At 71.8% G+C, this 57,250-nt stretch carries 45 protein-coding genes, 2 pseudogenes and 1 riboswitch (1 of these 48 cut by a window edge); of the genes and pseudogenes, 28 read left to right on the top strand and 19 right to left on the bottom strand.

What is annotated here, in order from left to right:
- Positions 1–1,987 (bottom strand): putative T7SS-secreted protein (locus tag PV419_RS25535; protein WP_415925380.1); only part of this gene is annotated, 1,987 nt, incomplete at its 3' end.
- Between the two features lie 198 nt (positions 1,988–2,185).
- On the bottom strand, positions 2,186–2,674 hold the full coding sequence (locus tag PV419_RS25540; protein WP_319692582.1) for a glutathione peroxidase: 489 nt from the start codon (positions 2,672–2,674) through the stop codon (positions 2,186–2,188).
- A gap of 135 nt (positions 2,675–2,809) precedes the next feature.
- Between PV419_RS25540 and PV419_RS25545 the strand changes: the two genes are divergently transcribed.
- From PV419_RS25545 to fxsT, 5 genes are all read left to right on the top strand, one after another.
- The gene (locus tag PV419_RS25545; protein WP_319692584.1) at positions 2,810–3,355 is read left to right on the top strand and encodes a hypothetical protein; all 546 of its coding nucleotides are present in this window, start codon (positions 2,810–2,812) and stop codon (positions 3,353–3,355) included.
- Between the two features lie 47 nt (positions 3,356–3,402).
- A complete protein-coding gene (locus PV419_RS25550) occupies positions 3,403–4,536 on the top strand; it encodes an effector-associated domain 2-containing protein (RefSeq protein ID WP_319692586.1) in 1,134 nt (377 codons plus the stop codon).
- Positions 4,537–4,742: 206 nt separating this feature from the next.
- A complete protein-coding gene (locus PV419_RS25555) occupies positions 4,743–6,224 on the top strand; it encodes an effector-associated domain 2-containing protein (protein WP_319692588.1) in 1,482 nt (493 codons plus the stop codon).
- Complete coding sequence (locus tag PV419_RS25560; protein ID WP_319692590.1) at positions 6,221–7,426, top strand: MoxR family ATPase; 1,206 nt, start codon at positions 6,221–6,223, stop codon at positions 7,424–7,426. The genes PV419_RS25555 and PV419_RS25560 overlap by 4 nt, the downstream gene beginning before the upstream one ends.
- Positions 7,423–11,793: an FxSxx-COOH system tetratricopeptide repeat protein gene (gene fxsT, locus PV419_RS25565; RefSeq protein ID WP_319692592.1), complete on the top strand. Its 4,371-nt coding sequence runs from the start codon at positions 7,423–7,425 to the stop codon at positions 11,791–11,793. Before PV419_RS25560 ends, fxsT begins: the two co-directional genes overlap by 4 nt.
- Before the next feature lie 16 nt (positions 11,794–11,809).
- Here fxsT and PV419_RS25570 read toward each other — a convergent pair whose 3' ends face one another.
- From PV419_RS25570 to PV419_RS25580, 3 genes are all read right to left on the bottom strand, one after another.
- On the bottom strand, positions 11,810–13,621 hold the full coding sequence (locus PV419_RS25570) for an HEXXH motif domain-containing protein (protein WP_319692594.1): 1,812 nt from the start codon (positions 13,619–13,621) through the stop codon (positions 11,810–11,812).
- A gap of 128 nt (positions 13,622–13,749) precedes the next feature.
- Positions 13,750–13,920, bottom strand: coding sequence for a hypothetical protein (locus tag PV419_RS25575; RefSeq protein WP_319692596.1), 171 nt, complete (start codon positions 13,918–13,920; stop codon positions 13,750–13,752).
- A 233-nt stretch (positions 13,921–14,153) separates the two neighbouring features.
- The gene (locus PV419_RS25580; protein ID WP_319692598.1) at positions 14,154–14,867 is read right to left on the bottom strand and encodes a DUF4232 domain-containing protein; all 714 of its coding nucleotides are present in this window, start codon (positions 14,865–14,867) and stop codon (positions 14,154–14,156) included.
- 353 nt (positions 14,868–15,220) lie between these two features.
- Positions 15,221–15,402: riboswitch (cyclic di-AMP (ydaO/yuaA leader) on the top strand.
- Between the two features lie 5 nt (positions 15,403–15,407).
- Here PV419_RS25580 and PV419_RS25585 point away from each other — a divergent pair.
- A complete protein-coding gene (locus PV419_RS25585) occupies positions 15,408–16,694 on the top strand; it encodes a transglycosylase family protein (RefSeq protein ID WP_319692600.1) in 1,287 nt (428 codons plus the stop codon).
- A gap of 54 nt (positions 16,695–16,748) precedes the next feature.
- On the opposite strand, the gene PV419_RS25590 is transcribed toward PV419_RS25585, so the two are convergent.
- Entirely contained in the window at positions 16,749–17,042 is a 294-nt protein-coding gene (locus tag PV419_RS25590) for a dsRBD fold-containing protein (protein WP_319692602.1), read from the bottom strand.
- Between the two features lie 17 nt (positions 17,043–17,059).
- Positions 17,060–17,701, bottom strand: a pseudogene (locus PV419_RS25595) (phosphoribosyltransferase); the annotation flags it as partial.
- Between the two features lie 188 nt (positions 17,702–17,889).
- Here PV419_RS25595 and PV419_RS25600 point away from each other — a divergent pair.
- The gene (locus tag PV419_RS25600) at positions 17,890–18,129 is read left to right on the top strand and encodes a hypothetical protein (protein WP_319692603.1); all 240 of its coding nucleotides are present in this window, start codon (positions 17,890–17,892) and stop codon (positions 18,127–18,129) included.
- Positions 18,126–18,884, top strand: a complete 759-nt coding sequence (locus PV419_RS25605) for a DUF72 domain-containing protein (RefSeq protein ID WP_319692605.1) — start codon at positions 18,126–18,128, stop codon at positions 18,882–18,884. Before PV419_RS25600 ends, PV419_RS25605 begins: the two co-directional genes overlap by 4 nt.
- 22 nt (positions 18,885–18,906) lie before the next feature.
- On the opposite strand, the gene PV419_RS25610 is transcribed toward PV419_RS25605, so the two are convergent.
- From PV419_RS25610 to PV419_RS25625, 4 genes are read right to left on the bottom strand one after another with little or no spacing between them, the layout of a single operon-like run.
- Positions 18,907–19,731 carry a carbohydrate ABC transporter permease gene (locus PV419_RS25610; RefSeq protein WP_319692607.1) on the bottom strand — a complete coding sequence of 275 codons (825 nt, stop codon included), beginning with the start codon at positions 19,729–19,731 and terminating at the stop codon, positions 18,907–18,909.
- Positions 19,728–20,636 (bottom strand): sugar ABC transporter permease, encoded by a 909-nt coding sequence (locus tag PV419_RS25615; protein WP_319692609.1) that lies wholly within the window; start codon positions 20,634–20,636, stop codon positions 19,728–19,730. The genes PV419_RS25610 and PV419_RS25615 overlap by 4 nt, the downstream gene beginning before the upstream one ends.
- Positions 20,633–22,063 (bottom strand): extracellular solute-binding protein, encoded by a 1,431-nt coding sequence (locus PV419_RS25620; protein WP_319692612.1) that lies wholly within the window; start codon positions 22,061–22,063, stop codon positions 20,633–20,635. The genes PV419_RS25615 and PV419_RS25620 overlap by 4 nt, the downstream gene beginning before the upstream one ends.
- 41 nt (positions 22,064–22,104) lie before the next feature.
- Complete coding sequence (locus PV419_RS25625) at positions 22,105–23,235, bottom strand: carbohydrate kinase family protein (protein ID WP_319692614.1); 1,131 nt, start codon at positions 23,233–23,235, stop codon at positions 22,105–22,107.
- A 123-nt stretch (positions 23,236–23,358) separates the two neighbouring features.
- Here PV419_RS25625 and PV419_RS25630 point away from each other — a divergent pair, with 123 nt between their 5' ends.
- The 9 genes from PV419_RS25630 to PV419_RS25670 all read left to right on the top strand — a co-directional run bounded on the left by PV419_RS25630 (position 23,359) and on the right by PV419_RS25670 (position 33,520).
- The gene (locus PV419_RS25630; RefSeq protein WP_319692616.1) at positions 23,359–24,120 is read left to right on the top strand and encodes a DeoR/GlpR family DNA-binding transcription regulator; all 762 of its coding nucleotides are present in this window, start codon (positions 23,359–23,361) and stop codon (positions 24,118–24,120) included.
- Positions 24,117–25,478, top strand: coding sequence for a 6-phospho-beta-glucosidase (locus PV419_RS25635; protein WP_319692618.1), 1,362 nt, complete (start codon positions 24,117–24,119; stop codon positions 25,476–25,478). The genes PV419_RS25630 and PV419_RS25635 overlap by 4 nt, the downstream gene beginning before the upstream one ends.
- A 437-nt stretch (positions 25,479–25,915) precedes the next feature.
- Positions 25,916–26,677 (top strand): DeoR/GlpR family DNA-binding transcription regulator, encoded by a 762-nt coding sequence (locus PV419_RS25640; protein WP_319692620.1) that lies wholly within the window; start codon positions 25,916–25,918, stop codon positions 26,675–26,677.
- Between the two features lie 74 nt (positions 26,678–26,751).
- The gene (locus tag PV419_RS25645) at positions 26,752–28,107 is read left to right on the top strand and encodes a sugar ABC transporter substrate-binding protein (protein WP_319692622.1); all 1,356 of its coding nucleotides are present in this window, start codon (positions 26,752–26,754) and stop codon (positions 28,105–28,107) included.
- Positions 28,100–29,083 (top strand): sugar ABC transporter permease, encoded by a 984-nt coding sequence (locus PV419_RS25650; protein WP_319692624.1) that lies wholly within the window; start codon positions 28,100–28,102, stop codon positions 29,081–29,083. The genes PV419_RS25645 and PV419_RS25650 overlap by 8 nt, the downstream gene beginning before the upstream one ends.
- On the top strand, positions 29,080–29,958 hold the full coding sequence (locus PV419_RS25655; protein ID WP_319692626.1) for a carbohydrate ABC transporter permease: 879 nt from the start codon (positions 29,080–29,082) through the stop codon (positions 29,956–29,958). The genes PV419_RS25650 and PV419_RS25655 overlap by 4 nt, the downstream gene beginning before the upstream one ends.
- Positions 29,955–30,944, top strand: a complete 990-nt coding sequence (locus tag PV419_RS25660; RefSeq protein WP_319692627.1) for a zinc-dependent alcohol dehydrogenase family protein — start codon at positions 29,955–29,957, stop codon at positions 30,942–30,944. Before PV419_RS25655 ends, PV419_RS25660 begins: the two co-directional genes overlap by 4 nt.
- A 99-nt stretch (positions 30,945–31,043) precedes the next feature.
- Positions 31,044–32,423 carry a hydroxylase gene (locus tag PV419_RS25665; protein WP_319692629.1) on the top strand — a complete coding sequence of 460 codons (1,380 nt, stop codon included), beginning with the start codon at positions 31,044–31,046 and terminating at the stop codon, positions 32,421–32,423.
- A gap of 92 nt (positions 32,424–32,515) precedes the next feature.
- Positions 32,516–33,520, top strand: a complete 1,005-nt coding sequence (locus PV419_RS25670; RefSeq protein ID WP_319692631.1) for a LysR family transcriptional regulator — start codon at positions 32,516–32,518, stop codon at positions 33,518–33,520.
- On the opposite strand, the gene PV419_RS25675 is transcribed toward PV419_RS25670, so the two are convergent.
- Positions 33,456–34,223 (bottom strand): HpcH/HpaI aldolase family protein, encoded by a 768-nt coding sequence (locus PV419_RS25675; RefSeq protein ID WP_319692632.1) that lies wholly within the window; start codon positions 34,221–34,223, stop codon positions 33,456–33,458. The two genes, PV419_RS25670 and PV419_RS25675, sit on opposite strands and share 65 nt — an antisense overlap.
- Before the next feature lie 210 nt (positions 34,224–34,433).
- Between PV419_RS25675 and PV419_RS25680 the strand changes: the two genes are divergently transcribed.
- On the top strand, positions 34,434–35,264 hold the full coding sequence (locus tag PV419_RS25680) for a DeoR/GlpR family DNA-binding transcription regulator (protein WP_319692633.1): 831 nt from the start codon (positions 34,434–34,436) through the stop codon (positions 35,262–35,264).
- On the opposite strand, the gene PV419_RS25685 is transcribed toward PV419_RS25680, so the two are convergent.
- The 3 genes from PV419_RS25685 to PV419_RS25695 are packed head-to-tail and all read right to left on the bottom strand — an operon-like array spanning position 35,254 to position 43,187.
- Complete coding sequence (locus PV419_RS25685; RefSeq protein WP_319692635.1) at positions 35,254–37,833, bottom strand: glycoside hydrolase family 78 protein; 2,580 nt, start codon at positions 37,831–37,833, stop codon at positions 35,254–35,256. The genes PV419_RS25680 and PV419_RS25685 overlap by 11 nt on opposite strands.
- Before the next feature lie 6 nt (positions 37,834–37,839).
- Positions 37,840–41,871: a hypothetical protein gene (locus tag PV419_RS25690; protein ID WP_319692637.1), complete on the bottom strand. Its 4,032-nt coding sequence runs from the start codon at positions 41,869–41,871 to the stop codon at positions 37,840–37,842.
- Positions 41,868–43,187 (bottom strand): MFS transporter, encoded by a 1,320-nt coding sequence (locus PV419_RS25695; protein ID WP_319692639.1) that lies wholly within the window; start codon positions 43,185–43,187, stop codon positions 41,868–41,870. Before PV419_RS25695 ends, PV419_RS25690 begins: the two co-directional genes overlap by 4 nt.
- Before the next feature lie 277 nt (positions 43,188–43,464).
- Between PV419_RS25695 and PV419_RS25700 the strand changes: the two genes are divergently transcribed.
- Entirely contained in the window at positions 43,465–44,508 is a 1,044-nt protein-coding gene (locus PV419_RS25700; RefSeq protein ID WP_319692640.1) for a LacI family DNA-binding transcriptional regulator, read from the top strand.
- A 54-nt stretch (positions 44,509–44,562) separates the two neighbouring features.
- Here the strand turns inward: PV419_RS25700 and PV419_RS25705 are convergent, their stop codons facing one another.
- Entirely contained in the window at positions 44,563–45,129 is a 567-nt protein-coding gene (locus PV419_RS25705; RefSeq protein ID WP_319692642.1) for a snapalysin family zinc-dependent metalloprotease, read from the bottom strand.
- Positions 45,130–45,403: 274 nt separating this feature from the next.
- Between PV419_RS25705 and recQ the strand changes: the two genes are divergently transcribed.
- A complete protein-coding gene (recQ, locus tag PV419_RS25710) occupies positions 45,404–47,281 on the top strand; it encodes a DNA helicase RecQ (protein ID WP_319693242.1) in 1,878 nt (625 codons plus the stop codon).
- A 61-nt stretch (positions 47,282–47,342) separates the two neighbouring features.
- Here the strand turns inward: recQ and htpG are convergent, their stop codons facing one another.
- The gene (htpG, locus tag PV419_RS25715; RefSeq protein ID WP_415925386.1) at positions 47,343–49,256 is read right to left on the bottom strand and encodes a molecular chaperone HtpG; all 1,914 of its coding nucleotides are present in this window, start codon (positions 49,254–49,256) and stop codon (positions 47,343–47,345) included.
- A gap of 170 nt (positions 49,257–49,426) precedes the next feature.
- Here htpG and PV419_RS25720 point away from each other — a divergent pair, with 170 nt between their 5' ends.
- The 6 genes from PV419_RS25720 (at position 49,427) to PV419_RS25745 (ending at position 53,908) form a co-directional block, all read left to right on the top strand.
- The gene (locus PV419_RS25720; protein ID WP_319692646.1) at positions 49,427–50,425 is read left to right on the top strand and encodes an Lrp/AsnC family transcriptional regulator; all 999 of its coding nucleotides are present in this window, start codon (positions 49,427–49,429) and stop codon (positions 50,423–50,425) included.
- Between the two features lie 116 nt (positions 50,426–50,541).
- Positions 50,542–51,510: an acetylxylan esterase gene (locus tag PV419_RS25725; RefSeq protein WP_319692647.1), complete on the top strand. Its 969-nt coding sequence runs from the start codon at positions 50,542–50,544 to the stop codon at positions 51,508–51,510.
- A 338-nt stretch (positions 51,511–51,848) separates the two neighbouring features.
- Positions 51,849–52,319: an SPW repeat protein gene (locus tag PV419_RS25730; protein WP_319692649.1), complete on the top strand. Its 471-nt coding sequence runs from the start codon at positions 51,849–51,851 to the stop codon at positions 52,317–52,319.
- A 27-nt stretch (positions 52,320–52,346) separates the two neighbouring features.
- Positions 52,347–52,496 (top strand): hypothetical protein, encoded by a 150-nt coding sequence (locus PV419_RS25735; protein ID WP_319692650.1) that lies wholly within the window; start codon positions 52,347–52,349, stop codon positions 52,494–52,496.
- Between the two features lie 129 nt (positions 52,497–52,625).
- Positions 52,626–53,063, top strand: a complete 438-nt coding sequence (locus PV419_RS25740) for a TIGR03668 family PPOX class F420-dependent oxidoreductase (protein ID WP_415925381.1) — start codon at positions 52,626–52,628, stop codon at positions 53,061–53,063.
- A 101-nt stretch (positions 53,064–53,164) separates the two neighbouring features.
- Positions 53,165–53,908 carry an HdeD family acid-resistance protein gene (locus PV419_RS25745; RefSeq protein WP_319692654.1) on the top strand — a complete coding sequence of 248 codons (744 nt, stop codon included), beginning with the start codon at positions 53,165–53,167 and terminating at the stop codon, positions 53,906–53,908.
- An 11-nt stretch (positions 53,909–53,919) separates the two neighbouring features.
- On the opposite strand, the gene PV419_RS25750 is transcribed toward PV419_RS25745, so the two are convergent.
- A complete protein-coding gene (locus tag PV419_RS25750; RefSeq protein WP_319692656.1) occupies positions 53,920–54,756 on the bottom strand; it encodes a helix-turn-helix transcriptional regulator in 837 nt (278 codons plus the stop codon).
- A 78-nt stretch (positions 54,757–54,834) separates the two neighbouring features.
- Here PV419_RS25750 and PV419_RS25755 point away from each other — a divergent pair, with 78 nt between their 5' ends.
- Positions 54,835–55,263 (top strand): VOC family protein, encoded by a 429-nt coding sequence (locus tag PV419_RS25755; protein ID WP_319692658.1) that lies wholly within the window; start codon positions 54,835–54,837, stop codon positions 55,261–55,263.
- Positions 55,264–55,365: 102 nt separating this feature from the next.
- Complete coding sequence (locus tag PV419_RS25760) at positions 55,366–56,436, top strand: LacI family DNA-binding transcriptional regulator (protein ID WP_319692659.1); 1,071 nt, start codon at positions 55,366–55,368, stop codon at positions 56,434–56,436.
- 48 nt (positions 56,437–56,484) lie between these two features.
- Here PV419_RS25760 and PV419_RS25765 read toward each other — a convergent pair.
- A pseudogene (locus PV419_RS25765) lies at positions 56,485–57,250 on the bottom strand (pectate lyase family protein); its annotated part runs 323 nt beyond the window's last position; the annotation flags it as partial.

The raw sequence follows: 57,250 nt of genomic DNA on the forward strand, positions 1-57,250 counted from the left end.
CGGGGGTGCGGACCGCGGTGACGCGGTGGCCGGTGTCCGGGTCGGCGCCGTCATAGTCGATGCACAGCGACACATGGCCTTCGGTGCCGCCCTGGGAGACGACGCGGTGCCGGTCGTCGTAGACGTACTCGTAGCGCCGGCCGTTGGTGTCGACCCAGGCGATGACCCGGTGGTCGCTGTCGTACTCGAAGCGCAGCGGGAGGCCGCTGGAGCCGGTGACCTCGGTCAGGTCTCCGTCGGTGTAGCCGTAGCGGACCAGCTCGGCCTCGCCCAGGCGCAGGGCGGTGATCCGGCCGCCCTCGGCGGCGAACGTCAGGTGGTAGCCGCCGTCGTGGACGATGCCCGTGGGGGTGCCGTCGCCGTCGTATTCGAAGGTGAGGCGGTGGCCGTTGCGGTCGGAGATCTCGGTCAGCGGCGCCTCGCCGTCCGCGCCGGGCGGCCCGTCGGTGGGTCCGGTGTAGCGCCGGACGTGGCCGGTGTCCGGGTCGGTGACGGTGTAGTCGCCGCCCAGGGTGCGCTCCAGGGGCCACCGGGGGCCCAGTTCGGGCAGGGTCGGCACACCGGGGGCGGGGTGCGGGTAGGACAGCAGCAGTCCGTCGGCGCCGACGAGGACGACGCCCCGGTCCAGGACCTCCAGACGCTGATCGGCCGTGCTGGACCACGAGGGGCCGAACCACCGCCCGGCGCGGTAGCCGGACTCGGCCCTGCGGGAGAACACCAGCGGCAGCAGGCCGGGCAGGGACACATCGGTCTGCGGCAGGAACATCTTCCCGGTGGCCAGGTCGACCGGGTCGGTGTGGCCGGTGGTCTTGGCGTGGTCGGGCACGCTGTGCGGCGCGGCGCCGTCCGTCCCGAGCTGTGAGTGGCCGCCGGACTTCCACTTCCAGCTGCTGGGTTTCCAGCCCCTGCCCGGCGCCCGCTCGCCGAGCTGCGCGAGGTCCTTGCCCGCGGTGGCGAGCGACCGCACGCCTCCGAGGCCCTTGGTGCCGACCAGTTCGGGCACCAGCCGCCCCAGGCCCTCCGCGGGGTCCTTCTGGAAGGAGTCCCACATGGTCTTCAGCGCCGTGTCCGGGTCGTTCGCCATCCGGAGCAGGCCGGCGGCGGTGTCGTTGAGGCGGGTGGCGTACTCGGCGGGGTGGGTGAGGTTGTAGGGGTCCAGGGCGTTCATGGAGCGGGCGAAGTTCACCAGCCCCGCCGTGCCCTTGACCACGCCGCCGACGAAGTGGCTTCCGTCCAGCCGCAGCCCCTCCACCCCGTCCGCCGCCCGCCGGAGGTACGAGGGTGTGCGCGGGGCCTTGTCACGCGCCGCCGCCACCGCCCGCTGGGCGGTGAGGTGTGCCGTGTCCCGCTGCCGCCGCGCCTCGCCCAGGATGTCCTTCGCCGCCTGGATGTCGGCGCTGCCCGGGTCGCGACCGGCGGACGCCTCGGCGTGCTGGGCGGCGGACGCCTCGGACGCCTTCTTGCCCCTGCGGTAGGTGCGGACGGCCTCGTCGGCCTGCTTCTGGGCCCACTCCACCGTCTCGGCGAACCCGCGCAGCGCCGCGGCCGCCTTGCCGCAGGCGTCGGCCGCGACGTACCACTTCTTCGGCTCGGCGGACACCCTGCGGGCGAAGGCCGCGGCGGACCGTCCCTTCAAGGCGTCGAGGGCGTGGGGGCCGACCCCTTGGAGCCCCTTGCCGACGTCGTTGAAGGCGTTCTCGAAGGTGGTCAGGTGGTCGGCCGTGGCTCGCAGCTTGTCGGGGCTGCCGTGGATGAGCCGCCCCGGGTCCTCGGTCTGGTCCAGCCGCAGCTCCTCGACGTCCGCGCCCAGCGCGTTCGCGGCCGAGTCGGTCGTGTGCCGGACCCAGTCGGCTCCGTCGGCCCAGCCCATGCCGTCGAGCCCGTCGGCGGTGAAGTCGCCCACCCCGTCGACGGCTTCGCCGAGGTTCTCCACCTGGTCGTCGACGAAGTGCTGCACCGGGTCAGGTATGAAATCCCCGAGTCCCACCGCGTGTACCCCCGTACGTGTGCTGGTGCCGCGACGAGCCTACTGGCGCCGCGGGTCGCCGAGAACGCTCAGGCCACGGGTTTGAGCAGGTTCTGAGGAAGCGTGTACGCGCACCGGCCCGCGGGGGCGGTTCCGGCCGCGGGCCGGTGAGGGGGCGTTCGCCCGGTGTGCGGGGCCCGGTCCCCCGGTTTCCGGGGCTCAGCGGGGCAGTTGCGCCTCGATCGCCGCGACGACCTCCGCCGCCTCCGGCTCGGTCCGCGGCCGGAACCTGGCGACGACCTCTCCGCCCGGCGACACCAGGAACTTCTCGAAGTTCCACTGGATGTCGCCCGCCTCGCCCGCCTCGTCCGCGGCCTTCGTCAGCTCGGCGTACAGCGGATGCCGCCCCTCGCCGTTGACCTCGATCTTCTCCATGAGCGGGAAGGAGACTCCGTACGTGGTGGAGCAGAACGTCTGGATCTCCTCGCTGCTCCCGGGTTCCTGGCCGGCGAACTGGTTGCAGGGGAAGCCCAGCACGGTGAAGCCGCGCTCGGCGTAGCGCTGCTGCAGCCGCTCCAGGCCCTCGTACTGCGGCGTCAGCCCGCACTTGGACGCCACGTTGACCAGCAGCAGGGCCGTGTCCTGGTGGGCGCCGAGGGTGGTGGGCTCGCCGGAGAGGGTGTGCAGCGGGATGTCGTACAGACTCATCGGTGGGGCTCGCCTTCGTCGTTCCGTCGGTGTTCCGTCGGTGCTCGGCAAATCTACGCGTTTCCATCGCCCCGTCTGCGGTTACTCTCGGTTGTGCGGGCGCTCACGGCGCGGGGGCCGCAAAAAGGGGGACGTGTGTCACGGGACGAGGAAGCCGTCGTCAGCAGGCTGCTCATCGTGGAGTACGAGCAGGTGAAGGAGGAACAGCGGGCGCGCATCGGGTTCCGGGACAATCTGCTCTACGCCACGCTCGCCTCCATGGCCGCCATCATCACCTTCTCGCTGCAAGGCGGCGGCCGGCCCGAACTGCTTCTGCTGCTGCCCCCGGCCTCGGTGCTGCTGGGCTGGACCTATCTCGTCAACGACGAGAAGATCTCGGCCATCGGCCGTTACATACGCCAGGACCTGGACCCACGGCTGTCCGCGCTGGTCCCCGACCGGCCCCGGGTCTTCGGTTGGGAGACGGCCCACCGCGACGACCACCGCCGGATCTCCCGGAAGCGGCTGCAGCTCGCGGCCGACCTGCTGCTGTTCGCCGTGGCACCGGTCGCCGCCCTGATCGTCTACTGGACCTGCGGCCCGGCCAAGGCGCCGCTCGTCGCGGTCTCGGTGGCCGAAACCCTGCTGATCGCGGTGTTGACGATGCAGATCGTGGTGTACGCGGATCTGCACCGGCCCTGACACGATGGGATCGCTCGGGCCGGACACGCGCGACGTAGGGGGACACGGTGGGGGCAGACGGGGACGGGGCGCCGGCGGGGGCCGGCGGCCGGGCGGAGGTGGTCATCCTCACCGCGCTCGAGGTGGAGTACCGGGCCGTGCGGGCACATCTGGAGGAGCTGCGCACGGTGGCGGCCGAGCGGGGGTCCCTGTTCGAGGTGGGCGTCTTCCGCGAGGGCCACGCCGACACCTCGGTCGCGATCCATATGACGGGCCCGGGGAACCCGGGCGCCGCGGCCCTGGTGGAGCGGGCGTCGGCGCTCTTCACCCCGCGGGCCCTGCTGTTCGTCGGGGTGGCGGGCGGCCGCAAGGACGTGGGCCTGGGGGATGTGGTGGCCGCGGAGGCGGTGTACGACTACGAGACCGGCAAGGACACCGAGGACGCCTTTCTGCCCCGCCAGAGGACCCATCAGTCGACATACGACCTGGTCCAGCTGGCCAGGACGGTCGCGGCCGGGGACGAGTGGCAGCGGGGGATCCGCCTCGCCGGGGGCGGCGCCGCGCCGCGCCCGAAAGCCCACGTCAAGCCCATCGCGGCGGGCGGCCGGGTGGTGACGCACCAGCGGTCGGAGGTCGGCCGCAGGCTCACGGCGGGCGCGGGCGACGCGGTGGCGGTGGACATGGAGGGCTTCGGCTTCCTGGCGGGCGCGTACGTCAACCGGCACGTCGACGCCCTGGTGATCCGCGGGATCTCCGATCTGCTCGCCGACAAGGACGAGGCGCACGACGAGCACTGGCAGCCCGTCGCCTCCCGGCACGCGGCGGCGTTCGCCTTCGCACTCCTCCGTCGGCTGCCCCCGGCCGCCGCGGAGCCGACCACCTCGGCCCGCTCCGCCCCGTCCCACCCCGCGCCACCCCGCAAGCTGAAGATCCATGAACTGGGCGAGCTGGCCAATCTGTTGCTGGCCGTCCCCGGGCTGTCCGCCCCGGCCGGCTGGCAGCAGCTGCTGGACGAACTGCCGGGCGTCGGCACGCAGGTGGCCCGGCAGTCGGCGAGCCGGGCGGAGGCGCTGGCCCTGCTGCGCACCTGCGAGGCGTACGGGGCGTGGGGCGATCTGGCGGACGTCCTCACGGTCATCGCGCCGGACGCCCCGGCCACGGCGGAACTGATCGCGCGGCTGGCGCTGCTCGGTCTTGTGTGACCACCGCACGGCCCCGGCGGACGTGCCACGGCACCGGCCGCCGCCGTGTGACGGGCGCGACTCTCGCGCCTCACGGGGTGTCAGGTGAGGAGTTCGGGGCATACAAGTTGTCCGGAGTCCGGGCCGGGCGGGGACCGCCTGTGGCAGGGTCTCCGGCAAAGATCACCGGCGGCGGGGACCGGTGATGGGGGCGCGGGAGGTCATGCATGGCGGCCACGGGGGAAGGCGGCCTGAAATCGGTCAACCATCTCGTCACGGCGTTGAAGGAGTTCCGGGTTCTGATCGATCCGGACTCCCGTGAACTGTGTCTGGAACTGGTCGCCAGGGAGCTGGATGCGGCGCTGACCGTCCGCAACCACCGGGTGACCGGCTACTTTCTGGTGGAGCTGGCCAAGGAATGCCTGGACAATGAGCGCGTCATGCGGGCGCTGCGCGAGTCGCTCGCGATCCTGGCCCCGGACGCGCCTGCCATGAAGCAGCTCGACTCGGTCATGGAGCAGATGACGGCCCGTCCGGCGCTGCCCGCGGACGCCACTGAGCGGCTGAACTCACTGCTCGAAGGGCTGGAGGTCGCGTATCTGGCGCGGCTGTGCCGCGGCGCGGCGGGGCCGCTGCAGGAGGTGCCGCCGGTCACCGGACCCTGGCATGCCTTCGAGACCCTGTCCCGGATGAACTCCAGGCCGGATGGCCTGCCGCCGGGCCTGGCCCTGGTCGAGTACCTGGCCGCCTCTGCCCGGCCGCTGGAGCTGGCCGACCGCCTGCGGGGCTGGGCGGACGAACAGGCGCGCGAGCTGTCGCTGACCTCGCCGCTGAGGTCGCTGCGGCAGCAGGTGGGGCACGCTGCCCCGGCCGAGTCGATCGACGCCTATCTGGTGATCCAGCTGTTGCCGCAGGACGAGCCCGGCCGGTACGAGCTCTCCTCGTGGCACGCCTACGATCCGACCGGCTGGTATCCGGTCCGCGGCCCGGTGGGCAAGGTCACGGCCACCACGGCCGAGCGCGCGGTACAGGATCTGGTACACGAGGCCGTAGAGGAGTGGGAGGACGCCCGCTGCATCCACCTGGAGTTCGTCCTCAGCGCCGAGGACCTCCACCTGCCGGTGCACATGTGGCGCACCGAGCTGGACAGCGACTTCCCCACCCCGTTGTGCTCGAGCTACCCCGTGGTCGTACGGAGCCTGGAGCGCAGCCAGACCAAGCGGTGGTACCCCCACTGGAAGAAGCGGTGGCAGACCTTCCGCGCCCAGCCCGAGCGGTCCCGGCAGCTTGTCGTCGACGGGCCGGATCCGGACAGTCCGCGCTCCGGTGACCCGGGCGCCCTGGTGGCCCGGCTCAACGCCGACCAGCATGTGTTCGCCCTGGTCCTGAACGCGCCGCCGGGCGCGAGCCCGGAGGGGAGCCGGCAGGCCTCGGCGGCGTGGCGGGCGGGCGTCCCCGTCGTCGTATGGGACCGGCGGCACCCACGGGATCCGGACTTCGCTCATCAGTTGAGACAAAAGGCCAGTGGGGACCTGGCACGGCTCCGCGATGCCGTGAAAGAGTTGCGGATGGAGGCCCAAGGGATAGCGTCCGCGGAACGCGAACAGCACCTTGGGCAACATGTGATGCTCGTTTGGGACGACCCGACCCGTCCCGTGGAGACGCAAGGACGGTTGGCGGGGCCGGAAGAGGGGGTGGGCAGTCGATGACCGACGCAGGGCCTACGAGGCGGCACAACGGACACGCGAACGGCGATCCGGGCCCCGCTTCCCCCCTCGGCCCGACGTCGTCGGGCATTCCCCGCCCGTGGTGGATCTATCAGGGCACCGGACGTCCCTTACACGACGTCAGCCTGGAAGACATCCTCCCGCCGCCCCCTCCGTGGCGCACCTTCAACGGTGTCTCCCCGGACCCCGCGGACGGCATCGAGGCCGAGGCGCGGGCTTATTCAAACGAGGTATCACAGAACGAAGAAGGCGAGCCGCCGACCGAGCCGCCCGCCCCGCCCGAGGACGAGCAGGACGCCGCCCGGCGGCTCGGCGCCGCCCCCCTGGGCATGCGGTCGGACCCCGAAGAGGCCGATGTCGTCAACGCGGCGCTCATTCTGCGCCGTCCCCTTCTGGTGACCGGCCGCCCGGGGACGGGCAAGTCCACGCTGGCGTACCGCATCGCCAGAGAGCTGGGGCTCGGTCGCGTGCTGCGCTGGCCGATCACCACACGCACCACCCTGCGGTCGGGTCTGTACGACTACGACGCGGTCGGCCGGGTGCACGCCGCGGCGGCCGGCCAGGCGGCGGACGCGGAATTACCCGAGCCCGGGCCGGAGGACATCGGGGACTTTCTCCAACTCGGCCCGCTGGGCACGGCGATGCTGCCGCACCGGCTGCCCCGCGTCCTGCTCATCGACGAATTCGACAAAAGCGATATCGATCTGCCCAATGACCTCCTCGACATCTTCGAGGCCGGCGAATACGCCATTCCCGAGCTGCTCCGCATCCGCAGTCGCCGCCCCGCCGTCCGGGTGCTGACCGACGACCCCGACCGCAGCGCCGTCATCGCCTCCGGGCGGGTGCGCTGTCGCGCCTTCCCGGTCGTCGTCATCACCAGCAACGACGAGCGGGAATTCCCGCCCGCGTTTTTGCGCCGCTGTCTGCAGCTGCGGCTGCCCGACCCGGACGCCGACCGGCTCGCCGCGATCGTGGCCGCGCATCTGGGACGGGCGGATGACCCGCGCGCCCTGGAACTCATCCAGATGTTCCTGGAACGCAGTCGGCTCGAAGGCGGGCTGGCGGCCGACCAGTTGCTCAACGCGGTGTACCTGGTGACGTCTCAGGCCCATCGTCCGGGTCCCGAGTGGGAGGAGCTACTGCACGCCGTCTGGCACCGGCTGGATGCAGCAGGCCCGACATGACACACGACCCAGGCGGCAGGTCCACCGAGCACGGCCGGCCGGACCTCGACTGGCAGCAGATCGCCGACGCGTTATGGCTCACGGTCTGCAGGGCGGAGACCGACCGCGAGGCCGGCCGCACCACCCCGGCCCCGCCCTCCCCCGCGCCCACCGCCGGGGAGCCACCCCGCGCCCCCGACCCGCCGCGGGGACCGGCTCCGGACGCCGAGGGCGAGGATCCGGAGCCCGAGGACAAACTGGCCTTCTCCGCACCGCGCCCCGTGGAACTCGTCGGCGTCACGGCCCCGCCCGGCGAGACCCCCGGCCGTGCGATCGCCGCCGATGTCGTCACCCCCGCCCCCCGGCTCACCGCGGTCGCGCCTCCCACCGCCGAACGGGCCCTGTCCCGGGCGCTTCGGCCGTTCAAGCGGACCTCGCCCTCGCCGGTCGGGGTCGAGATCGACGAGGAGACCACGGCCGAGCGGGCGGCACGGGAGGGGCTGTGGCTGCCCAGTTGCGTGCCGGTGCGGGAGCGCTGGATGGACATGGTCCTGGTCGTGGACCGCAGCAGCTCCATGGTGGTGTGGCGGCAAACGGTCGGCCAACTGGTCACCGTCCTGGAGCGCACCGGCGCGTTCCGCACGGTCCGCGTGCAGCGGATCAACTTCGACCACCCACTGCCCGCGGAACCGACGGACCGCCGCGACGGGGCGGACCGCGGGCGCTCGCCGATCGACGGCATCCCGCCCCGCGGCAGACGGGCCGTCCTCGTCCTGACCGACGGCATCGGCGCCGCGTGGGGCGACGAGACCGGCAAACGGGCCCTGGGACGCTGGGCACGGCACGCCACAGTCGCCGTACTGCACGTGCTCAACCAGGGCCACTGGCACCACACCGGGCTCATGCCCGAGCGGGTACGGGTGCGGGTGCCCGAGCCGGGCGCGCCCAACGGCACCTGGCACCGCACCGACGGCGCCCCCTGGCCCGGAGGCGAGCCGCCGGTCCCGGTGCTCGAACTCGACGCACGGTGGCTGCACCGCTGGGCGCAACTGGTGACCCGACCGTCGACCCGCGGTCGCGACACGCTGGCGCTGCTGCCCGGAGTCCCGGCCGAACGCTGGGAACGGGAACCGGAGCCCACCGCCCGCGACCGCGTGTTCCGCTTCCGCGCGACCGCCTCCCCCAGCGCCTTCACGCTCGCCTCCCGCCTGGCGGCGGCCCCGCTGAACATCCCGGTCATGGAGTTCGTCCAGGGCATGCACGAGCCGCAGGGCAGCCCCGGCGACCTCGCCGAGATCCTGCTGGGCGGGCTGCTGCGCAAGGTCGGGGCGGCAGACCCGATGGACGAGACGGGAATCGGCTATGAGTTCCACAGCGGAGTACGGGAGTTACTGCTGTCGGCCGGGATGCGGGACGAGTCGCTGTACATCCTGCGCAGCGTCCTGGACCGGCTCGGCCGCCGCTGGAAACCCCTCCACGTACTGCGGGACGCACTCAACCACCCCTCGGAGGCCCTCCCCGACCTGCCCGAGACCGAGCGGCTGCTGCCGTACATGCGCGTCCAGGAGAAGGTCTACCAGGCACTCTCCGGGCCCTACCTGGAGGGCGCGCGGACCTTCCACGCACGCGTGCTCGCACAGAACGCGCTCGGCCGCTCGGAGGAACGGCGCGGCGATCCAGTTGAAGACCCACCGAGTGGGGGAAGTGCGGTGAATGACTCCATGATGTCCCGTTCCAAGCCGTCTTCCCCTAAGGACGAATCATCACCCCCGTCGGCGCACGGCACGCCGGGCGCGGCGGGTGAGCACCCGAGAGGAAGTTTTGTGCCCGTGACCGCTGCCCGGTCCCTGCCCGCCGTGGAGGAGCGCCGTGCCGGGGATCCCCCGGCCATCTGGGGGAACGTCCCGCCCCGGAACAACAACTTCACCGGGCGACAAGCGTTGCTCGACACCTTGCACGAGCGTCTGAGCAGCGAGGGCACGGCCGCCGTGCTCCCGGAGGCCCTGCACGGTCTCGGCGGCGTGGGCAAGTCGCAGATCGCCCTGGAGTACGTACACCAGCACGCGTCCGACTACGAAGCGGTGTGGTGGATCCCGGCGGAGCGCCCGGAGCAGATCCGCCAGGCGCTGGTCCAGCTGGCGGACCGGCTGGGGCTGCAGGTCGGCCTGGAGTCGAATGTGGCCGTGCCCAGTGTGCTGGAGGCGCTGCGCACCGGCCGCCCCTGCCGTGACTGGCTCCTGGTCTTCGACAACGCGGAAGAACTGGATACGGTACGGCCCTTCTTCCCCAACGGGGGCCCCGGCCGCATCCTGGTGACCTCCCGTAACGCCCAGTGGTCCCGGGCCGCCCGCACGGTCGAGGTGGATGTCTTCGACCGGGAGGAGAGCATCGAGCTGCTGCGGCGCCGGGGCCCGGAGCTGCCGGACGAGCAGGCGGACCGGGTGGCCGAGGCGCTGGGCGATCTGCCGCTGGCGATCGAGCAGGCGGCCGCCTGGCTCACGGAGACCGGTATGCCGGTCGACGAGTATCTGCACGTCTTCGAGGACGAGCGGACCGATGTCAGCACCCGGCGCGCCGAGTTGCTGGCCCAGGGCGTCCCGGTCGACTACCCCGAACCGGTCGCGGCGGCCTGGAACATGTCGCTGCGCCGGCTCGCTGAGCACCATCCCGGAGCCCTGCAACTACTGCAGGTGTGCTCCTTCTTCGCCCCGGAGCCCATCTCGCGGCGGCTGTTCTCCGGGGTCCGGGGGGTCTCCCTCTCTCCTGAGCTCTCGGAGGTGCTGCAGGACCCGATCAAGCTCGGCCATGCGATCCGTGAGATCAATCGCTATGCGCTGATCAAAATCAATCACCGGAACAACACCATCGAAATGCACCGACTGGTGCAGGCGGTGCTGATGGGCCAGATGTCCCCACAGCAGCAGGCGGACATGCGGCACAGCGCCCACGTACTGCTCGCCTACGGCGACCCCAACGACGTCGCCCCCGTCAACTGGCCGCGCTACGCCGATCTGCTGTCCCATGTCCGCGCCTCCCGCGCGATGGAGTGCGACGACAAATGGGTGCGGCAGATGGTCCGCAACCTGATCAGCTTCCTGTTCGTCTGGGGAGACCACAAAGGCGCCCGCGAGTTCGGGAGCCAGGTGGTGGAGACCTGGCGCCAGTCCCTGGGCGAGGACAGTCTGGAGACGCTGACCGCGTCCCGGACCCTCGGCCACGCCCTGACCTCGCTCGGCCACTATGAGGAGGCCCGGGAGCTCAACAACCGGATCCTGGAGCTGCTGCGCGCCCATCCGCAAGCGGGCGAGAACCACGAGGACACCATCGCGACCATGGGTGCGGTCGCCAACAGCGCCCGGCTCCAGGGAGATTACGCCAGGTCCGTCGAGTTGGAGAAGGACCGGTGGACCAGAGCTCTCCGCGTCTTCGGCGAGGAGGACCCGTACACCCTGGCCGCCGGGAACGACTACGGGCTGGCGCTCCGCGCCGTCGGCGACTTCGCGCTCGCCCAGGAGGTCCACCAGTCCGCGCGCGACACCGCGGCCATCGTCCTCGGGGAGGACTCTCTCACCACGATCCTGCTCTCCACCCACCTCTCCAGCGACGCCCGCGGCAAGGGCCAGTACCACGCCGCCCGCGCCATGCAGGAGGAGACCTTCGCGCGGGCCCTGCGCAGCGTGCCGCCGAACGCGCCCGTGTTCGTCAACGCGATGCGCACCCTGGCCGTGGCCCGTCGCAAGGCGGGCGACCACGAGGGGGCGATCGAACTGACCCGGCAGGCCCTGGACAGCTACCGGCTGCGCTACATCGAGCCGAACCTCGACATCACCACGGCGGAGATGAACCTCTCCATGGACCTGCGCCAGAACGCCGACCTGGCCGGCGCCCGGGACCTCGGCAGAAAGTCCCTGGAGGACCTGCGGGTCATCCTCGGCCCCCGGCACCCCTACACCTCGAGCGCGGCGACCAACCTTGCCGTCACGCTCCGGCTGCTGGGCGAGACCGAGGAGGCGCTGGCGCTCAACAAGGAGACGCTGCCGGTCTTCGTGGAGTCGCTCGGGGCCGACCATCCCTCGACGCTCACCTGCGCCATCAACCTGGCCAGCGATCTGTACACGCTGGCCGACTACGAAGAGGCGCACAGCCTGGACACCGACAGCCTGGCCGCCTGCCGGGAGCGGCTGGGCGAGGACCATCCCACCACGCTGGCGTGCGCGGTCAATCTGTCGGCGGATCTGCGCGCCCTGGGCGAGAGCCGCTCGGCGGAGGAGTTGCACAACGACGCCCTGGAGCGGTTCCGCCGGGTGCTGGGCACCCAGCACCCGGCCACCATCGCGGCGGCCCGGGGCATCCGCGCGGACTGCGACCTGGAGGCGTACACGTTCTGACGCGACACCCCGGCGCTCAGCGGCGCGTCCCGATCCAGCGGGCGAGAGCCACCGGGTCGGGGCCGCCGGCCGGGTCGCGCAGCGCCCGGTGCACCGCGAGCACGACTTCCGGACAGCCCAGCAGCGCCTCCTTGGCCGGGCCCGCGGGCAGCGTCAGGGCGAGCCCCGACCAGGCGGGAAGGTCGTCGGGGTGCTCGGCCAGCCGGTCGCGGTAGCCGCGCAGCGCGGCGGCGGTGTCCCCGGCGGCCCAGTCGAGGTCGGCCCTCAGCGGGGCGTCCATGCCGTCGAGCATGTGCCCCTCCGGCTTCTCCCGCAGCAGGGCGAAGCCGGCCGGGTCGCGCAGGCGCAGCCGGATCAGGGCCGGGCGCGCCGCCACCGCCGTCCGGGACGCGCGCAGCACGGTCGGGGGAAGGGAGTCCGGTGCGGGCCGGCCCAGCTGCCAGGCCCGCGCCCACTGTCCGGTCCGGCCGGGGTCCACAGACAGATGGTGCAGGCGGTAGAGCAGCCGGTGATCGAGGTTGAGGTCCTCGGCGGTGCGCAGCGGAACCTCGGGCACGGGCTCCGTGAGCCATGGGGACAGCCTGTTCCTGATCCCTCGCAGAAAGCGATCGCCCAGGGCGGTGAGCTCCGCGTGGTCGCGCAGCGTCCGCAGTCCTTGGGCGGTCTGCGTACGCCGCAGCGCGAACTCGAACTCCGAAACGGCCCGTGTGGTCTCATCCGCTACGACATGCCTGTGGGACTGCCAGAACGCCGTGACGCCCAAGAAGGCGTACACGCCGTGCAGCAGACCGCGCAGCGGGCGGGGATCCGTGCGCCAGGGCGCGTAGTGGATCTCCTCCATGCCGCCGTGCATCAAGGGCACCAGGTCCAACAGCGCGCTGAGTTTGACGTGCTGGGCTTCGTGGATCAGCGAGGCGGCGAGGGTGGCCGAATCCGTCGGAGGGTTCAGCAGGACGCAGCCGTACGCCTCGGGCGACGAGGCGCTGAACGGTTCGACCCGGGCGGGGTAGCGCACGGGGACGACAGAGATCAGACAGCCGGCGACACCGGTCGGATCCACACTGCTCTGCCCGGCGACGAGCGCCCAGGCGCTGTCGAAGTGTTTCTGCCACCGCTCCGCCTCCGGTTCGCTCAGCCGCGTCGGAGCGGTGGGGCGCAGAAAGTCCCGATAGGGGTCGAGGTCGTCCAGGTAGGGCGAGCAGGGGTGGACGGGGTGGTGGCCGTGCAGCCGCCTCAGGGGCTGCCAGCCCTTGGCAGCGTCCCGGGTGAGGTCGGAGGGCAGCGGCACCGTGCGCGAACCGGCTCGTACGGTTCGCGCGCCCGCGCCATCGGCGGCGATCTCGGCGACCGGGGAGCCACAGCCCGCGAGTTCGGCGAAGCCCAGCGCGGGCAGCATGACCCCGCCGTCGCGGACCCCGACCGCGATCCGGAAGTCGATCCCCGCGAGGAGGGCCGCCGAGGCGGCCACGGTGTGCAGATAGCCGGTCTCCAGCCACAGCGGGACCTCGTCGGCCGTCTCCTGCGCGACGCCGCGCAGTCTGCGCACACAACGGCTGAGCCAGGCGCCCACCTGAGGGTGCAGCAGCAGGCGTGCCACGCTGGACGGGCTGCGCCGCTCGGCCCGTATCAGCAGTTCCCATGCCTCACGCGGCGCGGGCAGTGGCCCCGGCACGCCGGGATGGGAGGAGGCGAGGTCGGTCAACGCGCGTAGCAGGAGCATAAGACGGCTGCGCTGGCCCGCCCGTAACTCGGCGATCGCGGACACTCCCCCACCGCCATGCGCCAACTCCTCGAAGCACGCCGTGGACAGCCGGTGGTGACGGCTCATCGGGGGCGCGGCCGGCGGTCGGCTGCGGTGCGGGGACGGGAGCAGGGAGGGAGGGCCAGCTGAATAGTCCGCCGGCATGGCCGCCTTTCTTGGTGGGGTGAATGCTGTCGCGCCACGCCGGGATTCCATCAACAGCCCGATGACGACGCGGCGGCCGTCGCGAGGGTCGGCGGGGACTGTACGAGTTCGAGCAATCGCCGGGTCGCGAGGGTGAACTCCTGACTGTCGCCCAGTTCTTCAAGCGTCGTTCCCGAGAGGTCCACCAACTCCGTCTCGACCCCGGTCGCCGCTCGCTCCATGACATGTCCCCCTCTAGACGCTCCGTGCCGGCTCAGGCGAGGCCTCTTCCATGGTGGCCCACCCGATAATGATTGCGGAAGGGCGAAAGGGGCCAGTGGGTGTCGGGTCCATCAAGATTTTCGGACACCCAGGGGCGTCATGTGGCCGCACTTCCCGGCCAATTCATTTCCGGCGCGTCCGGTCGGGCGCGGGGCGGGGACAGCGGTTCCGCGCCCGGCCGTGGCGCTCCGGGTCAGGGCTGGGAACCCGGCTCGAGGGCGGTGACTTCGAATACGCCCCCGCAGACCTGGAGGGAGCGCGCCGACGTCTTCATGGAACGGTAGGAGTCCGGCGGGTAGGCGCGAATTCGGGACGCGGTCCGCCAACAGGGCTTGTCAGAGAGGCCTTTGTTGAGGGTGTGCAGACTCGCGTAGGCGCTGTCGCCGGGTTTCAGGACGATCGTGGGCCGCGCCGGTCCTCGGCGGGTGGCGGGATCGCCGATAGCCGCGCCGGGGGCGTCGAGCAGGGAAACGCCGGGAAAGCCCGTCAGCGTGCAACTGGTCTCGCCGGTATTGGTGAAGGCCAGCGGAACATAGACATTGCCCGCGCCGATATCCGCCCGGCCGGTGGAGAGTTTCAACTGATCCTGGGAGCAGACGCGGCGCGCGGCGGGCGGGGCGGCGGAGGCTCCCTCGGTGGCGACGGACGGCTTGGCCGCGGTCGGCGTCTTCGCGGGGGTCGAGGCCGGGGCGGCGTCGTCCCCGGTCTCGCTCGGCTCGGCTGTGCCGGGCCGGGCGGCGCTCGTGGCCGAGTGGGGCGCGTCGGCGGAGCCGGGCGGCGCGGGCGCCCCCGAGTCCTGATCGGTGCCGCAGGCCGTGACCGCGGCCAGCGCGCCGATGAGCAGTGCGGATACGGATAAGACCGGCGGCCGACGCCTCGCGGGCGTCCCGCCGTACCGCTGAGCCATGGGCAACCTCCTGTGGGTCGGACATCCAGCGGCTCGTCAGCCACCGCGCCGGGTGCCCCGACATTCCCCGTCCATTCCCCTTCGACTCCTCTTCCCCCGATCGACGCCCTTATGTCTCCATGGCATTAATCGCATAACAGGGGCAATTCGGCATTACGGATTCCACGCCACAATCACCCCACCCGGAAAGCCGTGACGCGGATCACAGTTCATCATGGACGTGATCGATTTCCGGACACAGGTCCGTCGAGACCTTGTCGTGACCAAAACGATGTGTTTACTGTGCGGCACCCGTCGCATTCCATGCACGGGTCTCTCCTCCGCCGGAGCGCCGAGTCCTGCCGTGGCGGAGGAGTGACACGACGACCTGTCACGGCAGGAGCGGGGGAACCAGGTAGGCGCCGTGCCGCGCGATATCGGGCGGGACGGCTAGGGGTGAAGTCGCGCCACGGTGCCGGGGGCACCGAGAAGGGCGCGGCCGGGCAGCTCCCGCCCGAACCCGACAGCTCACCTCGCAGGCGTCAGGAGAGGATGAGCTCAATGGCTGCACGCGGACGTCACCGCCGGCCCCGGCCCCGCCGCGTCTCCCGCGCCTCGCTCGCGTTCACCGCGGGCGGCGCCGGCGTCGCGCTGCCCCTCATAGGCGTCGGCCAGGCGAACGCCGCCTCCGTCGACACCTGGGACAAGGTGGCGGAGTGTGAGTCCACCGACAACTGGAGCATCAACACCGGGAACGGCTACTACGGCGGCCTGCAGTTCTCCCAGTCCACCTGGGAGGCGTTCGGGGGGACGTCCTTCGCGCCCCGGGCCGACCTGGCCTCCAAGGACCAGCAGATAGCCATCGCCGAGAAGGTGCTCGACGCCCAGGGCCCCGGCGCCTGGCCGGTCTGCTCGGTCAAGGCGGGCCTGACCCGCGGCGGCCAACCCGCGGACGTCTCCCCCGGCAGCTCGCAGGCCACTCCCAAGGCGGCCCCGAAGGCCGCCCCCAAAGCCGCTCCGAAGGCCACCACCAAGGCCGTCGATCAGAGCGCCGCCGCCGGGCGCTCCGGCTCCTCGTACACCGTGGTCAGCGGCGACACCCTGTCCCGGATAGCCGACGCGCAGGACATGGACGGCGTCGGCGGCTGGCAGCAGCTCTACGAGACCAACCGCCGGGTCATCGGCGGCGACCCGGACCTGATCTACCCCGGCCAGAAGCTCACCCTCGACGGAAGCCGGTCCCCGGCCGGGCAGGAGCGCGAGAGCCGACCGGCCGAGCAGACGGACCGGGCCAAGCAGACGGACCAGTCCAAGCAGCGCGCGGAACAGGCGGCCAAGCAGCGCGCCGAGCAGGCGGCCAAGCAGCGGGTCGAGCAGGCGCAGAAGGCACGGCAGAAAGCCAAGCAGTCCGGCTCGGCGGCGCACCCGTCCTCCTCATCGTCATCCTTCACCACGCCGGTCGCCGGCCACGGCATCGGCACCGCCTACGGCGTCTCCGGCAGCAACTGGTCCAGCGGCCATCACACCGGGGTCGACTTCCCCGTCGCCACCGGAACGCAGGTGCGGGCGGTGGGCTCGGCCGAGGTGGTCGCCGCGGGCTGGGGCGGCGCGTACGGCTACCAGGTCGTGCTGCGCCACTCCGACGGCATGTACAGCCAGTACGCGCACATGTCCGCGCTGTCCGTCCACGTCGGCCAGACGGTCTCCGGCGGCCAGCAGATCGGCCGGTCCGGGGCGACCGGCAACGTGACCGGACCGCATGTGCACTTCGAGGTGCGCACCGGGCCCGACTACGGCTCGGACGTCAACCCGCTCGCCTATCTCCGGTCCAAGGGCGTCCAGATCTGAGACGGGTGTCATGAAGGGTGCTCTGCCGCGGCCCGAGGCCGCGGCAGACCCGCCCTACATCACCAGATGTGCCTTCGCGTGCGTGACCTCCTCGATGTCACCGCCCGCCTTCGAGATCAGCCGGTGAGCGAGGTTGTTCAGCGCACGTGCCGCCGCGATCTCCTCGCCGACCCGCGGCTGAGCCGGGTCGTCGGGGTTCCGGTTCGCCCGGCCCTGAGCCAGCATCTCGGTACCGTCGTGCATCCTCAGCCGGACGACCGCCTCGGTCAGGGGTCCGAGCTCACGGAACTCCATTTCGATGTCGCATCCCACGATCGTCTCCATCGCGGTCATCACCTCCTGCTTCATCTACCAGGATGCGCCTCACCCGGCATCCCGGTCGACCGGGAGAGCAACTCGACGACCTCGGCGTCGCCGGTCTGGGAGAAGTCCTCGTACCACTCGCCGACCGCCGAGAACTCCGCGGGCGTGGACAGGCACACCACGTCGTCCGCGTCCTGCCGCAGCGCCTCGGCCGCGTCCGGCGGCGCGACCGGGACCGCCAGCACCACCCGGGCCGCGCCTTGGGCGCGGGCGACCCGGCAGGCGGCCCGGGCCGTGGCGCCGGTGGCGATCCCGTCATCCACGACGATCACCGTCCGGCCGCTGACCGCGACCCGCGCCCGGCCGCGCCGGAACCGCCGCGCCTGCCGTGCCAGCTCCTCCTCCTCGGTCCGCTCCACCTCCTCGAGCTCCTCCTTGCCCGCCCGGCTCATCCGCACGATCGCGTCGTGCACCACGCGTACCCCGCCCTCGCCGATGGCACCGAAGCCCAGCTCGCGGTGGCAGGGGACACCGAGCTTGCGGACGATGATGACGTCCAGGGGTGCCTTCAGCTCCCGCGCCACCTCGAAGGCCACCGGCACCCCGCCCCGCGGCAGCCCGAGCACCACGGGGTCCTCGCTGCTCAGCGGGCGCAGCCGGGCGGCCAGACGCCGCCCGGCGTCCGCGCGGTCGACGAAGATCATGACGCACCCCCTAGCACGAAGATCATGACTCAGCCCCTGGCGCGGGGAGACCCGAGCCGACCCGGAGCCGGGAGACCCGGCCCACCCTTACGACTCCATCCGAAGATTCCCCTGTCCGCAAACCGACGGGGACCCGGTCGGCCCGCGTCGACGCGCGGAAGCGGGCCGGATCGGCCCACCCTGGAAGCATGGAGAACGCCACGGATCCGAGCGAGTCCGGCCATCTCGTCTTCGTGGACGCGTACGACGCGGACACCAGGTACCGGCGGGTGTGGCTGCGGGGCCTGGGCTGGGAGCCGCTGGAGCGGGAGGAGTTCGAGCCGCGCGTACGACGGCTGTTCCCGGGCATCGACCTGGACGACCCCGAGCAGGTCCACTGGGTCGACCGGCCGGGCCAGTGGCCGCCCTGGCATCCGGGCGAAGCATGACCGTCCTCGTCGGCACCTCGGGGTGGCAGTACAAGGACTGGCGCGACGTCCTGTATCCGTCCGGCTGCCCCCAGCGGCTGTGGCTGGAGGAGTACGCCCGGGGCTTCGCCACCGTCGAGTCCAACAACGCCTTCTACCGGCTGCCCACCCGCGAGCAGTTCGCCACCTGGCGGGAGCGCACCCCCGACGGGTTTGTGATGGCCCTCAAGGCCAGCCGCTACCTCACCCACATCAAGCGGCTCCGCGACCCCGAGGAGCCGGTCGCGCGGCTGATGGCGCACGCCGAGGGCCTCGGGGACCGGCTGGGGCCCGTGCTGCTGCAGCTGCCGCCCACCCTGCGCGTCGACAGCGGGCTGCTGGACACCGCGCTCGGCTGCTTCCCCTCCCGGACACGGGTGGCCGTCGAGCCACGCCACGACTCGTGGTGGACCGCCGAGGTCCGCCAGGTGCTGGAGCGCCGTGGCGCGGCGCTGTGCTGGGCGGACGCCGGCTCCCGGCCGGTGACCCCGCTGTGGCGCACGGCCGGGTGGGGCTATCTGCGCTTCCACCACGGGCTGGCCCGGCCGGCGCCGCGCTACGGCCGCCAGGCGCTCGCCTCCTGGGCGCGCCGGGTGGCCGACGCCTGGCCCGAGCGCGCCGACGTCTACGCGTACTTCAACAACGATCCGGGCGGGGCGGCCGTCCACGACGCCGTGGTCTTCGCCCGGGCCGTGGACCGGCTCGGGCGCGAGGTGAGCCGCACCCCCTCCCTGTGACGCCTCGCCGCGACGCGCCCCGCTACTCCTTGACCGCGCCGCCGAGCATGCCCTCGATGAACCGGCGCTGCAGGGCCACGTACACGACGACCACCGGCAGCGCGATGAGCACCGAGGCCGCCGCGAGCAGCGCCGCGTCGGAGCTGTGCTGCCCCTGGAAGAAGGCCAGGCCCAGCGGGACCGTGCGGTGGGCCTCGTCGCTGACCATGACCAGCGCCATCAGGAATTCGTTCCAGGTCCACATGAAGGTGATGACCACCATGGTGGAGATGGCCGGGCGGCCCATGGGGACCAGGACCCGCCACAGCGTGGTCCAGGTGTTCGCGCCGTCGATCCGGGCCGCCTCGATCACCTCCCGCGCGCTGCCCCGGAAGTACGTCCGCATCCAGAAGACGCCGAAGGCGAGGGACTGCGCGGTCTGCGGCAGGATCAGCGCCCAGTAGGTGTCGGTGAGCTCGGCGTACCGCAGATCGAAGTAGAGCGGCACGACCAGCGCCTCCTGGGGCAGCGTCAGGCCGATCACGAAGAGGTAGAACAGCACCGTGGAGCCGGGGAAGCGCATCACCCCGAAGGCGTACGCGGCCAGCACGGCCAGCACGGTGGTGGCCGCCACCACGACCACCGTCACCAGGACCGAGTTGCCGAGGTAGGTGCCGAAGTGGCCGCGGTTCCAGGCGTCGGCGAAGTTGCTCCAGTGCAGTCCGCCCTCGGGCAGCGAGAAGCCGGTGTCCAGGGAGTCCTGTGAGCCGAAGGCGGTGGAGAGGATGCCGATGACCGGGGTGAGCGCGATGACGGAGAAGAGGCCGAGGATGCCGTAGGTGACACTGCGTTCGAGGCGCGTGGTCATGACCGCCGCCCTTCCACGAGCCGGGAGACCGTGACGGTCAGGACGAAGATCAGGACCGTGAGGGCCACCCCCACGGCGGCCGCCGAGCCGACCTGATTGGTCTCGAACGCCCGGTGGTAGACCTCGTAGGCGGGTACGGAGGTGGAGTTGCCGGGGCCACCGCTGGTGGTGATGTAGATGAGGTCGAAGTTGCGCAGCCCCGCCACGATCGTCAGGGTCAGCGCGACCGCGATCTGCGGCCGCAGCCCGGGCAGGGTGATGGAGAAGAACTCCCGCACCGGCCCGGCGCCGTCCATCCGGGCCGCCTCGTACAGCTCGCGCGGGATGCGCTGGGCGCCCGCCAGGAACAGGACCATGCACAGCCCGGTGCCGACCCAGGTGCCGACGACACCGACGGCGGGCAGGGCCCAGTCGTAGTCGCCGAGCCAGGGCCGCGCGAGCGAGCCGAGGCCGACCGCGCGGAGCATGTCGTTGAGCAGCCCGTCCGGGGCGAGGATCGAGCGCCAGGCGACGCCGACCACGATCAGCGCGAGAACCTGGGGCAGGAAGAGGACCGTACGGAAGAAGGTCATGCCGCGGACCCGGGCGCGGGACATCACGGCGGCCAGCAGCAGCCCGATGGCCACCGGCAGGGCCGAGTAGAAGACGAGCAGCAGCAGGGCGTGGGCGAAGGGGGCGCGTAGCGCGGGGTCGGTGAACAGGTCGCGGTAGTTGTCGAAGCCCGCGGAGGTGGCGACGGTCAGGCCGTCCCAGTGCACGAACGACAGCCAGACCGACTGGCCGAACGGGTAGAGCAGAAAGGCGGCGTACAGGACGAGGGCGGGCAGGATGTAGAGGTAGCCGATGGCGCGGGGCTCGCCCGGCGCCCGCCGCCGGTATGCGGCGGGGCTGAGGGGGTTCTTCATTTCGGCTCCGCCGGGGCGGGCGTGGCCGCGTGGCGCTCACGCTGTTTCTTCATGAAGGCGCCGTAGTCCTTCTGCAGGGTCGCGGCGAATCGCTCGGGCGAGGTCTTGCCGCTGATGACGCCCTGGAGCGCGGCGGTGATGGTGTCGAAGAAGGTGGGGGTGGAGTAGTCGAGGTACGGAACCAGCCCGTCGGCCGCGCTCAGCCGCTTCCACCCGGCGATCATCTGGCCGTCCACGGTGTCCGGCTTCACCCGCTCGGCGGCGGCTCCGGGCACCGCGGGCAGCACGCCGTGCGCGGTCATCACATCGGCCGCGTGCTTGTTGGTGATGAAGTCGAGGTAGGCGGCGGCGACTTCGGGGTGCTTGGAGCGGGAGGTGATCGACCAGGCGAGCCCCTGGCCGCCGGTGGTGACGGGGGCTTTGCCGGCCGAGGCCGGGGGCGGCGTCATCAGGCCGAGCTTGTCGCCCATGGCCTTCTTCAGGTCGGCCAGCAGCCAGGTGCCGGTCAGCAGATACCCGCCGTCGCCGGAGGAGAACTTCTTGGCGGCGTCGTCGTAGCCGAGCCCGTTGGCGCCCTTGGGGAGGTAGCCGCGCTTCGTCCAGTCGGCGAGGGTGGCCGCCGCGTCCTTGGTGGCGGCGGTGTCGAAGCCCGTGCCGCGGCCGAGGACGGTGTCGCGGACCTCGGCGGCGGCGAGCTGGTCCTGCAGCACGCCGAAGGTGTGGATGGCCGGGTACTTGTCCAGGTTTCCGAACTGAATGGGCAGCTCGTCACGGTCCTTGAGGCGCGGGAGGCTCGCGGTGAACTCACCCCAGGTCTTCGGCGGCTGGAGGCCGGCCTTCGCCAGCACGTCCTTGTTGTAATAGAGGCCCACGTACTCACCGGTCTGGGATATGCCGTAGAGCCGGCCGGTGCCGAAGTCGGTGCCGTCGGCGGAGACCCGGTTGAGGTTGAGCAGGGTGTTCGGGTAGCGGGTGTTCCAGGCGTAGATCCCGGCGTAGTTGTCGAGCGGGGCGAGCAGCCCGGCCCGGACGAAGGACACCATGTCCGGGTAGCCCTGGTTGGCCTGGACCACATCAGGAGGGTTGTTGCCGGAGAGGGCGAGCTTCAGGGTGGTCTTCAGATCGTTGAAGCTGCGGGCCACCCGCTTGATCCTGACATTGGGGTACTTCCGCTCGAACTCCTTGTTGAGCTGCTGCAGTTCCCCGTTGGTGCCGCCCCGGACCTCCTGGTCCCAGACCGTCAGCGTGACCTTCCCCGCCTTGGCCGGGTTTGGTACGGCGATGGCGGAGCCGCCCCCCGGGCCGTAGGCCTGCGAACCGTCGGTGCCCGGCACACAGGCCGTGGCCAGCAGCGCGAGCCCGGCGGTGAGCAGGGCCGACACGGCCCTGAGGCGTACGCGGCGCGAGCCGGTACAGGGCAATCCCATCGAGATCTCCTTCAGACGTATCCGTGGACCCGCTGGCATCGTCACGCGCCCCGGAAGCCGATGGTGGGCAGGGCGCGCAGGCGCGGCCACTGGCGCACCCCGGCCGGAATGAGCTCGTTCAAGAACCCGTAGCGGTGCGCCAGTTCGCCGCACGCGGCGCCGTCGCCGGCGGCCCGCTCCGTCAGCGCCCACCACGCGGCCACCTCCGCCCAGCCCGGGGCGGCCAGCGAGCCGCCGAAGTGCTGGACCGAGAGGGCGGCGGTGAGGTTGGCGAAGGCGAGCCGTTCGGCGAGCGGCCGGCCCGCGAGCGTACCGGTCATGAAGCCCGCGACGAAGACGTCGCCGGCCCCGGTCGGGTCGAGCGCGGCCACGGGCAGCCCCGGCACCTCGGCGCTCTCCCCGGTGAGCGAGTCGATGGCCACCGCCCCTTCGACGCCCTTGGTGACCACCGCGATGGGCACCAGGTCGGCCAGCGCCCGCACGGCCTGCTCTGGGGTGTCGGTGCGGGTGTAGCGCTGCGCCTCGGCCGCGTTGGGCAGAAAGGCGTGGGCGTACGACAGGTCGGGCAGCGCGGCCAGGTCCCAGCGGCCGGAGTCGTCCCAGCCCACGTCGGCGAAGATCTGGCTGCCCTGGGCGTGCGCCTGGCGCACCCAGTCCTCCTGCCGCCCCGGTTCGAAGGCGGTGACGCAGGCGCGGGAGGGCGGCGGTGCGCTGTGGGTGGCGGGCGGCGGGGCCGGGTGCTCGTGGGTGACCATGGTGCGCTCGCCGTCGTACGCCATGGAGACGGTGACCGGCGAGTGCCAGCCCGGCAGCCGCCGGGAGTGGCTGAGGTCGACGCCCTCGCCGGTGGCCAGGGCCTCCCAGCAGTAGTCGCCGTACACATCGGCGCCGAAGGCCGCGGCGAGGGTGGTGCGCAGGCCCAGGCGGGCGAGGGCGGTGGCCATGTTGGCGATGCCGCCGGGGCTGGAGCCCATGCCGCGCGCCCAGGTCTCGGTGCCGCGCACCGGGGCGTGGTCGAGGCCGGTGAAGATGATGTCGAGGAACACGGTGCCGGTGAGATAGACGTCGTGCTCGGGGTCTCCGGGGGCGCGCAGGGCGGCCAGCGGGTCTATGGAATCTGCGGTTCCGGCAGTGCTCACCGGCGCGCCCTTCCTGTTCATCGTGGTGTTCATCGTGGTGTTCATCGCGCTGTGCAAGGGATCTACGTGAGCGACACCTTGCATGGCCCGAGGCAGTGATTGCAAGAGGTCGATCAGACTCGCGCAAACCCGCTCACGTGAAGTAGATTTGCCGACATGTTGCGAGAGACCCGGCACGAGAAGCTGCTGAGCATCCTCGGCGAGGAGGGCGTACTGCCCATCGGGGAGATCGCCAAGCGGCTCGGGGTCAGCGAGGCCACCGCCCGCCGGGATCTGTCCGAGCTGGGCCGGGCCGGCCGGCTCACCCGGGTCTACGGCGGCGCGGTGGCCACCCCCCGCCCCGACGAGGAGCGGCCCTTCAGCGAGGTGGAGGTGGACGACCTGGCCGACAAGACGGCCGTCGCCCACCGGGCCGCCCGGCTGATCGCCGACGGGGACGTGGTGCTCCTGGACATCGGCACGACCACGCTCCAGCTCGCCAAGCTGCTGCGCGGCCGCCCGGTCACCGTCGTCACCAGCAATCTCGCCGTCTACGACGAGCTGCGCGACGACCCGGAGGTGACCTTGATCCTGCTGGGCGGGCAGGTGCGCAGCAACTACCGGTCCGTGGTCGGCTTCCTCACCGAGTCCAACGTCCGCCAGCTGCACGTCGGCCGCCTCTTCCTCGGCGCCAGCGGTGTGCTGCCCGACGGGAGCGTGCTGGACAGCACGCATGTGGAGGTGCCCGTCAAGCGGGCCATGCTCGCCTCGTCCCGCGAGGTGGTGCTGCTGGTCACCACCGGGAAGTTTCCCGGCGACACCGGGCTCGCCCGGATCTGCGGGCCGCAGCAGATCGACACTCTGATCACCAACAAGACATCAGACCCGGCGACGCTCGAGGTGTTCCGCGAGGCCGGTGTGGAGGTTGTGACCGTATGAGGCTGACTGTGCTGGGCGGCGGCGGGTTCCGTATGCCACTGGTGTACCGGGCACTACTGAACGACAGCGGGGACGAGGCCGGGCGCTGCACCGAGCTGGTCCTGTTCGACACCGACCGCGGCCGGCTGGACGCGATCGGGGCCGTGCTGGCCGAACAGGCCGCAGGCCGCCCCGGCGCACCCGCCGTACGGGCCACCACCGACCTCGACGACGCGCTGCGCGGCGCCGACTTCGTCTTCTCCGCCATCCGCGTCGGCGGCCTGGCCGGCCGGGCGCGCGACGAGCGCGTCCCGCTGGCCGAGGGCGTCCTCGGCCAGGAGACCGTGGGCGCCGGCGGGGTGCTCTACGGGCTGCGCACCCTGCCGGTGGCCCTGGACATCGCCGAACGGATCGCCACCGTGGCCCCCGACGCCTGGGTCATCAACTTCACCAACCCGGCCGGCATGGTCACCGAGGCGATGCAGCGGGTGCTCGGCGACCGGGTGATCGGCATCTGCGACTCCCCGGTCGGGCTGTGCCGCCGGGCCGCGCGGGCGCTGGGCGCCGACCCGGGCCGGGCCAGTTACGACTATGTGGGCCTCAACCACCTCGGCTGGCTACGCGGGGTGATCGTGGACGGGCGGGACCGGCTGCCCGAGCTGCTGGCGGACACCACGGCCCTGGAGTCCTTCGAGGAGGGCAAGCTCTTCGGGGCGCCGTGGCTGCAGGCGCTGGGCGCCCTGCCCAACGAGTATCTGCACTACTACTACTTCAACCGGGAGGCGGTGACCTCCATCCGGCAGGCCCCGGCCACCCGCGGGGAGTTCCTCCGCGACCAGCAGGCGGGCTTCTACGCCGAGGCCGCGGCGGCGGGAACGGCTGAGGGGGCCGCCGGGGCCGGGGCGCTGGAGCTGTGGGAGCGGACCCGTATGGAGCGCGAGGCCACGTACATGGCGGAGAGCCGGGAGGCGAGCGGCGGCTGGCAGCGCGACTCCTGCGACCTGGACGGCGGCGGCTACGACCGGATCGCCCTGGCCATCATGCGGGCCATCGCCCGCGACGAGCGCGCCACGCTGATCCTCAACGTGCGCAACCGCACCACGGTCCCCGGCCTGGACGCGGACGCCGTGGTGGAGGTGCCCTGCCTGGTCGACGCGGGCGGCGCGCGGCCCCTGGCCGCCGGGGCCGTGGCGCCGGACCAGCTCGGGCTGATGCTCATCCTCAAGGCCGTGGAGCGGGCCACGATCGCCGCGGCCACCACCCACGGCCCGGCCGCCCGCGCCGCGGCCCTCCGCGCGCTCGCCCTGCACCCGCTCGTCGACTCCGTCAACGTGGCGAGCCGCATCCTCGACGCCTCGGGAGCGCTTTCAGCCTCCTAGTGCCCCGTCAGCCAAGGTTCGCCCCGCTCGCCGCCCTGGCACGGCCATCTGCTGCGTTGCCGAATCAGCCGAGTAGGCCCACTACGAGGCCGATCCGGCGCCTTGCAGCTGACCGCACCAGGACGCCTCGCTACCGGGCAAACCTTGACTGACGCGGCACTAGCACATGCCCGAACGGGCTTTCCCTAGTCTCTGAACGCGCCCGGCCGGGCGCCGATCGTGCCCATTTCACAGAAGCGGGCAGCGAACGGGCCCGCCAGGCGCGTATTCAGTCATCCCCCCGCGTCACCACTCCTCCCCGCACCCCCGCCGACCAGGCATGACAACGGTCGCGCAACGGGCGCAGGCGGGCACGATCCGCCCTGCGCCGCCACTGGCGACCCTGTTGTCCATTTGTAAAACTGCCACGCAAGTCAGCAGCAGGCAGGAGGTGCGGTGTGGACGCGGAGGAACGCCGTCGGGAGATCCTCGACGCGGCCCGGCGCGCGGGATCCGTCGATGTCGGGAAGCTCGCCGCGGACCTCGGGGTCTCCAAGGAGACCGTACGGCGCGATTTGCGGGTGCTCGAGGACCACGGGCTGGTGCGGCGCACCCACGGCGGGGCGTACCCCGTGGAGAGCGCCGGCTTCGAGACCACCCTCGCCTTCCGCACCACCATGCACGTCCCGGAGAAGTCGCGGATCGCGGCGGCCGCCGCGGATCTACTCGGCGACGCCGAGACGGTCTTCATCGACGAGGGTTTCACCCCGCAGCTGATCGCGGAGGCCCTGCCCCGGGACCGTCCGCTCACCGTGATCACCGCCTCGCTGTCGGCCGCGAGCGGCCTGGCCACCCGCGAGAACACCACCGTGCTGCTGCTCGGCGGCCGCGTCCGCGGCGGCACCATGGCCACCGTCGACCACTGGGCCACCCATATGCTCTCGGGCTTCGTCATCGACCTGGCGTTCATCGGCGCCAACGGCATCTCCCGGCAGTACGGGCTCACCACGCCCGATCCGGCGGTGAGCGAGGTCAAGGCGCGGGTGGTCAAGGTGTCCCGGCGGAAGGTGTTCTCCGGGGTGCACAACAAGTTCGGGGCCGTCAGCTTCTGCCGCTTCGCCGATGTGTCGGACTTCGAGACGATCGTGACGGACACCGGGCTCCCACTGACCGAGGCGAATCGCTACTCGCTGCTCGGCCCGCAGATCATCCGGGTCTGACGCCCCGTTCCCGCTCTTCTCGCTTCCCCTCGCTTCCCCTCGCTTCTTCAACTGTTCCTTCGATTGGACCCGTTATGCCCATCCTGACACTTCGTGCTGCCCGGATACCGGTCGTGGCCATGGCCGCGGGAGCACTCCTCACGGGGTGCGCCGGTATGGGAGGCGGTGGTTCCGGTGGCAAGACCATCAACGTCCTGATGGTGAACAACCCGCAGATGATGGATCTGCAGAAGCTCACCGCCAAGCACTTCACCAAGGAAACGGGCATCCGGGTCAACTTCACGGTGATGCCCGAGAACGACGTCCGCGACAAGATCAGCCAGGACTTCTCCAATCAGGCCGGGCAGTACGACGTCGCCACCATCAGCAACTTCGAGGTGCCCTTCTACGCCAAGAACGGCTGGCTGCTGCCGCTGGACGACCACGTCGCCGACGACCGGGCGTTCGACCAGAAGGACATCCTGCCCCCGATGCGGCAGTCCCTGACCGCCGACGACGGCAAGCTGTACGCCCAGCCGTTCTACGGCGAGTCGTCCTTCCTGATGTACCGCAAGGACGTCTTCGCCGAGAAGAACCTGAAGATGCCCAAGCGCCCCACCTGGCAGCAGGTCGCGGACCTCGCGGCCGAGGTCGACGGCGCCCGCAAGGGGATGAGGGGCATCTGTCTGCGCGGGCTGCCCGGCTGGGGCGAGCTGATGGCCCCGCTCACCACGGTCGTGAACACCTTCGGCGGCACCTGGTTCACCAAGGACTGGGAGGCGCGGCTCACCTCCCCCGAGTTCACCGCGGCGACCAAGTTCTATGTCGACCTGGTGCGCGAGCACGGCGAATCCGGGGCGGCCCAGTCGGGCTTCGCCGAGTGCCTCAACAACCTCACCCAGGGCAAGACCGCCATGTGGTACGACGCCACCTCCGCCGCCGGCTCGCTGGAGGGCGCCAAGTCCCCCGTGCGGGGCAAGATCGGCTATGTCCAGGCGCCGGTGGTGAAGACCAAGAGCTCCGGGTGGCTCTACACCTGGGCGTGGGGCGTGCAGAAGGCGTCCCGTAACAGCGACAACGCGTGGAAGTTCGTCTCCTGGGCCTCCAGCAAGAAGTACGAGGCCCTCGTCGGCAAGACGTACGGCTGGTCCAGCGCGCCCGCGGGCAAGCGGGCCTCCACCTACGCCAACCCGGCGTACCGCAAGGCGGCCGGCACCTTCTCCGAGGTCACCCGCCAGTCCATCACCAGCGCCAATCCGCGTGACCCGGGTGTGCAGCCGCGGCCGACCATCGGCATCCAGTTCGTCGACATCCCCGAGTTCTCCGACCTCGGGACCAAGGTCGCCCAGGAGATCAGCGCCGCCATCGCCGGAAAGCAGTCCGTCGAGTCGGCACTCAAGAAGTCTCAGAAGCTGGCCGAGAAGGTGGGCGAGGAGTACCAAGATGACTGATCCACTCACGGCGACGCCCGTGCGCAGCGGACCGCCCCCGACCGTGGCCGTCTCCCCCCGGCGCGGCCCGCGGGCGCCCAAGGCGGCCCGGGCCTGGGCCACGCGGGCGCCGCTGATGCCCGCCCTGATCTTTCTGATCGTGGTCACCCAGCTGCCGTTCGTGGCGACCTTGGTGATCTCCCTCTTCGACTGGAACTCGCTCAAGCCCGACGAGCGCGAGTTCGCCGGCCTGTCCAACTACACCTCGGTGGCGAGCGACGAGGCGCTGCGCGAGTCGATCGTCACCACCGTGGTGCTGACCGCGACCGTGGTCATCGTGAGCGTGGTGCTCGGGCTGCTGCTGGCCCTGCTGATGGACGTCAAGTTCCGCGGCCGGGGGCTGGTGCGCACCATGCTCATCGCGCCGTTCCTGCTGGTCCCCGTGGCCTCCGCGCTGCTGTGGAAGCACGCGCTGTACAACCCGGAGTACGGGCTGTTCAACGGCGCGCTCAGCTGGCTGGGCGACCTGTTCGGCGCGGACAACCCGCCGCAGCCGGACTGGATCTCCGATATGCCGATGTTCGCGGTGGAGGCCTCGCTGGTGTGGCAGTGGACGCCGTTCATGATGCTGATCCTGCTGGCCGGTCTGCAGGGCCGCCCCCTGGAGATGATCGAGGCGGCCCGGCTGGACGGCGCGAGCAACTGGCAGATCTTCCGCTTTCTGACCCTGCCGCATCTGCGGCGCTATCTGGAGCTGGGCACCCTGCTGGGCTCGATCTACATCGTGCAGAACTTCGACGCGGTGTTCACCATCACCCGGGGCGGGCTGGATACGGCCAACCTCCCGTACACCATCTACGAGACCTTCTACAACGCCCACGAGTACGGGCAGGCATCCGCCGCGGGTGTGCTGGTGGTGATCGGCACGATCGTCATCGCCACCTTCGCGCTGCGCGTGGTGTCGTCCCTGTTCCGTGAGGAGGTGTCCCGCGCATGACCTCCTTGACCGCCGCGGCCCCGGTGACCGTGGTCCCGCCGGCCGCCCGCCGGGCCCGCCGCCGCGGCGCCGCGCTGGGCCTGCTGGCCTGGCTGACCGGCATCGTGTTCGTCCTGCCGGTCGCCTGGATGGCGCTGACCTCGTTCCACTCCGAGGCCGACGCCGCCACCAACCCGCCGTCCCTGACCGCCTCGCTCACCCTGGACGGCTACCGCGAGTTCTTCGGGGTGAACGGCGGGGCGGACCCCTGGCCGCCGCTGCTCAACTCGCTGGGCGCGAGCCTGTTCTCCACCCTCTTCGTGCTGGTGCTGGCCCTGCCGGCGGCGTACGCGCTGTCGATCCGGCCGGTGCGCAAGTGGACGGATGTGATGTTCTTCTTCCTGTCCACCAAGATGCTGCCGGTGGTGGCCGGGCTGCTGCCGGTGTACCTGTTCGCGAAGAACACCGGTTTCCTGGACAACATCTGGCTGTTGGTCATCCTCTACACCTCGATGAACCTGCCGATCGCGGTGTGGATGATGCAGTCCTTCCTCTCCGACATACCGGTGTCCATCATCGAGGCGGCCCAGATGGACGGGGCCAAACTGCCCACCGTGCTGTTCCGGGTCGTCGCCCCGATCGCCGCGCCCGGCATCGCCGCCACCTCGCTGATCTGCTTCATCTTCAGCTGGAACGAGTTGCTGTTCGCCAATGTCCTCACCGGCGTGGTCGCGCAGACCGCACCGGCGTTTCTGACCAGCTTCGTCACCAGCCAGGGCCTGTTCCTGGCGCAAGTGTGCGCGGCCTCGATCGTCATTTCCCTCCCGGTGCTCGCCGCCGGTTTCGCCGCCCAGGACAAGCTGGTCCAGGGCCTGTCGCTAGGAGCAGTCAAATGAGGGCCGCCGTCATCGAAGCCCCCGGCAAGGTCACCGTCGCCACCGTCCCCGACCCGGCCCCCGGGCCGCGCGAGGTGGTCATCGATGTGGCGGCCTGCGGCCTGTGCGGCACCGATCTGCACATCCTGCAGGGGGAGTTCGCCCCCACCCTGCCGATCGTCCCCGGACACGAGTTCGCCGGCGAGGTCGTCGGCATCGGCAGCGAGGTCACCGAGGTGGCGGTGGGCGACCGGGTCGCCGTCGACCCCTCCCTCTACTGTCATGAGTGCCGCTACTGCCGTATCGGCCGGGGAAACCTCTGCGACCGCTGGAACGCCATCGGGGTCAGCGTGCCCGGCGGCGCCGCGGAGTTCGCCGTGGCGCCGGTGGCCAACTGCGTGCGGCTGCCCGAGCATGTGGGCGTCGCGGACGCGGCGCTGATCGAGCCGCTGTCCTGCGCGGTGCGCGGCTACGACGTGCTGAACAGCCGGCTGGGCAACGAGGTGCTGATCTACGGGTCGGGGACCATGGGCCTGATGATGCTGGAGCTGGCCAAGCGGACCGGGGCGGCGAGCGTCGACGTCCTGGACATCAACCCCGACCGGCTCGCCACCGCGAACCTGCTCGGCTGCTCCCGCGCCGCCTCCTCGGCCGACGAACTCGACCAGCCGCGCGGCTGGGACGTGGTGATCGACGCGACGGGCAACCAGGCCGCGATCCAGGACGGCCTCAGCCGTGTCGCCAAGGCGGGAACATTCCTGCAGTTCGGTGTCTCCGACTACGCCACCAAGGCCGTCATCGAGCCGTACAAGATCTACAACCAGGAGATCACCATCACCGGCTCCATGGCCGTGCTGCACAGCTATGAGCGCGCCGCCCAGCTGTTCGCCACCGGGGTGCTCGACCCGAAGGTCTTCATCAGCGACCGGCTGCCGCTGGAGCAGTACCCGCGGGCCCTCGAGCAGTTCCGCTCGGGACAGGGCCGGAAGATCGTCGTCGAGCCCTGAGCAACGGCTGATTCGACACGCCCCCACCCGTGCGCCGTTGACGGCCCGAGCCCGGCACCCCAGGCTTGGGTTGATCATCGGCATGAGGAGGGGTGCGGCATGAGCGGCGACGCGGTGGTGGTGGGCGGCGGCCTGGCCGGAACGCTGGCGGTGGCGGCGCTGCTCGGACACGTGGACACGGTGACCGTTGTCGAGCGCGACCGCTACCCGGAGCAGCCGGTCTTCCGCAAAGGAGTGCCCCAGGGCCGCCATCTGCACGTCTTCCTCTCCGGCGGACAGCAGGCCCTGGAGAAGCTGCTACCCGGGGCCACCGCGGAACTGGAAGCGGCCGGCGCACACCGCATGGAGGCGCCGCGCGATGTGCTCACCAGGACCCCCAACGGCTGGCACCGCCGCCTTCACGAGGGCAGACACGCCGTGATCAGCTGCACCCGCCCGCTCCTGGACGCCACCGTACGGGCCCGGCTCCTCGCCGAGGCCGCCGCATCCGGGACCCGGCTGGAGGTGTTACAGGCGTGGGAGGCGATCGGGCTCCTCGGCGTCGCGGACCGGGTCACCGGAGTACGGGTCCGCTCGCGCGACGCCGGGCACGCCGAGCGGGACCTGCCCGTCGACCTGGTCGTCGATGCCTCCGGGCGCGGCTCGCGCGCTCCGCGGTGGCTGGCGGAACTCGGCCGCCCGGCGCCGCGCGAGGAGGTGGTCGACGCCGGAATCGGCTACTCCACCCAGATGTTCCGGCCCGCCGAGCCGCTCCGCACGGCGGTGGTCCTCGAACCCAGGCCCGCTCTCCCGCGCGGCGCGGCGTGGTCGCCCGTCGAGGGCGGCCACTGGCTGCTGACCCTGGCCGGGGTGCGCGGCCATCACCCGCCGACCGACGGCTCGGCCGTACCCGACTTCGTGGCCTCGCTCGGCGAACCGTACCTCCTGGACCACCTGGGGACCTGCGAAGCGGTGTCCCCGCCGTACGCCTACCGCGACACGGCCAACCGGCGCCGCGACTACCACGCCCCGGACGGTGTCCCCGAGGGGTTCATCGCGGTCTCCGACGCCGCCTGCACGTTCAATCCGATTTACGGGCAGGGCATGTCGGTGGCCGTTCTGAGCGGGCTGGCCCTGCGTGAGTGCGTGGCGGACGGCGGTCCGCGCCGCCCCGGCTTCGCGGCCGCGGCCCAGCGTGCCGTCGCCCGCGCGAGCGAGACCGCGTGGCTGACCGCCGTGGGGGCGGACCGCCCGTATGCCGCGGGCGCCGACGACACCCCGCCCGGTGCTGGCGAGCGGCTCCAGACCTGGTACTTCGGCCGGCTGGCGGCCCGGGCGACGCATGACCCGGTGGTCGGCGCCGCCTTCCGCGACGTCACGCATCTGGCCGCGCCCCCGTCCCGGCTGCTGACCCCCGCGGTCGCGCTGCGCACGATACTGCTGCCGCGGCGGCCGGGGCCGGCGGACATCCCCCTGCGGGTGGAGGGCGCGGCGGGCTAGGACGGCCCGTTGCGCGGGGGAAGTACACCCCGCCTCGGCCAGCACAGATACGTCTCATACAGCCTCAGGGGCGACCTGATATCTCTTGACGTATGGAGCGCCCGGAACTCCCCCTGCCGCAGCTGTACGCCTTCGTCGTGCTCGCCGAGGAACTGCACTTCGGCCGCGCGGCCACCCGTCTGGGCATCGCCCAGCCACCGCTGAGCCAGCAGATCCGCCGTCTGGAAGACAAGGTGGGCCACGCGCTGTTCAGCCGCGAGCCAGGACACGTGGCCCTCACCCCGGCGGGCCGCGAACTGCTGCCCGCTGCCCGAAGGGCCCTCAGCGACCTCTCCGACGGCCTGGCCACGGCCCGCGCCGTCGGCAGCGGCCGGGCCGGCTGCCTGCGGATCGGCTTCGCGGCCTCCCTCGCCCTGACCCTCCTGCCCGGCCTGCTGCGCACCTTTAGGCAGCGGTTTCCCGACGTGCGCCTGACCATCCACGAGATGACCACCGCGCCGCAGATCGCCGCCCTCCACGACAGGACCATTGACATCGGTCTGCTGCGCGAACCCCCCACTGACGAGCCGGAGCTCGGTTTCGAGACGGTACTCAGCGAGCCCTTCGTGGCCGTGCTGCCGTCCACCCACCCCCTGGCCGCCGGGCGGACTGTGGAGGTGGCTCAGTTGGCCGACTCGCCCTTCGTGCTGCTGCCCCGCGAGGTCGGCCCTGGGCTGCACGACCGGATCACCGGCCTGTGCACGGCGGCGGGCTTCACCCCCCGGGTGGTCCAGCACGCGGTGGAGTGGCAGACGGTGTGCGCCCTCGTGGAAACCGGTCTGGGTGTCTCTCTCGCCCCGGCGAGCATCCGGCGCATCCGCCTCACGGGCGTCGCCTTCCGCCGGATCAAGCCCGGGACCGCCCGCACACGGGTCGCCGTCGCCTGGCGCAGAAATGACCCGAACCCCCTGGTCCGCCGGCTGCTCACGACGGTCGGCCAAGAGGGGTGGGACGGCGGTCCCCGCCCCGCGAAGGGGCGGGGTGAGGCGGCGGTCAGCCGCTGGCGTCGCGGAGGTGGGCGGCCGCGGCCTGCTCCAGGTGGACCAGGTCGCTGCTGACCGTGGCGAAGGTGAAGCCCTGGGCGAGCCGCTTGGCGGCCGTGACGCCGTTGGGGCAGTGGATGCCGGCCGCGATGCCCGCGGCCTTCGCCGCCTCGGCCACCGTCGCGAGCGCCGCCTCGAACTCCCCGGCGACCGAGGTGTCGGTGGAGGTGCGCCCGCCGAGGGCGATGGTGAGGTCGGAGGGGCCGATGTAGACGCCGTCGAGTCCCTCGGTCGCGCAGATCTCCGCGGTGTTGCCGAGCGCCTGGGCGGTCTCGATCATCACGACGCAGGCGACCTGCTCGTTCGCCTCGGCCGGGGTCGGCCCCACCCGCAGCCCCGAGCGCATCGGCCCGTAGCTGCGGACGCCGTGCGGCGGGTAGCGGCAGGCGCTGACGGCGGCGGCCGCCTCCTCGGCGGTGTTGACCAGGGGGACGATCACACCGCGGGCACCGGCGTCGAGGGCCTGGCCGATCCAGAAGCCGTCGTTGGCCGGGACCCGGACCATGCCGGCGCTGGTGCCGCGCGCGTCGATGGCGGTCATCGCGCCGAGGGTGCCTTTGTAGTCGAGGAGGCCGTGCTGGGCGTCCACGCAGACGTAGTCATAGCCGAGCCCGGCCAGGCGTTCGGTGCCGACCGGATTGTCGAGGACGACCCAGTAGCCGAGGATCCGCTGGCGTGCGCGCAGGCGGGCCGCGAAGTCGGCGGGGGAGTTGGTCATGCTGTCGGCTTCTCTCCATCGAGGTCGGGGTCGGCAACCGAGGTGCGCCCGATCAGCGCGTGTTGTGAGCGGAACGCTCGCATGATTGCACGCAACACGCAAGAGTCTCGCCCCATGACCGTCAAGAAACGGCGCGGAATGCGCAGACTGATAGGGTGACCCGCCAATCGCGGCCAGTCGCGGCGGCCAGTCGCGGGGAGGATGACACGGATGAGTCCGACAAGTTCGCGCACATCACGCACGACGGCCGCGCCAGCGGGGGCGGAGGACCGCAGAAGGCTGCGGGCCCCGGATCGCCGGGCGCTGATCGCCCGCATGATCCAGACCGACGGGGCCGTCGTCGTCGAGGAATTGGCCCGCTCCCTGGAGGTCACCCCGTCCACGATCCGCCGGGATCTCGCCCTGCTCACCGAGCAGGGCACCATCGCCCGCACCTACGGCGGCGCGATGAGCGCGGGCCATACGGCCGAGCCGACGCTCGGCCAGCGCAGCGGCCTGGCCGTCGCCGAGAAGGACCGCATCGGGCGCTGGGCGGCCGCGCGGATCGCGCAGGGGGACACCGCCATCCTGGACGCCGGCACCACCACCGGACGGCTCGCCCACCATCTGCGCGGCCGGACCGAACTCACCGTCATCACCAGCGGGCTGACCGCCCTGCGGGAGCTGGCCGAGGCGGACGGCATCGAGCTGATCACGCTCGCCGGGACGCTGCGCCATGTCAGCCAGGGCTTCGTCGGCCCGCTCGCCGAGCTGACCCTCTCCCGCCTCACCGCGGACAAGGTGTTCCTGGGCGCCGACGGCCTCGACGCGCAGCTCGGCATCTGCGAGGCCAGCCTGCAGCAGACGGCGCTCAAGGAGCTGATGGCCCAGCGCGGCGGACAGGTGTACGTACTGGCCGACAGCAGCAAGCTCGGTCAGGCGCCCTTCACCGCCTGGGCCCCGCTGACCGGGCCCTGGACGCTGGTCACCGACAGCGGCGCCACCGATGACCAGCTCGCGCCCTTCCGGGCCCTGCCCGAGGTGGACGTGGTCACCGTGTGAAGGTGTGCCGCCCCGCCCCCACCTCGAACGGCTCGGCGTCGCCCGGCAGATGGACCTCGGCCCGGGTGTTCGGCGGCACCAGCACCTCCACAACCAGCTGGTCGCCCTCGTAACGCCAGCCCGCCTCGGCCCGCCCGTACGGGGTCAGATGGGCCGCCTTCGCATGGTCGAGTCCGCCGCCGGGGACCGGCGCGATCCGCAGCCGGCGCCAGCCGGGGCCGGCCGGGGCCAGCCCGGCGACGGTGCGGTGGAGCCAGTCGGCGACCGCGCCGAGTGCGTAGTGGTTGAAGGAGGTCATCTCGCCCGGGTTGATGGTGCCGTCGGGCAGCATCGAGTCCCAGCGCTCCCAGATGGTGGTCGCGCCCATGGTGACCGGGTACAGCCAGGACGGGCAGCCCCGCTCCAGCAGCATCCGGTAGGCGAGTTCCGGCTCACCGGCCGCGCACAGCGCGTCGCAGATCAGCGGGGTGCCCGCGAACCCCGTGGCGATCCGGAAGTCCGCGTCCCGCACGATCGCGGCCAGCCGTGCCCCGGCCCCTGCCCGCTGGCGCCCGGTCGGCAGCAGCATGAAGCACAGCGCCAGCGCGTAGGCGGTCTGCGCGTCGGAGGACAGCCGTCCGGCCGGGGTCACGAACTCCTCGTGGAAGGTGGCCCGTGCCTCCTCGGCCAGCCGGCCGTAGCGGAGCGCGTCCTCCGCCTCGCCCAGCAGCCGGGCGGTCTCGGCCAGCACCTCGGCCGAGCGCACCAGATAGGCGCCCGCCACCAGGTCGCCGTCCGTACGGGCGGCCTCCGGGCGGTCCGGCGGCGCGGTCGGGTCGAGCCAGTCACCCAGGTGGTGCTGGTGCCACAGCCCGCCGCCCTCGCGCGCGTACCGGGCGGCGGTCTCCACCCAGCCGCGCATGCTGGGGTACTGGTCGCGCAGCACCCCCAGGTCGCCGAAGCGCTGGTGGAGCACCCACGGCAGCAGCACCGCGACATCCGCCCACACGGCCTGGGCCCTGGGGAAGGCACCGAGGTCCTCCGGGAGGATGTCGGGCACCACCAGCGGCGGCACCTGCTCGGGGTGGGCCAGCTGCTCGGCGGCCAGGTCGCGCAGCCAGCCGGCGAGCATGCCGGAGCAGTCGTAGAGGAAGGCGGCGGTCGGCGCGAACACCTGGATGTCGCCGGTCCAGCCCAGGCGTTCGTCGCGCTGCGGGCAGTCGGTGGGGATGTCCAGGAAGTTGCCGCGCATGCTCCACACGACGTTCTCGTGCAGCCGCTCCACCAGCGGCTCGGAGCAGGAGAACCAGCCGGTGCGCTCCATGTCGGTGTGCACCACCACGGCCCGCACGTCGGCCGGGTCCAGCGGCCCCGGCCAGCCGGTGACCTCGGCGTAGCGGAAGCCGTGGAAGGTGAACCTCGGCTCGTAGGTCTCGGTGCCCTCGCCGCGCAGGGTGTAGACGTCGGTGGCCTTGGCCGCGCGCAGCGGCCGGACCCCCAGCTCGCCGTCTTCCAGCACCTCGGCGTGGCGCAGGGTGACGGTGTGCCCGGCCGGGCCGCTGACCGTGATGCGCAGCCGCCCCACCAGGTTCTGGCCGAAGTCCAGGACGGTTCGGCCCGACGGGGTGGTGATCACCTCGGCCGGCGCCAGGGTCCGCACGCGGCGGACCGGCGGGCCGGTGGGCGCCACCAGTTCCCCGGCCGGCGGGTCGGTCTCCGCCACCGGGCTCCAGCCGGTGGTGTCATGGCCGGGCCGGGACCAGCCGTCGCGCTCCAGCCGGGCGTCGTACACCTCGCCGTCGTAGATCTCCGAGCGCAGCAGGGGGCCGGTGGCCGCCCGCCAGCCGGAGTCGGTGGCCACGGTCTCCCGCGACCCGTCGGCGTAGCGGATCTCCAACTGGGCCAGCAGCGCGGTCCGCTCGCCCCAGATGGCGCGCCGCCCGCCGTTGAAGCCGATGCGGCCCGCGTACCAGCCCTCCCCCAGCAGCGCGCCGACGGCGTTCGCGCCCTCGCGCAGCAGGCCGGTCACGTCGTGGGTCTGGTAGCGCAGCCGGTGGGCGTACGAGGTCCAGCCGGGGGCCAGTACGTGGTCGCCGACCCGCACCCCGTTGAGCTCGGCCTCGTAGACCCCGCAGGCGGTGACGTACAGCCGCGCGGCCGCCACCGGGCCACGGACGGTGAACTCGCGGCGCAGCTGGGCGACGGGCCGCGGGCCTTGTGCTGGGGACCAGCCAGGAGTGATGGGGCGGGCCGTCCAGTCCTCGGGCAGCAGGAGCCCCGCCTCCGCGTGGGCGGGCTCGGACCACGCGGAGGGCTCGTCACCGCCGGTGCCCCAGACCCGGACCCGCACGGCCACCCGCTGTCGGGAGCGCAGCGCCGGGCCCGGCCAGGGGACGAGCACGGACTCCGCCGACTCCACCCGTCCCGGCGCGGCGAGTTCGGTGCCGTCCTCGGCGCACACCCGCACCTCGTAGGCGGTCTGCTGCCAGCCCTCGGCGTCGGTGGCGGTGCGCCAGCTCAGCCGGGGCCGGGCCTCGCCGATGCCGAGCGGTTCCCGGTGGTGTTCAAAGACCGGTGCGGTGACCTGCACGGTGGTTCACTTCCTCACGATTCGGACCGGGCCGAACAAGCCCGTGCGTATCTGCCCCGCCGCGACCGCGCGGGTCGGCGAGGCGTCGTCGAGATACCCGGCGAGCGTGCCACTCACCACGACCTCGATGTCGTTGTCACCCACCCTCAGGGCGTCGGTGATCTCGACCGTCCACGGCCCCCACACCCGGCGGCCGACCAGGGTTCCGTTCACCCGGACCTCGGCGGTGCCGCGGACCTCCCCGAGGTCGAGCAGCATCCGCCCCTCCGGCGCCCCGGGCAGCTGGGCGGTGGTGCGGTAGCGGACGTGGCCGCCCAGGGCGCGCAGGCCGAGCTCTTCCCAGGCGGCGAGCTCCACCTCGGCCTCGGCGACCTCGGCCTCGATCGCCGCGTCGAGCAGCGCGCCGCCCCGGCGGCCGTCCACCGCGACCACCTTGAGCAGCACCGGGGTGGCGGCGGCCAGCGGGGCGGGCAGCCGCACCCACCCGTCGCCGTCCGTCGCGTACTCCCGGCCCTCGACCAGGACCGTGGCCTTCAGGGGGGTGGGGACGCGCAGCGCCGTCGTGCCGAGCGGGGCCGGGAAGCGCAGCCACTCCACGCGCTCGGGCCCGGGCGCCAGGTCCGGGACGAGCGGCTCAACGACACCGCCACCGCCACCGGCGGTCGGCTCCAGCCAGTGGGCGCCGGGCAGCGGGTGGGGGCGGGCCCAGGAGCAGATCCACCGCGGATCGCGGCCGCCGCTCGCGATCCGCAGCCGCAGCGGCACGGGCGCGCCGTCGTGGCTCGCCTGCCAGCCGCTGCCACTGCCGCTGATCCAGCCGAGGCCGCCGCGCGCCACCGGGGCCGAGTCGAGGGCCGCCCCGGTCGGGGTGGTGCCCGCGTCGGTGACCCGCAGCGTGAGGGTGTTCTCGCCGACGCGCAGCAGCTCGCCGAGGTCGTACGGGTGGACGCGGATGTCGCGGTGGCCCGGGTACGGGCTGAAGTCGCCCTGGCGGCCCACCTCGACGCCGTTGACCAGGACGGCACACGCGCCGTCGGCGGCCACCTGGACGACCGGGTCGTCCGGGACCCGGTCCAGGCGGGCCCGCAGCGTCAGCTCGTGGGTGCGGCCGGGGACCGAGCCGTCCCCGGCCTCCATCCACTCGGGGCGGCGGAACGCGTCCGGGTCGCGGACCACCGCGAACGACGCGCGCACCGGCCCGTCCTCGACGGCCGTCAGCTCGATCTCCAGGGCGACGGTGCGGCCGCGGGCGGACGGCGGCAGCGGGCTGAGGGTGCGGTACCCCTCCCCCGCCACGGGCAGTTCCGCCCCGTCGAGCAGCACCCGGCGGGCCGCGCCCGCGCCCACCGCGAGGTGCAGTCCGTCGCGGTCGGGGATCGTCAGATGCGTACGGACCGCGACGCGGCCGCCCGCCGGGACGGCGCGCCAGTCCAGGAACTCCTCGGGGACATATCCCTTGGGGCCCAGCCGCTCGTCGTGCAGCGGGTCGTCGGGGATGCCGCGCGACAGCGACCACACCGCGGGCCGCCACTCGTCGGAATCCGGGTCCTGGCCCGAGCCCGAGTCCGGGCCCCGGACGAGCGCGAACGGGCCGAAGCCGGCCGTGACGGGCCGCCAGTCCCGCTCGGCATCGGCTTCCAGGGGTGCCAGGTGTTCCAGCCGCCAGACCTCGACGGGCAGCACCCCCGTGCGGTGGACCGCGGCGAGATCCCCGTCGCTGTTGTCCAGGGTGGAGGTGGCGAGCCCGCGCCAGGGGCCGGGCAGCGGGATGGCCCCGGTGGTCGGGCCGAGGGGGGCGCGGGTGGGTCCGGGCAGCTCCTCGGCCAGCACCACCAGCGCCACCGCCCCGTCCTCGAACGGCACCTCGAGGAGCCAGGCCCCGTCCGGCGCCCGGGTCACGGCCAGCTCGGTGCGGTCTCCGGTGCCCGGGTCCCAGCGCTGGGCGCGCGGCCGGGCCGGGCCTTCCAGGCGCACCCGGGCCGTGCGGCCGTCGGCGGGGACGAAGTCGTATCCCTCGGTGCGCAGTTGCTCCCAGTACCGCTCCCAGGAGAAGCCGTCGGTGGGCCAGTCGCCCATGGGGAAGGCGACGATCGGCGCCCTGGTGCCGCTGCGGTCGTCGTGCGCGATCAGGGCGAGGACCAGCGCGTCGCCGTGGCGGCGGAGCAGGTACGGCGCGTCGGCGGTGACCCGCACCGGGCCCCGGGCCACCGCGGCGGGCACCTGGTCGGCGCTCTCGACGACCGTGACCAGGCCGCGCGCGACGGCGTCGGCGAACAGCCGCCCGGCCTCCGCCCTGTCGGTGTCGGAGTCGGAGTCGGGGCCGCCGGGGAACAGTTCGGGCGCCCGGGCCACGCACACCACCCGGCCGCCCGCCGCCGCGAAACGGACCAGCGTACGGGCCGCCGCGGCGTGCAGGGCCGACGGCCCGGGCAGCACCACGGTGCGGTAGCGCTCCTGGCCGATGACCAGGGCGGGGCCCGCCTCATCGGCGGTCACCTCGCCGGTGGCGAGCGTGTTCTCGTCGAAGGTGTCGTGGTCGAGACCGGCGCGCTCCAGCACCCCACGGCGCTCGGCGAACCAGCAGTTGACGCCGTTCAGCTCGTGGTACAGACGCCCCGCCTCCGTCGCCGGCGACAGCGGCCCGTCCAGCGTGAGGTACGCCTGCGCGGTGGTGGTCGGCGACAGCAGGACCGTGTCGCACACATGGGTGCCCTCGGTCAGCACGGAGCACAGCCGCGCCACGGCGGTGGCGAACACGTGGTACGAGGACCAGTACGGCTGGCGCCAGCAGGTGGACGGCGGCGCCCACTCCCACCAGCCGCCGACGGTGCTGTAGTAGACGGCGTGCGGGTCGTACAGGTTGGCGCCGCGCCGCAGGAAGGGCGCGAGCCAGTCGTAGGTCTCCTCCAGCGTGCCGCCCCAGCCGGAGGAGTGGAACGCCTCGATCCAGGTGCGCCGATGGCCGAGCGCGTGCGCCATCGAGCTGTGCGCCTTGGCGTCTCCCCAGTGGTCGCTGCCCGGCGCCCCGTATCCGGCGTGGGTGCCCTGGTAGTCGCCGTACACCCGGACACCGCCCACCGGGTCGCCCTCGCGGGCCGGCGAGGGCTGGTCGAAGCCGCAGACCAGGCCGTGCCGGGTGAAGAACGCCTCCTGGGGGTCGAAGAAGGCCCGGCGGCCCAGCCGGGCGCGGTGTTCGTGGTAGTCGCGGCGCACCCGCGCGGCGTGCGGGTCCTCGCCCTCCCACAGCGCCCACAGCTCGGGCACCAGGTCGTAGCCGTACACCTCGGCGAAGCTCGCGGCGAAGTCGCGGCCCCAGGTGGGCATGGCGGGCAGCTCGTCCTGGAAGAAGCCGCCGATGGCGCGGCCGAACCACTTTCCGACATGTCGCTCAAGGGTGCCGTGCACCCGGTCGAGCAGCGCCGCGCAAGCGGCCTCGCCGAAGTAGTCGAAGCCGCTGACCCCGCTGTGCACCAGGGTGACCTCGGCGGGGCCGCCGCTCCAGCGGGCCGCGCCGCCGCTGAGCGGCACCGCGACCCGCCCGGCCGCGGCGCCGCCGTCCCGGGCCGGGACGGCGGCGGGGACGGCGTACGCGGCGAGCGGGATGTGGCCGGTCGGCGGCCGTACCACCGTCTCGCCACCCTCCGCCGTCACGCTCGTACGGTAGAGGGCGAGCCCGGCGAACTCCGGGTCACGCGCGGTCAGTTGCCCCTGGAAGTTGGCACCGGAGAAGCCGATCTGGTCGTACATCCACAGGCTGAACCCCAGTTCGTCGGCGTCCGCGCAGGCCCCGTCGAGCAGCCGCAGCCACTCCTCGCTCAGATACGGCGGATCGTCCGCCAGCGAGCCGAAGGTCGGGCCGGTCGGCGCGAGGCACATCACCACGGCCTGCCGGATGCCCTGGGAGGTCATCTCCGCCATCTGCCGGCGCAGCCGCTCCCGGGTCACCTTCGCGCCGCTCCACCACCAGATCGGCAGCGGCCCGTACTCGGGTGCGGGGTCGGTGAACCGGGACAGCAGTTCGCCTGCGGCGCCCCTCACACGGCCGCCCGGCGCTCGGCCTCGATGCGGTCCAGGGACTTCCCGGCGGTGTCCGGCATGAAGAAGTATCCGATGCCACCGCTGATCACCAGGAACGCGGTCAGCAGGGCCGCGATGGTGCTGATCCCACTGTCGGCGAGGTGGGGCACGAAGTAGCTCCAGATGCCGAGGCAGGTGCGCGCCGTGCCGAAGGTGAAGCCCTGGGCGGTGCCGCGCAGCATGGTCGGGAAGAGCTCCTGGCTGAACGTCTTGTAGACCGCCTCACCGGCCAGCGCGGCGCCCACGCCGAACAGGAAGGTGTTGAGGAGGATCGTCGGCACGGTGAAGGGGAACCACAGGAAGAGCGCGTAGGCGGCGATCTGCATCACCGCTCCCACGGCCCACAGCTGCCGGCGGGTGCGGTGGTCGCGGTCGGTCAGCGGCATGAACACCAGGACGGTCGCGGCGATGCCGACGCCGAACCCGGCGCACGACAGCGCCACGCTCGTCCCCTGGCCGCCCGCGCCCAGGTTCTTGACCATGTACGGAGTGAACAGGCCCGCGGTGCCCGCGGCCAGGTTCCAGAAGAGGTAGAAGCTACCGGTCCACAGCAGGGCCTTCAGGTGGGGCCCGCGGAACAGCTCCCGCACCCCGGCAGCCGTGGCGGCCGTTCCCTTGGCCGCGTTGTTCGCCTTGCTCGCCGCGGCCTTCCACACCGCCGACTCGGTCATGCCCCGGCGCAGCGCCCAGGTGATCAGCGCGACCACGAACAGATGGAGGAAGACGATGCGTATGCCCAGGAGATCGAGCCGGGAGAGCGCGAGTGCGAGCAGGAGCACGATCATCGGCCCCACGTTCCAGGCGACCTGGGTGAACCCGAGCAGCTTGCCCCGGGCCCTGGCCGGCGAGAACTCCCCCACCAGGGCCAGCGAGGTCGGCACATCGGCGCCCACCGCCACGCCCACCACGAAGGTGCCGATGAACAGCATCGCCGGGTTGACGGCGAACGCGATGCACAGGATCGCGGCCGCGTAGACCAGCAGATCCCACTGGTAGATCCGCTTGCGGCCGAGCTTGTCGCCGAGCCGGCCGCCGATGAAGGCCCCGACCGCGGCGCCGATGGCGTTGGGCCCGATGGCCGCGAGCGCGCCGACGCCGGTGAGGCCCGAGTCGCTGAGGCCGAGTTCGTCCTGGAAGAGCGCCAGGCCCGCGCCCAGCGCCACGATCGACCCCGCGTCCAGGTACGAGGCCATGCCGGCCAGGACCGACCACTTCCACTGCTGACGGCTGACGGTGCCCTCGGACTCGGCCGAGGGGGCTTGGGTCGGTTGATTCATGGCCATCCGGTGGCTCCCGTCCTCATTGACATGCTCCGGAGTCCCGATTCGGAGAAAGGGCTGTGTAGAACGTTCTCCAAATTGAAACGACTCAAAGGTGAGGCGAGGACGGTGCGGGGGTCAAGTCACCGGCATGTAACGATGCGGACAACGACGCACGGGCGGCACGGGCGACCATAGGCGCCATGCCCCATTCGACGGCGTACAGTGGCGCACCGTAGACCGTTTCACAGCGCACTGGTCTTCTGTGAGCCGCGAGCCAACCGGAGGTAGCCCCATGCCCCCCACGAGCGACCGGCGCCGCGTGACGATCACAGACGTCGCGCGGCACGCCGGCGTCTCGAAGTCAGCCGTGTCCAAGGTGCTGCGCAACGCCTACGGCGTGAGCCCCGCCATGCGCGATCGGGTGCGCTCGGCCATGGCCGAGCTCGACTACCGCCCGCACGCGGCCGCCCGCGGCATGCGCGGCCGTACGTACACGGTCGGCGTCCTGCTGGACAACATCCGCAACGCCTTCTTCGCCGACATCCTCGACGGCGTCAACACCGCGCTGCGGGGCGGCGACTACCAGGTGCTCATCGGCGCGGCCGGCTTCGACGAGGAGGACCAGACCAGGCTGGCCCGGGCCCTGGTGGACCGCCAGATGGACGGGCTGATCCTCATCGGCCCCGGCTTTCCGCGCACCGAGGTGCTCCGGACGGCGGCCACCGTGCCCACGGTGGTGATCGGCCACCACGACGTGGCGGAGGAACACGACTCGGTCGTCGACGCCGACGCCCTCGGCGCCGGCCTGGTGGTCGACCACCTGGTCCGGCTCGGCCACCGCCGCATCGCCCTGACCTCCACCCCCGGCAACCGGGGCAGCGGCTGGTCGGGCACCCCGGAACGGGTCCAGCGCCGCGGCTACCACGAGGCGATGCGGCGGCACGGTCTGCAGGATTTGGCGCGGGTCGCCATGACCGCCTTCTCCGAGGAGGGCGGCTACCGGGCGGGGATGGAGCTGCTGGCCTCGGCGGAGCGGCCGACCGCCGTCTTCGCGGGGGCCGACGTGGCCGCCATGGGCGTCTTCCGCGCGGCGCGCGAGCTGGGACTGCGGATCCCCGAGGACTTCTCGCTGGTCGGCTACAACAACACCGCCGTGGCCGCGCTCGCCCCCGTCCGGCTCACCAGCGTCGACCAGGCGGGCGGCCTGATGGGCACGACGGCGGCGCGGCTGCTGCTGGAGCGCATCGAGGGCCGCACGCGGTCCGTGCTGATGACGGTGTCCCCGACTTTGGTCGCCCGCGGCACCACGGGCCCTCCACCGCCCTCCGACGGCTAGGCGCCGCGCGTATGCCTGCGGGCCGGGAGCGGTGCTCCCGGCCCGCGCGGGAGGTCAGTCCACGAACAGCAGGTCGCGCTTGGCCGCCGCCCCGGCGAGCGCGCCGGCGAAGTTGTCCTCGACCTCCGCCTTCTCGGCCGCGTTGGGGTTGGGGTTGGTGCACGAGGTACCGGCCGTGGAGCCGGACATCAGGCTTGAGCAGGGGCCCGGCTTCATGTCGGGCAGGCCCAGGATGTGGCCGAGCTCATGGGACGAGATACGCACGGTGTTGTAGCCCTCGTCGACGGCCTGCCGTCCGAAGTAGATCGTGCCGCTGCCCAGGCTGGTCGTGGCGGTACGCGGCCAGCCGTTGTCCGCGATGATGCGGATGTTCGCCCGCTGCCCCGAGGCGACCGGCTTCAGCTCCACGTTCGCCACACTGTCGTTCCAGATCGCGGCGCCCTTGGTGACGGCGTCCTTGAACTCCGCGGCCTGGGACGAGTCGTACGTCAGCACCCTCGCGGCGATGGCGTGCCGCTGGGCCGACCCGGACGCGGGCGCCGCCACCGCCTGGCCGCCGGCCAGGGCGAGCACCGCCACCGCGACGGCGGGTAATGCGCGCAGGGCCTTGCTGGATCTCACGATCGGCCTCCTCGTGGGGTAAGGACTGTATCGATATGCGGCTCCGCCGCGCGGTCTTTGACGCGGGCATGACGATTCCGCATACCTCACGGCCACACTGCCCACTCACAGCCATCCCCAACCGGCCCCCGCGGGCGGCCGTCCCTCGGCGCGATCCACCCTTTTGGCCCTCCCCCAGCTACCGCTGGGAGGTACCCCCTAGACTCGCCGCGTGCCTCTCCCCGAGAACGATCCCCTCACGAACGGTGACATCAGCGACCCGGCCCCCAGCGGCCTGAACACCGAAGACCGGGACACGAGAGAACCGGACCCGGGCGATACGAGCGACGCGCTGCGCGTCCTGCGCCGGGTCTTCGGCTATGACGCGTTCCGGGGCGATCAGCAAGAGATCATCGACCATGTGGTCGCCGGGGGCGACGCGCTGGTCCTGATGCCGACCGGCGGCGGCAAGTCGCTGTGCTACCAGATCCCCGCGCTGGTCAGGAAGGGCGTCGGGGTCGTGGTCTCGCCGCTCATCGCGCTGATGCAGGACCAGGTCGACGCGTTGCGGGCGCTCGGCGTACGGGCCGGGTTCCTCAACTCCACCCAGGACCTGGACGAGCGGCGGCTGGTCGAGGCGGAGTTCCTCGCGGGCGAGCTGGACCTGCTGTACCTCGCGCCGGAGCGGCTGCGGGTCGAGTCGACGCTCGCGCTGCTGGGCCGGGGTTCCATCTCGCTGTTCGCCATCGACGAGGCGCACTGCGTGGCCCAGTGGGGGCACGACTTCCGCCCCGACTACCTGGCGCTGTCCGAGCTGCACGAGCGCTGGCCCGACGTGCCCCGCATCGCGCTGACCGCGACCGCCACCGAGGCCACCCACGCCGAGATCGCCTCGCGGCTGAAGCTGCAGGACGCCCGCCACTTCGTGGCGAGCTTCGACCGCCCGAACATCCAGTACCGCATCGCGCCCAAGAACGAGCCCAAGCGGCAGCTGCTGGAGCTGCTGCGCACCGAGCACGCGGGGGACGCGGGCATCGTCTACTGCCTCTCGCGGGCCTCGGTCGAGAAGACCGCCGAGTTCCTGGTGAAGAACGGGATCGAGGCGGTGCCGTACCACGCGGGTCTGGACGCCCGGACCCGGGCCGAGAACCAGGCACGGTTCCTGCGGGAGGACGGGCTGGTCGTGGTCGCCACGGTCGCGTTCGGCATGGGCATCGACAAGCCCGACGTACGGTTCGTCGCCCATCTCGACCTGCCCAAGTCGGTCGAGGGCTACTACCAGGAGACGGGTCGGGCCGGGCGGGACGGGCTCCCCTCCACCGCCTGGCTGGCCTACGGCCTCCAGGACGTCGTTCAGCAGCGCAAGATGATCGACGGCTCGGAGGGCGACGCGGCCCACCGGCGCCGCCTCGCCGCCCACCTCGACGCGATGCTGGCGCTGTGCGAGACGGTCGACTGCCGCCGGGTGGGGCTGCTCGCCTACTTCGGTCAGCAGAGCACCGCGTGCGGCAACTGCGATACGTGTCTGACACCCGCGGAGTCCTGGGACGGCACCGTCGCCGCGCAGAAGCTGCTGTCGACGGTGGTACGGCTCAAGCGGGAGCGGAACCAGAAGTTCGGCGCCGGCCAGGTGATCGACATCCTGCTCGGCAAGAAGACCGCCAAGGTGATCCAGTTCGACCACGACGCCCTGTCCGTGTTCGGGATCGGCACGGAGCTGCGCGAGGCCGAATGGCGGGGCGTGGTGCGCCAGTTGCTCGCCCGGAAACTGATCGCCGTGGAGGGCGACTACGGCACGCTGGTGCTCTCCGAGACCAGCGGCGAGGTGCTGGGCGGGCAGCACCAGGTGATGCTGCGGCGCGAGCCGGAGCGGGCGCCACGGGCCGCGAAGGCTTCGTCGTCGTCCGCCAAGTCCGGCCGCGCCGCCGCCCCGGTGGACCTGCCGCCGGAGGCGGTGCCGGTGTTCGAGCGGCTGCGCGCCTGGCGCGGGGCCACCGCCAAGGAGCAGGGCGTCCCGGCGTATGTGATCTTCCATGACGCCACGCTGCGCCAGATCGCGACGGTCTCGCCCGGCACCCTGGCAGAGCTCGGCACGATCAGCGGCGTCGGTGAGAACAAGCTGGCCAAGTACGGGCAGCAGATTTTGGACACGCTCACACTCGCGGAGCAGTGACGCGTACGAGGGGGAGGGCCGGGTCCCGGCCCTCCCCCTCCTCTCTCGTGCCGCGTCCGCGTTACAGCGTGTGCCGCAGCCGGTCCGCCATCAGCTTGATGAAGCGCGCCGGATCGCTCAGTTCGCCGCCCTCGGCGAGCAGCGCCATTCCGTGGATCAGCTCGGCCGTCTCCGCCAGCCCGTCCGCGTTCCCGTCCGCGCTGTGGGCCTCGCGCAGGCCGGTCACCAGCGGGTGCGTGGGATTGAGCTCGAGGATGCGCTTGATCTGGGGCATGTCCTGGCCCATGGCGCGGAACATGTTCTCCAGCTGCGGCGTGACGTCGTGGGTGTCACCCACGATGCACGCGGGCGAGGTGGTGAGCCGGGAGGACAGCCGCACCTCCTTCACCTGCTCGCTCAGGGTCGTCGTCATCCAGGACAGCAGCTCGGCGAAGTCCTTCTGCTGCTGCTCGCGCTCGGCCTCGCCCTCCTTCTTCTCCTCCTCGGTGTCGAGGTCGACCTGTCCCTTGGCGATCGACTGGAACTGCTTGCCGTCGAACTCCGGCACGGACCCGACCCACATCTCGTCGATCGGATCGGTGAGCAGCAGCACCTCGTACCCCTTGGCCTGGAAGGCCTCCATGTGGGGCGAGCTCTCGATGATCGAGCGCGACTCCCCCGTCACGTAGTAGATGTGCTGCTGCCCGTCCTTCATGCGGTCCAGGTACTGCCGCAGGGTGGTGGGCTCCTCGGCGTCATGGGTCGAGGCGAACGAGGAGATCTCCAGGATCGCGTCGCGGTTCTCGAAGTCGTCGAGAAGCCCTTCCTTGACGGCGCGGCCGAACTCCCTCCAGAACGTCGCGTAGCCCTCGGCGTTGGCGGACATCATGTCCTTGACCGTCGAGAGCACCTTCTTGACCAGGCGCCGGCGCATCAGCTGGATCTGGCGGTCCTGCTGCAGGGTCTCGCGGGACACGTTCAGCGACAGGTCCTGCGCGTCGACGACGCCCTTGACGAAGCGCAGATACTCCGGCATGAGCTCTTCGCAGTCGTCCATGATGAACACGCGCTTGACGTAGAGCTGCACACCGCGCTTGCGCTCCCGCATGAACAGGTCCAGCGGCGCCTGCGACGGGATGAACAGCAGCGCCTGGTACTCGAAGGTCCCTTCCGCCTGCATGCGGATGGTCTCGAGCGGGTTGTTCCAGTCGTGGCTGATGTGCTTGTAGAACTCGTGGTACTCGTCGTCGGTGACCTCGTCCCGGGAGCGCGCCCACAGCGCCTTCATCGAGTTGAGCGTCTCGATCTCGGGCTCGCGCTCGGTCTCGGCCTCGGCCTCGCCGTCGTCATCCGTGGCCGCGGCCGTGTCGGTGGCCGTGGTCGTGGACTCGGCGGCCATCCTGATGGGCCAGGTGATGAAGTCGGAGTATCGCTTGACGATCTCCTTGAGCTTCCGCGGGGAGGTGTAGTCGTAGAGGTGGTCCTCGGTGTCCTCCGGCTTCAGCCGCAGGGTGACGGAGGTGCCCTGGGGCGCCTCGTCGACCGCCTCGATCGTGTAGGTGCCCTCGCCCGTGGACTCCCAGCGGGTGCCCTGGCTCTCCGTCGCGTGCCGGGTCTCCAGCGTGACCTGGTCGGCCACCATGAAGCCGGAGTAGAAGCCGACGCCGAACTGCCCGATGAGGTCCTGCGAGGCCGCGGCGTCCTTCGCCTCCTCCTTCGACTCCTTCAGCTCGCGAAGGAACTCGGCGGTGCCGGACTTGGCTATCGTGCCGATGAGTTGGACCACCTCATCGTGCGACATGCCGATGCCGTTGTCGCGCACGGTCAGCGCGCGGCGCTCCTTGTCCACCTCGATCTCGATATGGAGATCGGACGTGTCCGCCCGCAGGTCGGTGCCGCGGAGCGCTTCCAGACGCAGTTTGTCCAAGGCGTCGGAGGCGTTGGAGATGAGCTCCCGCAGGAAGACGTCCTTGTTGGAGTAGATGGAGTGGATCATCAACTGCAGGAGCTGGCGCGCCTCGACCTGAAACTCGAACGTTTCGGCCTGTGTGTTCACATGCTTCCTTTCACGAGCGAGTACCTGTAGCGAGTACCTGACGTCAGCTTAGAGGCGGAGGCCACCCTCACAGGGCCGGAACGGGATGCAAACTGGCATGCTGACGGCCGATGAACACGGATACCGTCACGCTCGACGACATCGACCGGGGCCTGGTCCACGCCCTCCAGATCGACGGCCGGGCGCCGCTGCGCACGCTCGGCGAGGCCCTCGGCGTCTCCGAGAACACCGTCGCCCGCCGCTATCGCCGACTGCGCTCGGCCGGAGTGCTGCGCGTGGTGGGCACCCTCAACGGCGGCCGGCTCGGCTACAACGCCTGGACCATCCGCCTGCGGTGCACCCCGGACGCGGCGGGCGCCATCGCCCGGGCGCTCGCCGCCCGCCCCGATACCTCGTACGTCCATCTGCTCTCGGGCGGAACCGAGATCTCGTGCAGCGCGCAGACCCGCTCCGGCGACGAGAGCGACGCGCTGCTGCTGCACCGGCTCCCCCGTACCGGCCGGATCACCGCCATCTCCGCCCATCTGCTGCTCGGCCACTCCGCCCTGCCCAACAGCTGGGCGGGTCCCGCCCTGCTGACCTCGGAGCAGACCGCGCTGCTCAGCCCGCCACCGGTCGACAGTGCTGACGCCGCCGCCCACGCCGACAGCAACAGCGACGTCGTCCTGGACGACGAGGACCAACCGCTGTTCGCTGTGCTGGCCCGGGACGGCCGGGCGAGCTACGCCGAACTGGCGTCCACCACCGGCTGGTCCGACTCCACGGTCCGCCGCCGGCTGACCGCGCTGCGCCGGGCCGGGGTGCTCGCCTTCCTGGTCGACATCCCGCCCGCCGCGCTCGGCTTCCGCGCCGAGGCGCGCCTGTGGATGTCGGTGCGGCCGTCGCGGCTGGCCGCCGTGGCGTCCGCGATGGCCGAGCACCCCGAGGTGTCGCTGGTCGCCATGACCACCGGCCCGACCAATCTCCTCGCCGCCGTCAGCTGCCGGGACGCCCAGCACCTCGCGCGCTATCTCACCGAGCGGATCGCGTCGCTGGACGCGATCCGCTCCCTGGAGACGGCCCCGGTCATCCGCACCGTCAAGCGCGCCGGGGCGCTGCTGCCCATCTGACCGAGGCCGTACGGCTCCCCGCCCCCTCACCGCCTGCCCCCCTTGCCGCCTGCCCCCTTGTCAGGGGAGGTCGCGCGGTGGTTTCCTTCGCACGGCATGAAGGGAGCTGCCTGCCCATGGCCCTGTTCGACCTTCCGCTCGACGAGTTGCGCGACTACCGGCCGCGCGTTCCCGAGCCCGAGGACTTCGACCGGTTCTGGGAGAAGACCCTCGCCGAGGCCCGCGACCACGAACTGAACGCCACCTTCGAGCCCGTCGCCACGGCGCTCACCGGCGTGGCGGTGTACGACGTCACCTTCGCGGGGTTCGGCGGCCACCCGGTCAAGGGCTGGTTTCTGCACCCGGCCGGGGCCCGGGAGCCGCTGCCCGTCGTGGTCGAGTACATCGGCTACGGCGGCGGACGCGGGCTGCCGCACACCCATCTGCTGTGGCCGACGGCGGGCTTCGCCCACCTCGTGATGGACACCCGCGGCCAGGGCAGCGGCTGGGCCAGCGGCGACACACCGGATCCGGTCGGCTCCGGGCCCGCGTACCCGGGGTTCATGACCCGGGGCATCGAGAACCCCGAGGACTACTACTACCGGCGGGTCTTCACCGACGCCGTGCGCGCGGTGGAGGCGGCCCGCTCCCATCCGCTGACCGACCCCGCCCGCACCGCGGTCACCGGCTCCAGCCAGGGCGGGGGCATCGCCCTGGCAGCGGGCGGCCTGGTGCCCGACCTGGTTGCGATCGCCCCCGATGTGCCCTTCCTGTGCCACTTCGGGCGGGCGGCGACGCTGACCGACCGCGATCCGTACCGGGAGATCGGCAACTACCTCAAGACCCACCGCGGCCGGGACGAGCGGATCTTCCGTACGCTCTCCTACTTCGACGGGGTCCACTTCGCCGCCCGGGGGCGGGCGCCGGCGCTCTTCTCGACCGCGCTGGAGGACCAGACCTGCCCGCCGTCCACCGTGTTCGCCGCGTACAACGCCTACGCGTGCGAGGACAAGCGGATCGAGGTGTACTCGTTCAACGACCACGAGGGCGGCGGACCCGTCCATCAGGAGGTCCAGCTGGGCTGGCTGCCGCCCAGGCTGCGGTAGCCGCCAAAAAATCTTAAGGACGGACGGCCATGCCCGGAGATGGTTGGGAGCCTCGAGGAGGCTCCCTCCGGGACGGCCGTCCGTCCTTCTTTCCCCCCCCACCTTGTGCGGATACATCCTGGCTGGCGGTGGAGGGCCAGGGCAGGGCCGACCGGCCCCTGAACCAGGGCCGTCCGGCCCTGGACGAGCAAGGCGGTCAGCCTCGGACCGGCGGGCCGGCGTCCGAACTGCGCGCCGCCGTCGTCGCACAGCGCCGCGAAGTTTATGGCGGTTCACGCGATACCGGGCGACATATCGGGCACTCGGGGTCCGGAGCGAATTGACCGCAGGAGGCGATCATGACGGAACCGACCCATGCGACCATGGAGTCCCATCCGGACATCCTGGCGATGCGGGAACGCCACACCTGGGCCGAGCAGGCCGCGACCACTCCCATGGCCCAGGCCGTCGAAGCGATGTCCCTGATCACCGGTCTGTACCTTGCCGCTTCCCCCTGGATCGTGGGTTTCAACGGCATGACGACCCTGGCGGTGACCAATCTGATCACCGGAATCGCTTACGCACTGCTCATGGGCGGCTTCGGCCATGCCTATGAGCGCACCCACAGCATGGCCTGGGCCGCCGCGCTGCTGGGCGTCTGGAGCATCATCGCGCCGTGGGTGGTGGCGGGAAACGTGGCCACCACGCGCACCGTCATCAGCAACATCATCGCTGGTGCTGTCGCCCTGTGTCTCGCACTCGTCGCCAGCTCGCAGGCGAAGAAGGCCGCTCCGGGCGGCCGGGGCCCTGGGGCCCGCGCGGGACGCTGACGGCCCGGGACAGAACGGAGGCGTTCGATGACCGAGCCATACCGTTCCACCCCGTCCCAGGCGGAAGGCGAGCGTGAGAACGAAGCCCCCGGGCGCGCCGTGCACCCCGATGTGCCGGTGTCGACCCCCTCACAAGCGGAAGGGGAGCGCGAGGAGGAAGAGAACGAGAAGACGTAGGAGCAGAACAAGCAGGACACGAGGGCCCGGAACCCCGAGGGCTCGCCCCGGCGCCCGGGCCGGGCCGGTGACCGTGGTCACCGGCCCTCCTCGACTCATGACGCCGCCGGGAGCCGCGCGGTGCCCAGGATGACGAGCACCCAGGCGCGGGAGCGCTTCGCGCGGGCCAGGGTCGCCCGCCTGGCGACCGTCGGCGCCGGGGGCCGGCCGCACCTGGTGCCGGTGGTTTTCGTGCTGGCCGGTGACACGGTGGCGACGGCGGTCGACCACAAACCGAAACGCTCCCAGCGGCTCAAACGCCTGGACAACGTCCGGGCCAACCCCGCCGTGTGCCTCCTGGTGGACGGCTACGACGAGGACTGGGACCTCCTGTGGTGGGCGCGGGCCGACGGCACGGCCCGCGTCCTGCCGCCCGCGAACGAGTCGGCCGCCTCCGCCGCGTTCGTCCGGCTGCTGGCCGACAGGTACCCGGCGCAGTACGCGGACCGGCCGCCGCGGGGGCCGGTCGTGGAGATCGTGGTCGACCGGTGGCACGGCTGGCAGGCCACCGGGGGCGGTTCCGGGTGAGGCCGCCCGAGGCCACCGCGCCATCAGGCGAAGAGACGCATACGGGGAGAGGATGGTTGTGTCGGGTACGGCCTTTCGTTCCATCGAGGAGGTGGACGGCCATGAGTTTCTCCTCCGACGACGCACACGGCGCCGAGCAGCGGCGCGAGCAGCCCTACGGCGCCGAGCAGCGAGGCGCGGAGCCTTACGGCACGGCTCAGCGAGGCGAGCGGCCCCCGGACGTCGAGTCCCCGTTCGCCGGTGCCCTGGGCATGTTGTCCAACGCCGCCTGGCAGGTCCTGGTGACCACGGGCATCGTCGCGATCGCGCTGGGCGTCATGGTGCTGGCCTGGCCGGGGAGCACCCTGGCGGTGCTCGGCGCGCTGTTCGGCGTCTATCTGCTGGTCACCGGGATCTTTCAGCTGGCGGGGGCCTTCGGCTCACATGTGCCGGGGCATCTGCGCGTGCTGAGCTTCGTCAGCGGCGCGCTCGCCGTGCTGCTCGGCCTGCTCTGCTTCCGTGGACCGGCGCAGTCGATCCTGCTGCTGGCCCTGTGGATCGGGTTCGCCTGGCTGTTGCGGGGCGTCATGCTGACGGCCGCTGCCGTCTCGCACGAGGGGCTTCCGGCCCGCGGCTGGCAGATCTTTTTCGGTATCGTCAGCATGCTGGCCGGCATCATCCTGATCGTCGCGCCCTTCGGCTCCATCACGGCGCTCGCCGTCGTGGCCGGCATCTGGCTGCTGGCGCTGGGCGTGATCGAGGTGTTCCACGGTGTCCAGCTGCGCGTCCAGTTGGGCCATCACCCCCCGCACAAGGCGGAACGCCGCCCGCACTTCCCGCGCTTCCGGCCGCATCCCCAGCCGTAGGCCCGATGTGATCAATGAGCCGTAGCGAGCCGCTCCAGCAGCTCGGCGGTCGCGGAGTCGTCCGGGGTCTGGGTGAGCAGCAGGACGTCCGCGTCGGCCACCGGACGCAGCAGCGAGAACGTGAGCGTCAGCGTGCCCGGCCCGGTCCCGGCGGCGTTCGTCGCCTCGACCGTGGTGGGCCGGAAACTCGCGACCGCGCGGCACTGCCACCAGTGGGCGGCGTCGGGCCGCTCCTGGTGGAGCAGCCGGATGATGTCCAACGCCCTGCGGTCGTCGGGGGCATGGCCGACGGCGGTGCGGAAGTGCTCGTACAGGCCGCGCAGCAGTGGCTCCGGGTCGGCGACGGGGTTTGCCCCGGGCGGGCCCGAGGCCAGCCACAGCAGGAGGTTACGCCGCTCGTCGGGGAGGTCGCCGGGATCGCCCCACAGGCGGTGGTGGGCCGCGTTCCCGGCCATGATGTCGAGCCGTTCGTCCAGGAGCAGCGACGGTGTGGTGCGCCAGCTGTCGATGAGCTTGCGGCTCTCCGGGCTGCCCGCTGCCCGTCCCTGTCCGGCCAGCGGGGCGGTGGGCAGGAATCCGGCCAGCGACAGTGCGTGCCGGTGGGCGTCGGGCCCCATCCGCAGCGCCCGGCACACCGCGTCGACGACCTGCCGTGACGTGGTCACCCGGCCCTGTTCCAGCCAGGTGTACCAGGCGACGCTGACCCCGGCCAGCGCGGCGACCTCTTCCCGGCGCAGCCCGGGGGCGCGGCGCCTTCCGCCGCCGCTGAGGCCGACGTCCTGCGGGGTGACCACGGCTCGGGCGGCGCGCAGATGGGCGCCCAGCTCACGGCGCAGCGACACATCCATGCGCGCGATCCTATGACCATCACTCACCCCATGAACGGTGGCCTGTCCGGGGCGGCGGGGGTGGGAGAGGCTCGTGGCATGTCAGAAGAACAGCGGACGCCCGAGGTGTGGCGCCGACAGAACGACTCCTCCCACCTGGCCGAACCCCGCGTCCTCATCCGCGTCTTCCGCGAACCGGGCACGCTGGAAGCGGGCATCGACTTCTACGAGCGGCTGCAGGGGACCGAGGCCGACGGCAGGTTCTCGTTCGGCAGTCTGCGGCTCGCCACGGTGGGTGCTTTCCTTCTCATCGAGGGCGGCGAGGAGGACCTGAAGCCCTTCCGCTCCACCACCGGCACGCTGCTGGTGGACGACGTGCGGCCGTACTACGACCGTCTCGTCACGGAGGGCGCGGAGATCGTCTTCCCGCTGCAGGAGGTGCCCACCGGCGCCGGTTTCAACGCCCGTCATCCCGATGGCACGGTGGTCGAGTACGTCCATCACCGCCCCACCGCCGCCGGCGACTGATCTCCCGTTCTCTCCCCGCCGGCCTCCCCCGCTGTTAGCCTCTGGTTTGGCAACCGGTTGTCATGCGGTTACCCGACTCGGAGGCAGAGCGAGGGGTGGGCCATGGTGCGGAAGGGCGGCGGCAACGGCGGGGGGCGGCATACGATCCGGGATGTCGCGGCCCGGGCGGGGGTGTCCGCGTCCACGGTGTCACGGGTGCTCGGCGGCGCGTACCCGGTCAGTACGCAGACGCGCGCCCGGGTGATGCGGGCGGTCCGCGAGCTGGACTATGTCGCCGACGCCCACGCCAAGGCGGTGGCGGGCGCCGGCACCCCGACGCTCGCGTTCGTCCTCGACGACATCACCGGCCCGTCGTTCGCGCACATGGCGCACGGCGTGGAGCGCGAGGCGGCCCGGCTGGGCCATCTGTGCCTGGTGTGCAGCACGGACGGCGACACCGGCCACGAGCTGGAGTTCATCGAGATGATGCGCGCCCAGCGCGCCGCCGCCGTGATCCTGGTGGGCGGCACCGCGGACACCCCCGAGTACCGCCGGCACATGGCCCGTATCGCCGACTCGCTGGCGTCGGCCGGCTCGCGACTCGTGCTGTGCGGGCGGCCGCCGCTGGATCCCGGCACCCCGGTGACGGTCATCGAGTACGACAACGAGAGCGGGTCCTACGCGCTGTGCTCTCATGTCCTCGCCCAGGGCCACCGGCGGGTCCTCTTCCTCGGGGGCAAGCCGCAGAACACCGCGGCCCGGGGCCGCGAGCGGGGCTATCTGGCCGCGCACCGCGCCCGCGGCCTCGATCCGGACCCGGCGCTGAGCCTGTCCGGCGACTTCACCCGGGACTCGGGCCACCGCCTGATGCGCCAAGCACTCGAGGTGGGGCTTGAGTTCACGGCCGTGGTGGCCGCCACGGACATGGTCGCGGCGGGGGCGCTCACCGGGCTCCACGAGGCGGGGCTGCGCGTGCCCGGCGATGTGTCGCTCGCCGGGTACGACGACATCCCGTTCGCCCGGGACCTGCGCCCGCCGCTGACCACGGTCCATGTGCCCTACGAGGAACTGGGCCGGCTCGCCGTCCGTACCGGCCTCGGCAGAACACCGGACTCCCCGGACGAACACCTGCTCCTGGGCACCCATGTCGTGATCCGCGACTCGGTGGCCCGGCCGGCGGGGGCGGCCCGCTGAGCGCGCCCCCGCCGGTTCAGCAATCGGTTTCCGTCCGGGCCCTCAGCGGGCCGTGACTCCGATCGCGGAGCTGGGCCCGGAGCGGGACTTCACGATCGACGGCACCTGGGCGGCGGGGTCGAGGGTGTAGGTGTAGTACGTCTTCGGGTCGAAGGCCGTTCCGCCGCTTTCATTGCGGCCGGTGGTGTTGACGAAGATGTTGCCCCGCTGGACGAGGGTGGCGGTGGCGTCCTTGGTGACCGGGTTCTTCATCCCTTCGAAGTAGCTGTTCTCCAGCACCATCTTGGTGTTGCCACGGGAGTAGTTGCCGTAGGAGGAGTTGATGCTCGTCCCCGGGTCGTCCTGCAGGTAGTTGTTGTACAGATGCGCGTGCGCGACGTTGTCGGTGGACGGGTTGCGCTGTTCGGTCTCGTGGAACCAGTTGTGGTGGATCGTGATGTCGGCGGTCGTGTTCTCCGTCCAGCCGATGCCGAACGCCTTGTTGTGCTGCTCCAGCCGGTTCCATGACACCGTGAGGTAGGTGGTGTCCTTGCGGCTGTCGATCAGGCCGTCGGCCATGTGCCGCAGATCGTTGTGGTCGATCCAGACATGGTGGGCGCCGTCCATCTGGATGGCGTCCCAGTCATGGTCCTTGTCGTTCCACGTGCCCTCGTAGGAGTCGCGGATCGTCAGGTTGCGGATGATGACGTTGTGCACGCCCTGCCCGAGGAAGAAACCGCCGCCGACGATCTGGCCCGCGGTCCCCGAGCCCACGATCGTCTTGTTCGAGGCGACCTTGATCTCCTTGCCCTTCGGGTCCATGGTGATCGCCCCG

The organism is Streptomyces sp. ME19-01-6 (assembly GCF_033793745.1).
GTDB lineage: Bacteria > Actinomycetota > Actinomycetes > Streptomycetales > Streptomycetaceae > Streptomyces.

What these genes read in the sequence shown, in the direction of transcription:
- PV419_RS25540 (WP_319692582.1), bottom strand. Translation starts at nt 2,674, where the DNA reads ATGAGTCTGTACGACATCCCGCTGCACACCCTCTCCGGCGAGCCCACC.
- PV419_RS25555 (WP_319692588.1), top strand. Translation starts at nt 4,743, where the DNA reads ATGGCGGCCACGGGGGAAGGCGGCCTGAAATCGGTCAACCATCTCGTC.
- PV419_RS25560 (WP_319692590.1), top strand. Translation starts at nt 6,221, where the DNA reads ATGACCGACGCAGGGCCTACGAGGCGGCACAACGGACACGCGAACGGC.
- fxsT (WP_319692592.1), top strand. Translation starts at nt 7,423, where the DNA reads ATGACACACGACCCAGGCGGCAGGTCCACCGAGCACGGCCGGCCGGAC.
- PV419_RS25570 (WP_319692594.1), bottom strand. Translation starts at nt 13,621, where the DNA reads ATGAGCCGTCACCACCGGCTGTCCACGGCGTGCTTCGAGGAGTTGGCG.
- PV419_RS25575 (WP_319692596.1), bottom strand. Translation starts at nt 13,920, where the DNA reads ATGGAGCGAGCGGCGACCGGGGTCGAGACGGAGTTGGTGGACCTCTCG.
- PV419_RS25580 (WP_319692598.1), bottom strand. Translation starts at nt 14,867, where the DNA reads ATGGCTCAGCGGTACGGCGGGACGCCCGCGAGGCGTCGGCCGCCGGTC.
- PV419_RS25585 (WP_319692600.1), top strand. Translation starts at nt 15,408, where the DNA reads ATGGCTGCACGCGGACGTCACCGCCGGCCCCGGCCCCGCCGCGTCTCC.
- PV419_RS25590 (WP_319692602.1), bottom strand. Translation starts at nt 17,042, where the DNA reads ATGAAGCAGGAGGTGATGACCGCGATGGAGACGATCGTGGGATGCGAC.
- PV419_RS25600 (WP_319692603.1), top strand. Translation starts at nt 17,890, where the DNA reads ATGGAGAACGCCACGGATCCGAGCGAGTCCGGCCATCTCGTCTTCGTG.
- PV419_RS25605 (WP_319692605.1), top strand. Translation starts at nt 18,126, where the DNA reads ATGACCGTCCTCGTCGGCACCTCGGGGTGGCAGTACAAGGACTGGCGC.
- PV419_RS25610 (WP_319692607.1), bottom strand. Translation starts at nt 19,731, where the DNA reads ATGACCACGCGCCTCGAACGCAGTGTCACCTACGGCATCCTCGGCCTC.
- PV419_RS25615 (WP_319692609.1), bottom strand. Translation starts at nt 20,636, where the DNA reads ATGAAGAACCCCCTCAGCCCCGCCGCATACCGGCGGCGGGCGCCGGGC.
- PV419_RS25620 (WP_319692612.1), bottom strand. Translation starts at nt 22,063, where the DNA reads ATGGGATTGCCCTGTACCGGCTCGCGCCGCGTACGCCTCAGGGCCGTG.
- PV419_RS25625 (WP_319692614.1), bottom strand. Translation starts at nt 23,235, where the DNA reads ATGAACACCACGATGAACAGGAAGGGCGCGCCGGTGAGCACTGCCGGA.
- PV419_RS25630 (WP_319692616.1), top strand. Translation starts at nt 23,359, where the DNA reads ATGTTGCGAGAGACCCGGCACGAGAAGCTGCTGAGCATCCTCGGCGAG.
- PV419_RS25635 (WP_319692618.1), top strand. Translation starts at nt 24,117, where the DNA reads ATGAGGCTGACTGTGCTGGGCGGCGGCGGGTTCCGTATGCCACTGGTG.
- PV419_RS25645 (WP_319692622.1), top strand. Translation starts at nt 26,752, where the DNA reads ATGCCCATCCTGACACTTCGTGCTGCCCGGATACCGGTCGTGGCCATG.
- PV419_RS25650 (WP_319692624.1), top strand. Translation starts at nt 28,100, where the DNA reads ATGACTGATCCACTCACGGCGACGCCCGTGCGCAGCGGACCGCCCCCG.
- PV419_RS25655 (WP_319692626.1), top strand. Translation starts at nt 29,080, where the DNA reads ATGACCTCCTTGACCGCCGCGGCCCCGGTGACCGTGGTCCCGCCGGCC.
- PV419_RS25660 (WP_319692627.1), top strand. Translation starts at nt 29,955, where the DNA reads ATGAGGGCCGCCGTCATCGAAGCCCCCGGCAAGGTCACCGTCGCCACC.
- PV419_RS25665 (WP_319692629.1), top strand. Translation starts at nt 31,044, where the DNA reads ATGAGCGGCGACGCGGTGGTGGTGGGCGGCGGCCTGGCCGGAACGCTG.
- PV419_RS25670 (WP_319692631.1), top strand. Translation starts at nt 32,516, where the DNA reads ATGGAGCGCCCGGAACTCCCCCTGCCGCAGCTGTACGCCTTCGTCGTG.
- PV419_RS25675 (WP_319692632.1), bottom strand. Translation starts at nt 34,223, where the DNA reads ATGACCAACTCCCCCGCCGACTTCGCGGCCCGCCTGCGCGCACGCCAG.
- PV419_RS25680 (WP_319692633.1), top strand. Translation starts at nt 34,434, where the DNA reads ATGAGTCCGACAAGTTCGCGCACATCACGCACGACGGCCGCGCCAGCG.
- PV419_RS25695 (WP_319692639.1), bottom strand. Translation starts at nt 43,187, where the DNA reads ATGAATCAACCGACCCAAGCCCCCTCGGCCGAGTCCGAGGGCACCGTC.
- PV419_RS25700 (WP_319692640.1), top strand. Translation starts at nt 43,465, where the DNA reads ATGCCCCCCACGAGCGACCGGCGCCGCGTGACGATCACAGACGTCGCG.
- htpG (WP_415925386.1), bottom strand. Translation starts at nt 49,256, where the DNA reads ATGATCCACTCCATCTACTCCAACAAGGACGTCTTCCTGCGGGAGCTC.
- PV419_RS25720 (WP_319692646.1), top strand. Translation starts at nt 49,427, where the DNA reads ATGAACACGGATACCGTCACGCTCGACGACATCGACCGGGGCCTGGTC.
- PV419_RS25725 (WP_319692647.1), top strand. Translation starts at nt 50,542, where the DNA reads ATGGCCCTGTTCGACCTTCCGCTCGACGAGTTGCGCGACTACCGGCCG.
- PV419_RS25730 (WP_319692649.1), top strand. Translation starts at nt 51,849, where the DNA reads ATGACGGAACCGACCCATGCGACCATGGAGTCCCATCCGGACATCCTG.
- PV419_RS25735 (WP_319692650.1), top strand. Translation starts at nt 52,347, where the DNA reads ATGACCGAGCCATACCGTTCCACCCCGTCCCAGGCGGAAGGCGAGCGT.
- PV419_RS25740 (WP_415925381.1), top strand. Translation starts at nt 52,626, where the DNA reads ATGACGAGCACCCAGGCGCGGGAGCGCTTCGCGCGGGCCAGGGTCGCC.
- PV419_RS25745 (WP_319692654.1), top strand. Translation starts at nt 53,165, where the DNA reads ATGAGTTTCTCCTCCGACGACGCACACGGCGCCGAGCAGCGGCGCGAG.
- PV419_RS25750 (WP_319692656.1), bottom strand. Translation starts at nt 54,756, where the DNA reads ATGGATGTGTCGCTGCGCCGTGAGCTGGGCGCCCATCTGCGCGCCGCC.
- PV419_RS25755 (WP_319692658.1), top strand. Translation starts at nt 54,835, where the DNA reads ATGTCAGAAGAACAGCGGACGCCCGAGGTGTGGCGCCGACAGAACGAC.
- PV419_RS25760 (WP_319692659.1), top strand. Translation starts at nt 55,366, where the DNA reads ATGGTGCGGAAGGGCGGCGGCAACGGCGGGGGGCGGCATACGATCCGG.